Annotated in this window: 43 protein-coding genes (1 of these 43 only partly in view); 20 read left to right on the top strand and 23 right to left on the bottom strand. The window is 66.4% G+C overall.

All coding sequences use genetic code 11. The annotated features are described in order from the left end of the window. From WG208_RS14490 to WG208_RS14525, 8 genes are all read right to left on the bottom strand, one after another. Positions 1–749 carry the 5' portion of a hydrogenase maturation protease gene (locus WG208_RS14490; protein WP_337172093.1) on the bottom strand. It extends 82 nt beyond the left edge of the window, so 749 of the gene's 831 nt are visible here — the first part of the coding sequence; its start codon is at positions 747–749; its stop codon lies off the left edge, out of view. A 7-nt stretch (positions 750–756) separates the two neighbouring features. Beyond that, positions 757–2,382, bottom strand: coding sequence for a nickel-dependent hydrogenase large subunit (locus WG208_RS14495; RefSeq protein ID WP_337172094.1), 1,626 nt, complete (start codon positions 2,380–2,382; stop codon positions 757–759). Between the two features lie 49 nt (positions 2,383–2,431). Next, positions 2,432–3,403, bottom strand: a complete 972-nt coding sequence (locus WG208_RS14500) for a hydrogenase (RefSeq protein WP_337172095.1) — start codon at positions 3,401–3,403, stop codon at positions 2,432–2,434. 163 nt (positions 3,404–3,566) lie between these two features. Beyond that, entirely contained in the window at positions 3,567–4,208 is a 642-nt protein-coding gene (locus WG208_RS14505; RefSeq protein ID WP_337172096.1) for a response regulator transcription factor, read from the bottom strand. Continuing rightward, entirely contained in the window at positions 4,205–5,881 is a 1,677-nt protein-coding gene (locus WG208_RS14510) for a GAF domain-containing sensor histidine kinase (RefSeq protein WP_337172097.1), read from the bottom strand. Before WG208_RS14510 ends, WG208_RS14505 begins: the two co-directional genes overlap by 4 nt. 16 nt (positions 5,882–5,897) lie before the next feature. Further along, on the bottom strand, positions 5,898–6,638 hold the full coding sequence (hypB, locus tag WG208_RS14515) for a hydrogenase nickel incorporation protein HypB (RefSeq protein WP_337172098.1): 741 nt from the start codon (positions 6,636–6,638) through the stop codon (positions 5,898–5,900). Further along, complete coding sequence (hypA, locus tag WG208_RS14520; protein WP_337172099.1) at positions 6,635–7,060, bottom strand: hydrogenase maturation nickel metallochaperone HypA; 426 nt, start codon at positions 7,058–7,060, stop codon at positions 6,635–6,637. The genes hypB and hypA overlap by 4 nt, the downstream gene beginning before the upstream one ends. 12 nt (positions 7,061–7,072) lie before the next feature. Next, on the bottom strand, positions 7,073–7,861 hold the full coding sequence (locus WG208_RS14525; RefSeq protein WP_337172100.1) for a DUF1641 domain-containing protein: 789 nt from the start codon (positions 7,859–7,861) through the stop codon (positions 7,073–7,075). Positions 7,862–8,044: 183 nt separating this feature from the next. Between WG208_RS14525 and hypF the strand changes: the two genes are divergently transcribed. Together hypF and WG208_RS14535 are read left to right on the top strand one after the other, a co-directional pair. Then, the gene (gene hypF, locus WG208_RS14530; RefSeq protein ID WP_337172101.1) at positions 8,045–10,507 is read left to right on the top strand and encodes a carbamoyltransferase HypF; all 2,463 of its coding nucleotides are present in this window, start codon (positions 8,045–8,047) and stop codon (positions 10,505–10,507) included. Next, positions 10,504–11,208, top strand: coding sequence for a hypothetical protein (locus tag WG208_RS14535; RefSeq protein WP_337172102.1), 705 nt, complete (start codon positions 10,504–10,506; stop codon positions 11,206–11,208). Before hypF ends, WG208_RS14535 begins: the two co-directional genes overlap by 4 nt. Here WG208_RS14535 and WG208_RS14540 read toward each other — a convergent pair. Then, positions 11,195–12,112 carry a GNAT family N-acetyltransferase gene (locus tag WG208_RS14540; protein ID WP_337172103.1) on the bottom strand — a complete coding sequence of 306 codons (918 nt, stop codon included), beginning with the start codon at positions 12,110–12,112 and terminating at the stop codon, positions 11,195–11,197. The genes WG208_RS14535 and WG208_RS14540 overlap by 14 nt on opposite strands. 66 nt (positions 12,113–12,178) lie before the next feature. Between WG208_RS14540 and WG208_RS14545 the strand changes: the two genes are divergently transcribed. Beyond that, positions 12,179–12,472 carry a superinfection immunity protein gene (locus tag WG208_RS14545; RefSeq protein WP_337172104.1) on the top strand — a complete coding sequence of 98 codons (294 nt, stop codon included), beginning with the start codon at positions 12,179–12,181 and terminating at the stop codon, positions 12,470–12,472. Here the strand turns inward: WG208_RS14545 and malQ are convergent. Beyond that, positions 12,460–13,920 carry a 4-alpha-glucanotransferase gene (gene malQ, locus WG208_RS14550; RefSeq protein ID WP_337172105.1) on the bottom strand — a complete coding sequence of 487 codons (1,461 nt, stop codon included), beginning with the start codon at positions 13,918–13,920 and terminating at the stop codon, positions 12,460–12,462. The two genes, WG208_RS14545 and malQ, sit on opposite strands and share 13 nt — an antisense overlap. A gap of 82 nt (positions 13,921–14,002) precedes the next feature. On the opposite strand from malQ, the gene WG208_RS14555 reads away from it, so the two are divergent. Together WG208_RS14555 and WG208_RS14560 are read left to right on the top strand one after the other, a co-directional pair. Continuing rightward, positions 14,003–14,986, top strand: a complete 984-nt coding sequence (locus WG208_RS14555; protein WP_337172106.1) for a hypothetical protein — start codon at positions 14,003–14,005, stop codon at positions 14,984–14,986. Positions 14,987–15,006: 20 nt separating this feature from the next. Beyond that, positions 15,007–16,962, top strand: a complete 1,956-nt coding sequence (locus WG208_RS14560) for an ABC transporter ATP-binding protein (protein ID WP_337172107.1) — start codon at positions 15,007–15,009, stop codon at positions 16,960–16,962. 88 nt (positions 16,963–17,050) lie between these two features. Here the strand turns inward: WG208_RS14560 and WG208_RS14565 are convergent, their stop codons facing one another. The 6 genes from WG208_RS14565 to WG208_RS14590 all read right to left on the bottom strand — a co-directional run bounded on the left by WG208_RS14565 (position 17,051) and on the right by WG208_RS14590 (position 24,805). Beyond that, positions 17,051–18,343 carry an MFS transporter gene (locus WG208_RS14565; protein ID WP_337172108.1) on the bottom strand — a complete coding sequence of 431 codons (1,293 nt, stop codon included), beginning with the start codon at positions 18,341–18,343 and terminating at the stop codon, positions 17,051–17,053. A 35-nt stretch (positions 18,344–18,378) separates the two neighbouring features. Then, a complete protein-coding gene (locus WG208_RS14570) occupies positions 18,379–19,257 on the bottom strand; it encodes an ABC transporter permease (protein WP_337172109.1) in 879 nt (292 codons plus the stop codon). Further along, positions 19,254–20,477, bottom strand: coding sequence for an ABC transporter permease (locus tag WG208_RS14575; protein WP_337172110.1), 1,224 nt, complete (start codon positions 20,475–20,477; stop codon positions 19,254–19,256). The genes WG208_RS14570 and WG208_RS14575 overlap by 4 nt, the downstream gene beginning before the upstream one ends. Further along, the gene (locus tag WG208_RS14580; RefSeq protein ID WP_337172111.1) at positions 20,474–22,048 is read right to left on the bottom strand and encodes an ABC transporter ATP-binding protein; all 1,575 of its coding nucleotides are present in this window, start codon (positions 22,046–22,048) and stop codon (positions 20,474–20,476) included. Before WG208_RS14580 ends, WG208_RS14575 begins: the two co-directional genes overlap by 4 nt. A 2-nt stretch (positions 22,049–22,050) precedes the next feature. Further along, positions 22,051–23,097, bottom strand: coding sequence for a BMP family ABC transporter substrate-binding protein (locus WG208_RS14585; RefSeq protein WP_337172112.1), 1,047 nt, complete (start codon positions 23,095–23,097; stop codon positions 22,051–22,053). Between the two features lie 190 nt (positions 23,098–23,287). Then, a complete protein-coding gene (locus WG208_RS14590) occupies positions 23,288–24,805 on the bottom strand; it encodes a tetratricopeptide repeat protein (RefSeq protein ID WP_337172113.1) in 1,518 nt (505 codons plus the stop codon). Between the two features lie 128 nt (positions 24,806–24,933). Between WG208_RS14590 and WG208_RS14595 the strand changes: the two genes are divergently transcribed. The 7 genes from WG208_RS14595 (at position 24,934) to WG208_RS14625 (ending at position 31,899) form a co-directional block, all read left to right on the top strand. Then, a complete protein-coding gene (locus tag WG208_RS14595) occupies positions 24,934–26,457 on the top strand; it encodes an L-aspartate oxidase (protein ID WP_337172114.1) in 1,524 nt (507 codons plus the stop codon). A 31-nt stretch (positions 26,458–26,488) separates the two neighbouring features. Next, positions 26,489–27,499 carry a quinolinate synthase NadA gene (gene nadA, locus WG208_RS14600; protein ID WP_337172115.1) on the top strand — a complete coding sequence of 337 codons (1,011 nt, stop codon included), beginning with the start codon at positions 26,489–26,491 and terminating at the stop codon, positions 27,497–27,499. A gap of 47 nt (positions 27,500–27,546) precedes the next feature. Then, positions 27,547–28,455: a carboxylating nicotinate-nucleotide diphosphorylase gene (gene nadC, locus WG208_RS14605; protein WP_337172116.1), complete on the top strand. Its 909-nt coding sequence runs from the start codon at positions 27,547–27,549 to the stop codon at positions 28,453–28,455. A gap of 2 nt (positions 28,456–28,457) precedes the next feature. After that, on the top strand, positions 28,458–29,411 hold the full coding sequence (locus tag WG208_RS14610) for a hypothetical protein (protein WP_337172117.1): 954 nt from the start codon (positions 28,458–28,460) through the stop codon (positions 29,409–29,411). Positions 29,412–29,499: 88 nt separating this feature from the next. Next, a complete protein-coding gene (gene fahA / locus WG208_RS14615) occupies positions 29,500–30,807 on the top strand; it encodes a fumarylacetoacetase (protein WP_337172118.1) in 1,308 nt (435 codons plus the stop codon). A gap of 140 nt (positions 30,808–30,947) precedes the next feature. Next, positions 30,948–31,643 (top strand): response regulator transcription factor, encoded by a 696-nt coding sequence (locus tag WG208_RS14620; RefSeq protein WP_337172119.1) that lies wholly within the window; start codon positions 30,948–30,950, stop codon positions 31,641–31,643. A 13-nt stretch (positions 31,644–31,656) separates the two neighbouring features. After that, positions 31,657–31,899: a hypothetical protein gene (locus tag WG208_RS14625; RefSeq protein WP_337172120.1), complete on the top strand. Its 243-nt coding sequence runs from the start codon at positions 31,657–31,659 to the stop codon at positions 31,897–31,899. A 6-nt stretch (positions 31,900–31,905) separates the two neighbouring features. On the opposite strand, the gene WG208_RS14630 is transcribed toward WG208_RS14625, so the two are convergent. Then, positions 31,906–33,756: an acyl-CoA dehydrogenase family protein gene (locus WG208_RS14630; RefSeq protein WP_337172121.1), complete on the bottom strand. Its 1,851-nt coding sequence runs from the start codon at positions 33,754–33,756 to the stop codon at positions 31,906–31,908. A gap of 150 nt (positions 33,757–33,906) precedes the next feature. After that, entirely contained in the window at positions 33,907–35,610 is a 1,704-nt protein-coding gene (locus tag WG208_RS14635; RefSeq protein WP_337172122.1) for an Ig-like domain-containing protein, read from the bottom strand. A 284-nt stretch (positions 35,611–35,894) separates the two neighbouring features. Between WG208_RS14635 and WG208_RS14640 the strand changes: the two genes are divergently transcribed. From WG208_RS14640 to WG208_RS14650, 3 genes are all read left to right on the top strand, one after another. After that, on the top strand, positions 35,895–37,547 hold the full coding sequence (locus tag WG208_RS14640; protein WP_337172123.1) for a glycosyltransferase family 39 protein: 1,653 nt from the start codon (positions 35,895–35,897) through the stop codon (positions 37,545–37,547). Between the two features lie 79 nt (positions 37,548–37,626). Then, on the top strand, positions 37,627–38,022 hold the full coding sequence (gene crcB / locus WG208_RS14645) for a fluoride efflux transporter CrcB (RefSeq protein WP_337172124.1): 396 nt from the start codon (positions 37,627–37,629) through the stop codon (positions 38,020–38,022). Between the two features lie 109 nt (positions 38,023–38,131). Next, positions 38,132–39,532, top strand: coding sequence for a dipeptidase (locus tag WG208_RS14650; protein ID WP_337172125.1), 1,401 nt, complete (start codon positions 38,132–38,134; stop codon positions 39,530–39,532). A 120-nt stretch (positions 39,533–39,652) separates the two neighbouring features. Here the strand turns inward: WG208_RS14650 and WG208_RS14655 are convergent, their stop codons facing one another. Both WG208_RS14655 and rho read right to left on the bottom strand, forming a co-directional pair. Continuing rightward, positions 39,653–41,842 (bottom strand): methyl-accepting chemotaxis protein, encoded by a 2,190-nt coding sequence (locus WG208_RS14655; protein WP_337172126.1) that lies wholly within the window; start codon positions 41,840–41,842, stop codon positions 39,653–39,655. A 559-nt stretch (positions 41,843–42,401) separates the two neighbouring features. Beyond that, on the bottom strand, positions 42,402–44,003 hold the full coding sequence (gene rho / locus WG208_RS14660) for a transcription termination factor Rho (protein ID WP_337172127.1): 1,602 nt from the start codon (positions 44,001–44,003) through the stop codon (positions 42,402–42,404). A 1,067-nt stretch (positions 44,004–45,070) separates the two neighbouring features. Between rho and WG208_RS14665 the strand changes: the two genes are divergently transcribed. Then, positions 45,071–45,664 carry a hypothetical protein gene (locus tag WG208_RS14665; RefSeq protein WP_337172128.1) on the top strand — a complete coding sequence of 198 codons (594 nt, stop codon included), beginning with the start codon at positions 45,071–45,073 and terminating at the stop codon, positions 45,662–45,664. 142 nt (positions 45,665–45,806) lie between these two features. Next, positions 45,807–46,115 (top strand): carboxymuconolactone decarboxylase family protein, encoded by a 309-nt coding sequence (locus tag WG208_RS14670; protein WP_345787006.1) that lies wholly within the window; start codon positions 45,807–45,809, stop codon positions 46,113–46,115. Between the two features lie 20 nt (positions 46,116–46,135). Here WG208_RS14670 and WG208_RS14675 read toward each other — a convergent pair whose 3' ends face one another. After that, positions 46,136–47,332, bottom strand: a complete 1,197-nt coding sequence (locus WG208_RS14675; protein WP_337172130.1) for a polysaccharide deacetylase family protein — start codon at positions 47,330–47,332, stop codon at positions 46,136–46,138. Between the two features lie 41 nt (positions 47,333–47,373). On the opposite strand from WG208_RS14675, the gene WG208_RS14680 reads away from it, so the two are divergent. Beyond that, positions 47,374–49,866 (top strand): PBP1A family penicillin-binding protein, encoded by a 2,493-nt coding sequence (locus tag WG208_RS14680; RefSeq protein WP_337172131.1) that lies wholly within the window; start codon positions 47,374–47,376, stop codon positions 49,864–49,866. Between the two features lie 58 nt (positions 49,867–49,924). On the opposite strand, the gene WG208_RS14685 is transcribed toward WG208_RS14680, so the two are convergent. Together WG208_RS14685 and WG208_RS14690 are read right to left on the bottom strand one after the other, a co-directional pair. Further along, a complete protein-coding gene (locus WG208_RS14685) occupies positions 49,925–51,247 on the bottom strand; it encodes a DUF1501 domain-containing protein (RefSeq protein WP_337172132.1) in 1,323 nt (440 codons plus the stop codon). A 76-nt stretch (positions 51,248–51,323) separates the two neighbouring features. Continuing rightward, positions 51,324–53,294: a DUF1800 domain-containing protein gene (locus WG208_RS14690; protein WP_337172133.1), complete on the bottom strand. Its 1,971-nt coding sequence runs from the start codon at positions 53,292–53,294 to the stop codon at positions 51,324–51,326. Between the two features lie 96 nt (positions 53,295–53,390). Between WG208_RS14690 and WG208_RS14695 the strand changes: the two genes are divergently transcribed. Together WG208_RS14695 and WG208_RS14700 are read left to right on the top strand one after the other, a co-directional pair. Continuing rightward, the gene (locus WG208_RS14695; RefSeq protein ID WP_337172134.1) at positions 53,391–53,870 is read left to right on the top strand and encodes a hypothetical protein; all 480 of its coding nucleotides are present in this window, start codon (positions 53,391–53,393) and stop codon (positions 53,868–53,870) included. 253 nt (positions 53,871–54,123) lie between these two features. After that, positions 54,124–54,681: a hypothetical protein gene (locus WG208_RS14700; RefSeq protein ID WP_337172135.1), complete on the top strand. Its 558-nt coding sequence runs from the start codon at positions 54,124–54,126 to the stop codon at positions 54,679–54,681. Positions 54,682–55,000: the final 319 nt, after the last annotated feature.

Here is a 55,000-nt window from a genome sequence, read left to right on the forward strand (position 1 = left end):
GCGACCCGCAGCGCTCCGCGATCGGCATCCCAGAAGGCCGGGAGTTCGCCGCATGGCCACTGATCGTGGAGGACTTCCCTGACGAGGACGCTGCGATCGCCCGCCGGATTGCGCTGTTTGAGCAGCAATCCGCCCCCGCCGGGACCGCGGGTCGGCAACAGCCAGAGTTCGGCGCCCTGCGGCATGGCCAGCAGCGTATCCCCGGGGAAGTAGCGCTGCGCGGTTTGTGCCGAAAGCACCAGATAGCCACCGTCGTTGAGTTGCACCGTGACCCGGTTCAGTTCGGCTTCGACCTCTTTCATGAGGAGATCGGCCACCTTGAACATGGCGGCCTCCACGGAGGGCGAGAGCGGTGCGCCCGGTTCGAACTGTTCCGCTTCGATGAGCCATACGTCGATACGCGGTGGGTACTCGTCCTTGAGCGCCCAGCGTGCGAAGGCCAGCGCATGATCCCAGCGGAACGCATGCAGATTCACGCCGGCGAGTGGCGGGGTTTCGGCGTCCCTGCCGTCCAGGCGGAAGATCGCACCGGGCTCGGAACCGCTGCGGCAGGCGTCGACGATGATCACGTGGGGCACACCGCGCATCTGGAACCCCACGTCCATGCCGCCCGTGCCGCCGTCGGCACAACGCACGGCGTGCGGCACCCCTCTGTCCCAGAGGTGCCGCACGAGAACCGGACCCACCGCATCGTCGCCGCGCAGCAGATTGCCGCACCCGACGATCAGGACCCGTGTCGGGTCGTTCATCGGTCCATCAACCCATCTCACCGATGCGGAAGCGGGAGAGCTCCCTGCCCGTCTTTTCATCGTAGGCATGCACGGTGCACACGAGGCAGGAATCGTAGGAGCGGGCCACGTGTCCCATCTCGATCGGATCGGTGGGGTCGTGGATCTCGGCGCCGATGAAGGACTGCTCCATGGGGCCGTGGCGGCCCAGGCGATCGCGCGGACCGATGTTCCACGCGGTCGGTGTGACCACCTGGTAGTTCTCGATCTTGCCATCGCTCAGCACGATCCAGTCGGACAGCGAGCCACGCGCCGCTTCGGTGGAACCGAATCCACGCCCGCTCTCGAGTTCGACCGGCTTGTTGTAGAAACGATCGTGCAGATCGATCTGATCGAGCCACCGGCGAACGTTCCGGAAATACTTGGGCGCCTCGTGCATGCGTGCCATGACCCGCACCAGCACACTCGGGCCGACCGTGCGGACGGCATCGAGAATGAACGGATCGTATTCCTGATGCGCCGCCGCGCCTTCACGACCCGCGATGACCTGACGGGCCAACGGGCCGACCTCGAGGGGCACGGCGCCTTTGCCCGGCACATCGTAACGCGGCGACTTGGCCCAGGAATACTTGCCCTGCTTGTGTCCTTCCAGCGGATCGATGGGATCGGTCTCGCCCTGCCACGGATGCAGCGACTTGTCTCCACGATAGAACGAGTGTGCCGTATCCTCACGCACGTTCAGATGATCGAAATCGTGGAACCCCGAACCGTCGTAGATGCCGGCCCGGCTCATGAGCGCGGCGTTGCGTCCTTCCACGGTGGGATGTTCGTAGAGCACCGGATCGAAGAAGGTGCCGGTGGCGAGAAACGCACCGACGCCCTGACCGAACTTGTCGAGACCGGCGCGCAAGGCGAATCGGATGAAGAGACCACAATCGGAGTTGCGCTGCGATTCGTTCTCCTCGGCCCAGGCCAGCATGTCGTTCCAGCTCCTGATTTCCAGCCAGCGCTCGATGGAGCAGCCGAGCCACTGCTTCTCGAGCCACTCGCGCTTCCACATGTCGAGGATGGCAATGGAGCGCGTGACATCGGACAGCGACGGCGCGCACATCACACCGCCGGGAATCATGAAGCTCGAGTGCGGCCATTGCCCACCGAAGATCGCGTACACCTCCACCGGCTTGGCCGACAGGGTCACCCCCGGCTCGAAACTGGTCCCCACGAACGGCGCGAAGCGGCGGACCACTTCGTCGTATTCGGGGAGGTGAGCGTACTTTCTGTTGGTGAGATCGACCGCGAAGAGTGCGTAGAACCATCGCGGGATGGACAGCAGCGTCTCGCAGGCCTGCGCGATGTTGCGCACGAGCGTGGCATTGTGCGGCATGTGCGTCTTCCATGCCGTGTCGAGCGCATACGACGCCTTGTACAGGTGCGAACCGCCGCAGATGCCGCAGATGCGCGGCGTGACGATGAGACCGGCCTGCGGATCCTTGCCACGCAGGATGATCTCGAACCCGCGGAACATGCTCGCCTCGGTCCAGGCATCGGTGACGACACCGTCCCGTATCGTCACGCGCAGATCGAGATCGCCCTCGACGCGCCCGAGGGGGCTGATGCGCAGATCGGAGGGCATGGGCTGGGTGGCCGTGGCCATGGCTATTGTGCTCGGGAAAGGGAAAGGTGAGGGGAAACCGCGCCGTGGCTCAGACGACGAACATGTCTTCCTTGGCCCACTTGGGCGCCGCGATCCGGGCCGCCGCGGCGTGTGCCATGTACGAGACGTGGTCGGTGCCGGTCGGGACTTCCTTGGGAATGGTGCCGCTCACCTTCTGCGTCTTGAACACCGTTCCGGGCTTGAGATCGTGGAACGGGAACTCGGGTTCGGTGCACCCGGTGCAGGGCATGCCCGCGCGGGTCTTCGACGATTGCCTGTTCCAGAGAATGCGGTTGCAGGGCGAATGGGTCATCGGTCCGCGGCATCCGAGCTCGTAGAAGAGACAGCCTTGTCGGGTGCCCTGTCCGAATTCCATCGTGCTCTGCTTGTATTCGAAGTACTGCACACGCGTGCAACCCGTCTGCGTGAACGTCTTGAAGAACGTCTGCGGGCGCTGGAGATCGTCGAGTGCGATATCGCCGGCCCGTCCCGACGCGATGGCCACCAGGATCTGCGTCACCCAGTCGGGGTGTGTGGGGCAGCCCGGGATGTTCACCACGGGAAGTCCCCACTTGGAACGGAAGTCGCTGCCCAGGAAGCCGCCCTGCTTCCGCTTGAGATACTGCAGACCGACATTGTCGACCGGGTTGGGTTCCGTGGCGGGAATGCCGCCCCAGCAGGCACAGTCACCGAGGGCCACGACGGCACCCGCATGCGCGGCGATCTCCTGCACCCAGTCTTTCATCGGACGGTCGGCGAACATGTTGAATCGCCCGGTCTTGTTCGGACCGAGGATGACCGTGCCTTCGAAGACGAAGATGTCGAGCTGCCGCCTGCCGGCCGCGAGATCGTCGAGCATCTGCCGCACCGGTGCGCCCATTTCGAAACCGAGCGACGGGTGCCAGAGGATGTCGATGCCGAAGTCGGTGACGAGATCGCATGCACTCGGCTCCTCGGCATTGAGGAAGGACATCGTGTTCCCGGAACACGCGCCACCCTGCAGCCACAGCACCGTTGCCATGTGGGGAGTCTCCTGCGGGGTCGGCCCGATGGACCGACGGGGAGTGGGAAGGAAGGGGGATGCCGTGCAGCATCGACTGCCGAATCACCGACACGATGCGCCCGCCGGCGGGGCGCAACAATAGCAAGAACTTGGTAGATGCGGCGGGGACCGTACCGGCGATTCAGGTCGGCGTCTGCAGTACGATCAGTCCTTGACCGACGGCGATGCGGACCAACTCCACCTGGTTGTGCACGTTCAGCTTCTGCATGAGGTTCGCCCGATGACGTGTGGCCGTGTGCGGCGAGATGTTGAGTGTCTCGGCGACGGCACTCGTGGTCAGGCCGTTGGCGATGAGCTGCAGGACTTCGCGCTCCCGCGCCGTGAGCGCCATGGGACGCAGACGCGACTCCTGGAGGCGGGCCCGGTCGATGGCGGCCGCGAGATACCGTTGACCGCGCATGATCCCGTCGATGGCCAGGAAGAGCTCATCGTCCATCGAGTCCTTGAGCAGATAACCGTCGGCGCCGGCCGTCAGCGCTTCTCCCACGAGATGGGTTTCATCGTGCATGGAAAGCACGAGCACTCTGGTCGGAATTCCGCGCGCGCGAAGACGACGCAGTGTCTCGAGGCCATCCATGCCCGGCATGTTGAGGTCGAGAATCACCAGGTCGGGACGCTCCGATTCGATGAGCGGCAGCGCCGCCTCACCGCTGCCGGCTTCGCCGATGATTTCGTGCCGGCCCTCGAGACGCAGCAGCAGCGCCAGGCCGCGGCGCACGAGCGCATGATCGTCCACGAGGACGATGCGGATGCGCGTACTCATCCCAGGGGAAGGTGCACGGACACTGTCGTTCCATGGCCCGGACGACTCTCCACCTGACAGACGCCGCCGAGCTGATGGGCGCGTTCGGCGATACCGCGCAGACCGAGCCCCGCCTGCCGCAGGGTCGCATCGAAGCCGCATCCATCATCGGCCACGCGCACGAACAGATGCTGCGGAGTCTCGGCGACCTGCACGCTGACGACGGAGGCTTCGGCGTGGGCGCTCACGTTGGTCAACGCCTCCTGCACGATGCGGAACACGGCTGTCTCATGCAGGGGAAAGCGACGCTGATCGAGTCCATCCACCTGGAGTTGCACCGAGAAGCCACCGCGTTGCTCCGTGTCGTGGGCCAGTTGTGCCAGCGCGGCGGCCAGCCCGTGTTGATCGAGCGCCGGCGGGCGCAACCGCCGGGCGAGCTGACGGAATCGTGCCGTGGCCTGATTCACCTGCAGACGGAGTTCGTCGAGCGGAGCGCGTACGGCCGGCACATCGGTGGGCAGGACACGCGAGAGCACCTGCAGGGCGAGCTTCACGCCGACCAGCGCCTGCCCGGCTTCGTCGTGCAGTTCACGGGCGATGTGCTGTCGTTCCTCCTCGATGCGGTCGGCGTGCAGGGCAAAGAGCTGCCGCACCTCGGCGTTCTTCGCGGCCAATGCCGTCACGAGACGCGAATTTTCGATGGCCATGGCGGTGGTGTCGGCCAGCGCTTCGAGAAAGGAGGCATCGTTCCAGGTGAAGGCTGGGCGTTCCGCGCCGCGATGCAGTTCCAGAAACCCGACGACCTGGTGGGATGCATCGCGCAGGGGCACACAGATCGCATGGTGCACGTTGTCCTGTTCCGCGAGTTCGTTGTCCCGTGCCGATTCGTTCGGATAGTCGGCCGTCAGAACGGCAAACTCGTGGTCCAGCACACGACCGGGGATGCCCTCGCTTCTCTTCCATCGACGGGGCATCCGCCGCCAGCTTCCACTTCGCCAGTACGCTTCCGAACTCGTCACGACCTCGCCGTCCGGCGAGAGTCCGGTCAGGCCCCCACGGCCGCCATCGGCCTTCAGGAAGCGGGCGGCATGCTCCACCATTTCCTGGACGAGTTCGGTCGGCTCCCGATGCCGGTGCACCGATCCGGAAAATGCCAGCAGCGCTTCCATGCCGTTCGACCATTCGGCGAGCCGTCCGAGCAGTTCGGCACGATCGACCGCAACGGCCAACTGGTCGGCGACGATCGTGAGTCCCCGCAGGATGTCCCGCGGAAATCCCTGCTCCTCGGTTGCCGACACCAACAGCACGGCCGTCGAGTGGCCGGCGTGATGTGCCACCGGCAGTACGGCGACGCTTCGCCAGCCGAGCATCTGAGGCGTGACACAGGTGCCCGCGATGGCGTCGAACGATTCGTTGCTGAGCAGCAGTTCGCGGCGGGTCGCTGCAACGCGCATGACCCCGCGCAGCGTGCGTGTGCTCTGCTGCTCGGGAAGCGCCCTATTGCCGACGATCGTCGTGACCTCGCCTTCATGGACCGTGCCGATGGCCACGAGGGGTGCATGCAGTCGCTTTGCGATGGTGGAGCACAGTGTCTCCCGCAGGGCCACGCCATCGGGTTCGCGCGCCAGGACCGCGGCCGCCGCACCAACGAGATCGAGGGCCGGACTTCCTGGAGGAAGAGATGCGCGAATCACCGAGACGACTCGTCGCTCAGGGCACAGTGCGCGACGACGTGGCAGGCGATGGGACCACGCCCGGGGCCGGCCACTGCGTGCGCCAGTGTGACCGTCGCCTGTCGAGCAATGCGAGCCATTCGTCCAGCCCTTCGCCCGTACGCGACGAGCAGGCGAGCACCGGCATGCCCGGCCGCACCGACTCGATCGCGGCGCCGGCGGCCGCCCGGTCGAATTCGCAGGCGGTGGCAAGGTCGGCCTTCGTGATCATCGCGATGTCGGCGGAATTGAACATCGTGGGATACTTGAGCGGCTTGTCCTCGCCTTCGGTCACGGAAAGCAGCACGAGCCGTAGCGCTTCTCCGAGATCGTAGGACGCGGGGCAGACCAGGTTTCCGACGTTCTCCACGAACAGTACATCGAGTTCGCCGAGCGCCCACCCGTCGAGATGCGCCTCGATCATCTCCGCCTCGAGATGACAGCGCCCATGGGTATTGATCTGCCGCACCGGTGCACCGCTCCGGGCGAGACGCCGGGCGTCGTTGTCGGTCTCGAGGTCGCCCACCAGTGCGGCAACCCGCACACCACGCTGATGCAATGCGGTGAGTGTCCATTCGAGGAACGCGGTCTTACCCGTTCCCGGACTCGATACCAGGTTCACCACGAACACACCGGCCGCTTCGAATCGCGCGCGCAGTGCACGTGCGAGTTCGTCGTTCTTGCGGAGAATGCCGGCGCGAACCTCGACGATCCGCGTGGCAGGCAATGTGGATGTCATGCCGGACGCTCCGGAACGCCGGTCATGGCGTCCGTGCCGTTCACGGGCGAAAGGGTCTCACAGGTCGCAGCCACGCGTTCGTCCACCTCCAGTCCGGTGAGGTCCAGTTCGCGTCCGCGCCGGATATCCCCGCTCGGCGTGTCACAGACCGGACACCGGAACCGATTGACCCCCGGCAGCTCCCGCAGAGCGCCGCAGGGGGCACAGTAGATGCTGATGGGAACATCCTCGATCACCAGGCGGGAGCCGGCGAGCACCGTCCCTTCGGTGACGAGATCATAGGAAAACTGCAGCGCTCCCGCTTCGATTCCGGAGAGCCGACCCACGGCAAGGTACACCGTCAGAATGCGGGTCGCTTGCAGGCGCGCGGCTTCCGCGCCGGCCACCTCGACGATGCTCTGGGCGATGGACAGTTCATGCATCGGGTGACCGACTCAGCGGGCCAGCGTCTGTCCATAGGCCTTGGAGACGTGGAGCGCGAAACTCACCGCGCGATTCACGTCGGGATCGCGCAGGGCCCGCAGAAGACCCAGCATGCCGATGGGCTTCGATTCCGCGTTCGACGTGCGGGCTTCCTCGTACGAATCGGCCGCCGATCGCCCGATCTTGCCGAGCACTTCGACGGTGCGGGGCTCCAGCATTCCCGACTTCACCAGCGTCTGTCCGGCCGCCACCAGCGGGGGCAGCGCGGCGAGGACTTCCTTGAATTTGGTGAAGTCCGCGTCGGAGGCCCGTTTGAGATCGTCGATGTCGTCGGACAGCGCCGTCGCGATGGTGTCTCCCCGGCGCAGGAATCCATCGATCGCGTCGAGGGTGAACGCGGCGAGTTCAAGCCGATCGAGCACGGCCTTCACCGCGTCGATGGTCTGCTCGTTGCCGAGTCGTTCGATCAATCCCGAATCGATCAGTCGCTGAAACGCCGGTGTGGCGGAAACGTCCGCCAGTTGTACGCCGACGCGGGCAAGCTGTGGAATGCGGCTGATGACATCGCCGGTCGCGGTCTCGTCACCGGTCAGGCGCTTCAGGTCGGACACGCTCTCGGCGACGCTTTCCGCCACCACGTTGGCGCGGGAGAGAAAACCGTCCAGGGCGTCCGCCAGAAAGGCGATGACGTCGAGACGGTCGAGCAGGCGGTTCAGCGCATCGATGGTTTTCTCTTCCGACAGGCGGGCCAGCAACTGCTCGTGGGCAGCACTGGTGGCGGAAGGCAAGGCGGTCCCCATGCAGTCCCTCCTGAAACGGGATCGGGGTGAGGTGCGGCAACGTTATGCGCCCGTGCCCTCCGGCGTTATGGCAAGATCATGCTATTTCCACGCGTGGCGTCCATCGACGACGTTTGCGCAATGCACGCCTCCGTCCGTCCGCCCGACGCAGAACCCCGGACGTCCGCTCCCGGACGGCGGGTCGTGCATCTTCAGGGAACCGTGCAGGGCGTGGGATTCCGTCCCTATGTGCACCGACTCGCGACACGTCTCGGACTGGGGGGCGCGGTCTGGAACGCCGACGACACCGTGGTCATCGAGGTGGAGGGCGACGAGAACCGACTCGAGCGGTTCGTGACCGCTTTGCCGATCGAAGCACCGCCCGCCGCGCGGATCGAAGCGATGGAGGTCCATGCCGAATCGCCGCGCGGCGTATGCGGCTTCCACATCGTGACGAGTGTCGCCTCGACCACCACGCCATCGGAGACCCGGATCGCTCCGATCGCGCCGGATCTCGCGACGTGCGAAGACTGCTGGCGGGAGTTCCATGATCCCGCCGATCGCCGCTACCGCTATCCATTCCTCAACTGCACCCAATGTGGGCCACGGTTCACGATCGTGACGGGCGTGCCGTACGATCGCGAGCGCACCACGATGCGCCGCTTCGTGATGTGCGATGCCTGTCGGCGGGAATACGAAGATCCGGGACATCGTCGTTTTCATGCCGAGCCGAATGCGTGTCCGGAATGCGGACCGCAACTCGCCTGGCATGTGCCGGCGGTGAACGGGCATTCCGCAGCCGGTGCGTCGATGCGCGGGGAACAGGCACTGCGTGAGGCACTGGCCGTGTTGCGCGGCGGGGGCGTGATCGCCGCCAAGGGGATCGGCGGCTATCACCTGTTGTGCGATGCGCGCAACGCCGACGCGGTGGCGACGCTCAGACTGCGCAAGCGTCGTCCGCACAAACCGCTGGCCGTGCTGGTCGATTCCCTGACCACCCTGCGCGCATACGCCGACGTGAGTGCACCAACGGCCGCGTTGCTGCAGACTCCCGCCCATCCGATCGTGCTGGTCCCCCTCGACATGGATGGATCGTGGCAGCGGTTCGCCAGGGAGGTGGCGCCGGGCCTGGATCAGGTGGGCGTCATGTTGCCCGCGTTTCCCCTGCATGCGTTGCTCGCCGCCGATGGACCGCTCGTGTGCACAAGCGGCAATCTGAGCGACGAGCCGATGGCATGGAGCGATGGGGACGCGGTGCGGCGGCTCGCGTCGCTCGTGGACGGCTTCCTGATGCACGACCGCGAGATCGTGGTTCCCTGTGACGATTCGGTGGTCCAGCTCGCTCGGGATGGCAGCGAGCGGCCGGTGCGCCGGTCGCGTGGGTACGCACCGTATCCGATCGATGTCGGCCGGACCACACGGGCCGCGGTCGAGGTGATCGCCGTTGGCGCGGAACTCAAATCGACGGCGGCGCTGTTCAGCGGCGGGCGGATCACGTTGTCCAGTCATGTGGGTGACGTGGGCAGTCCGGAGACGATCGAGGCATTGGCCATGGCCGTCCAGCGACTCGAAGCCATGCATGGCGGAACCGTGCGGGTCATGGCGTGCGATATGCATCCCGGATATCTCTCGGCGCATTGGGCTGTCGGTCAGGCGCGCGCACGATCGCTCCCGCTCGTTCGTGTACAGCACCACCATGCGCACCTGGCCTCCCTGCTGGGAGAACACGGACTGCCTAGTGATGAGCCCATTCTTGCGTTCACCTTCGATGGCACGGGGTACGGCCCCGATGGCACGGTCTGGGGTGGTGAAGCGCTCCTGGGAGACTGCACCGGCTATCAACGGATGGCCGCGCTGGCCTCCTTTCCACTGGCGGGTGGTGATGCCGCCGTGAAGCAGCCGGTTCGCAGCGCGCTGGGATTGTTGCATGGTCTGGGCTTCGACGTGACCGATGATTCGCAACTGCCATGCGGTGTCCGCGAGCACGTGACGCCCGCGTCGCGCGTGATCATGCAGCGGCAGTTCACACGTGGCATTGCGACCGTGGAATCATCGAGCATGGGACGACTGCTCGACGCCTGCGCGGTGTTGTGTGGAGGTCCCACGACGATTTCGTATGAAGGGCAGGCCGCGGTGTGGCTCGAAGTGCTGGGGCGACGTCATCGGCATCGGAAGCCCCGCTATCATTGCGTCGTTCGCCCGGGTGACGACAGTCGTGCGGCCCGCTCGCACGCGCCACGATGGATCATCGATCCGGCGCCGATGATCCGCGCGCTGCTCGACGATGTGCGGCAACTCGAAGCCATGTCGGAAGACGCATCGCGGGAGTCTTCCGATCGCGCGGAGCTCCTGTCGGCGATGGCATGGTCGATTCATGCCGCGATCGCGGGGGCCATCGTCACGGTTGCACGTCTCGTGAACGATCGGATGGACATGCGACGGGTCGGCCTCACCGGCGGTGTGTTCCAGAATCGTCTGCTCTCCGAGTTGACCGGCGACGCACTCGCCCGGAATGGATTCGAGACGCTGGAACACCGTCAGGTGCCCTGCAATGATGGCGGACTGGCGCTTGGTCAGGCGCTCGTGGCGGCTCACACATTCCTGCGGGATTCCGATCCTTCCGGATCGCTCCCCGCCACTTTCAGGCAAGACATGGCTCACTCATGACATCACTGCTGCTCTCCGCCATCGGCGTGGGATTTCTCGTGGGATTCCGTCATGCGTTCGAGCCGGATCATCTCGCCGCGGTCACCACGCTGGCCACGCAGGAGCGGCGGGTGTTCAGAGCGGCCGGCCTGGGAATGGCCTGGGGCATCGGGCACACCCTCAGCGTGGCATTGGTGGCGCTGGCCCTGATTGCGCTGGATATCCATGTGCCGGAACGCTTCTACACCGTCGCCGAACTGGGCGTGGCGCTGATGCTGCTCGCGCTCGGCCTGGGAACGATCGTGGCCGAGGCCCGGCACCATCGGCGTGATCGGGGAGGGCATCATCGGGTGGCGCAAGGGAATCACCGGCATCGTCATGACGTGACGCATGACGTGACGCCCGATGTCGAAAGTCGGGGCGTGCGGACCCGGCTTCGTGCGCTGGGGTTCGGGGTGCTGCACGGACTCGCCGGAAGCGGGGCGGTGATCGTCCTGCTGGTGGCCGCGTCTCCGAACGCTCGCGAGCAGACGTTCTATCTGCTCGCCTTCGGCATCGGCACGATCGTGGGGATGTCGCTGGTCTCCGCCCTCTCCGGCATCACGACCAATGCCGTCGGGCGTCGGCATACGATCGCACTGCACTATCTGCGACTTGGGGCCGCGGGCTTGAGTGTGGTCGTGGGCATCCTGCTGGGGAGTGGCGTGATCAGGGAGTGGTAATCGCCGCTTGCACCCACTTCACCCGCGAATACGCGATCTGGAATCCGGCCCGCTGCGCGTTCTTCTGCGACGTGCTGCCCGGTGCGGCCACCATCATGGCCAGATCGCAACCGGATTCGATCGCGAACGCCAGCCGGGCTTCGAGCAGCGCGCGCTGTGCACCACGTCGGCGGGCCGCGGGGATCGTGCTGGCGCCAGCCAGCAGCGCCACCCCCTCGTGGATATGCAGCGCACCCGCCGCGATGGGCGTTCCGCTGGATTCGACCAGAAAACAGGACGTCGCCTTCGCCCGCGCATTCACCTGACCGAACGCGCGGATGAAATCCTCCAGACCGGTACCTTCGCTGGACCATCCTTGCGCGGCGACATCCGCCCAGTGGTCCGCCTCGTCCGGCGTCGTGGCCCGAACGGCCAGTCCCTCGCGTGATACGACGGGGCCGTGGGAATGTCTCAGTGGCTGGCAGAGAACCTGCGACCACTCCAGCGGGCGGTATCCCCGTGCCGCGAGAATCGGCAGGACGGCGGAATCGGCGACCACGCCGATCTCGTGCATCGCATCACTGCCGCGCGAGAAAAAGAAGTGCTCGAGACGCGCCATCTGTTCATCAGACGGATCGGTGTGCATGCCGAATCCGAAGCTCTGCGTGAGAGGCGATCCGGCACCGTCGAACATGGCCCAGGTGCCGTCGATGTCCCGCCATGCGGGCTCCGCTGCCGGAGCGACTGCCGGCGCGACTGCCGGCGCGACTTCCGGCGCGACTTCCGGCGTGGTCTCCGGCGCACGCCCCGCCGGCATTTCCGATACAATCGCCGCACGGGCCTCCACGAACGAGGCATTGGCGTGAGCTTCGCAGCGTTCGAGACGACGGGCGAGCGCGCGGTCGACGAGAATGGGCGTGTGCATGGTCATCTCTGAAGAATGCATCTTCGAAAAATGCATCAGGTCTGAATTGGCCTCTATATTCACCCCATGATCCCGGTCTCCGTCACCCAGCTTGCCGAAGAAAGCGCTCAGCCTGCCTACACCGGCGGCGGGTTGCCCAAAGGCTGGATCATGATCGTGATCAGTGTGGCGCTGTATGTCCTGCCCACGCTGCTGGCCTGGAAACGCGGCAGCCGCCGGTTTCGCACGATCGCGCTCGTGAACCTCATGCTGGGTTGGACGATCCTCGGCTGGATTGCGGCAATGGCGATGACGTACGCCTATGAACCGCCCGCCGAGGGAGAGATCGACGTGCCGCACACACCGGGTCAGCGCCCGTAGGTTTCCACCAGTTCGCGCAGACGGGATGTCGTGGCGGGCGCGATCTGGTCCCACGAAAACCGGAAGCCCCAGTTGCCACCCTGACGTCCCGGGAGATTCATGCGGGCTTCGCTGCCCAGTCCGAGTACGTCCTGCATGGGGACCAGAGCCGTGTTGGCCACCGAGGCCAGCGCGGCACGCATGAGCGTCCAGTGCATCGCCGTACCATCGCAGTCGAGATAGCGCATGGCAAACGCCCGCTCACGCGCGACCTCGTCGGCCGAACGCGTGGAATCACCGGCGCCGATGGTGTTCCACCAGCCAAGCGTGGTGTCGTTGTCGTGCGTGCCCGTGTAGACCACGCGGTTGCGAACGAGGCGATGGGGCAGGAAATCCGACGACGGATCGGCAAAGGCAAACTGCAGGATGCTCATGCCCGGGAAGTCGAACCGATCCCGCAGGGCTTCCACTTCGGGTGTGATCACACCCAGATCCTCGGCGACAATGGGCAGCGGACCCAGCGCGGCTTCGAGGGCAACGAACAATGCGGATCCGGGACCTGCGCACCAGCGGCCGTGAATGGCCGTGAGCGCATCACCGGGCACTTCCCAGTACGCTTCGAAGCCGCGGAAGTGATCGAGACGCACGAGATCGAACTGCGACAGCGCGGCGCGCAGGCGTTCGATCCACCAGGCAAATCCGCGCTCCTGCATACGCGGCCATTCGTAGAGGGGATTGCCCCACAGTTGGCCGGTTTCGCTGAAGTAGTCGGGCGGCACACCCGCCTGCACCCGCAGCGTGCCATCGGGGTGCAGAGCAAACAGATCACGGTGCGTCCACACATCGGCGGAATCGTGCGCCACATAGATGGGCACATCACCCATCAGTGCGATGCCCTTCTCCCGGCACGCGGTGCGCAGCGCCGAATACTGCCGATGAAAGACGTACTGCTCCTTGTAGGTGCGCGTGATGTCGTCGGTCAGGCGTGCGCGCCACTCTGCCAGCGTGGGCTCGTCCCGCAATGCGAGGGTGGCGTCCCATGATGTCCATGGTGTGTCCCCGTGGGCGCGCTTGATGGCCATGAACAGGGCATAGTCCGGCAGCCACTGTCGCTGGGCGTGTACGAATTCGTCGGTGGCCGTGTCATATGGCTGCGTGTCGAGCCACGACGCCAACGCATGGCGTTTTGCCGCCGCCACCGCCGTGAAATCCACCGTGTGCACCGGAAAGGCGCCGTGCCACTCCGGGATGTGGATCAGCAGGGGATTGCCGGCGAAGGCGGAGAAGCACTGGTACGGCGAGTCTCCATATCCGGTCGGTCCCAGGGGCAGCATCTGCCAGATCCTGAAGCCGGTCTCGCCGAGCCAGTCGACGAAACGATGTGCGTCGGGACCCAGATCGCCGATCCCGCCTGTTCCAGGGAGGGACGACGGGTGCAACAGCACACCAGCGGCGCGGGGGAACGGCATGGCAGGAAACTCGCCGGTGTCACGGTTCATCGCCAGCGGTGGCGTGCCGACACCTGCGCGCACCCGTAACGTAAGGAATCGTATGATCTCACTTTCCATTCTGACGTCTCTGCTGACCTCGACGTTCCTCGGCGTCTGGCCGTCCGCCACGCCGGTGAAGCCGATGCAATCCATGCAGCCGCCCACGAACGGCACGACTGCCACCGCGGCTGCCACGGCAGCCGCACTGATGGCCGCCGATCGGGCGTTTGCATCGGCGGCGCGAGCACACACCATGCGGGAGGCACTCGGTGCCATGTTCGACGATGGCGTGGTGATGCCCGCCCCGCGTGGACAGATGCTCGCGGGCAGGACCGCCGTGCTCGACGCCCTCACCGCCACTGCCGATTCGGCGGCACGTGTCACGTGGACGCCCATTCGTGTGGGGCTTTCGGCCGACGGACGGCACGGATTCACCGTGGGGTTCATGCTCACTTCCCGTCCGAACGGTGGGCATGGACAATACAAGTATCTGGCGTACTGGGTGCGCGACGGTGAAGGAGCGGATACTCCATGGCGGGTGGCCGCGTGGCGACGGCGGGCGATCGACAGCACGGTGAGCATCGATTCGACGGTGCTGCCACCGCTGCTGCCCGCGCAGATGCACAAGCCCACGCGGGACGCCGCGGTCCTTGCCGCGCATCGCCGTGGTCTCATCGACGCGGAGGCGGGGTTTTCCAATGAGGCGCAGCGCATCGGCGTGGGGGCGGCGTTCGCGGCGCTGGGCACGGAGGAGTCGCTCAATGTGGGACTGCTGACCGAGGGGCGATTCACCCGCGGCGCGGCGGCCATCGCGCGGGTGGTGGCCGGCGGTCAGGCACTCGACGCCCCCAGCACCATCGTGTGGCGCGCCGATACGGCGTTCGTGGCTTCGAGCGGCGATCTGGGCATCACGTTCGGTGTGATCCGACCGAAAGCGGCCCCAGGCGAAGCCGCGTCTTCCGGCGCTGCCCCGCCGGGCGCATCGTTCTTCACGATCTGGCGTCGGGCTTCGCCCACCGCACCCTGGCGCTACGTTGCTGAGTAGACCAACGCGGATCGCACCCCATGAGTGAACCTCCCCCGCCGTCACCCGCACGGTCCTCGCGCGCCCGTTACCGGGAGTTCGTGCGGCAGTATGCGGCGGGCACGCTTGGCGAGCAGCTCGGGAACAAGCGCGACGACGAGCGCACGGGAGCGACCGCCGATGTGGCGGAGCCGATCGCCGGTAACCGATCGCCGTGGCGCGCGCGTCTGCTGGAGGGAAAGCGCGGGGATTACCTGCGCGACTACCTGCGATGGCTGGCGCCGCATCGCAAACGGCTGATGGCGGTGTGTGTGCTGGCGTTGCTGTCCGCTGGCGCACAATCGGTGGAGCCGTTGTTCATGCGCTACATCGTCGATCGGGTGCTGCTGGCGAATCTGCCATTGCCGGACAAGTTCTTCCGCCTCAACGCCGCCGGCGCGGCGTTTCTGCTGCTGGTCGTGCTCTCGGCGCTCATCACGGTGGCCAAGGACTACACGCAGCGCATTCTGAATGTGAAGGTGATTCTCGCGCTGCGGCGGGCGATCTTCGATCGCTTCATGCATCTGCCGTTGCCGACACTGTGGAACATGAAGACGGGTGGGCTGCTTTCCCGTCTTTCCGGCGATGTGGAGACCACCAGCGGTCTGCTGCAGATGGCGATCATCTCGCCATCGATTTCGGTGGTGAAGCTGCTCATGGCCATGGGGGTGCTGGTCTCGCTCAACTGGCGGCTCGCACTCACCGCACTGGCCGTGATTCCGGGCGCGATGTTCATGAGCTTCACGTTCGCCAGACGCATCCGGCCCATCTATCGCGTGGTGCGTCAGGACGCCGAGCAGATCGACGGCCGTGTGGGCGAAGCGTTCAGCGGCATTCGCGTGGTGCGCGCCTTCCGGCAGGAAACACGCGAACTGCTGGCCTACATGCAGGGACGGCACACCGTACTGCGCAAGGAACTGTTCGCCAGTCGACGGGAGCTGGTGCTGTGGACGTCATGGGGCCTGCTGATCGCCATCGTGAACGTGGTGATCGTGTGGTACGGCGGTCATCTCGCACTTCGTGGCAATGCGTCGGTGGGCGACATCTTCGCGTTCCAGTGGTACACGTTCCTGCTGATGGGACCGGTGTGGAACATCGTGAACTCCTTCAGCGAGATGCAACGCGCGCTTGCGGCCATGGAGCGGGTGTTCGAAGTGCTGGCCATGAAACCGGACAAGCCCGATGTGCCGGACGCGGTGCCGGCGCCCGATACCATCGACGAGATCCGTTTCGACCACGTGTCCTTCGCCTACCACGAAGGCAAGCCCGTACTGCACGATCTCGATCTCACTATTCCCGGCGGCACGGTGGTCGCGCTGGTCGGGCGCAGCGGCGCGGGCAAGACCACCATCACCGATCTCGTGGCGCGTTTCCACGATCCCACGACGGGCGCCATTCGGGTGAATGGCATCGACCTCCGGCAGATGCGGCTCGCGAGCTATCGCTCCCGTCTGGCGCTCGTGCAGCAGGAAGTCTTTCTCTTCGACGGGACGGTGCGGGACAACATCGCCTACGGTCGACACGATGCCACCGACGCCGAGGTCATCGACGCGGCCCGCCGCGCGAATGCACACGAGTTCATCGAGCGTCTGGTGCAGGGGTACGACACCATCGTCGGCGAGCGCGGCGTCAAACTGTCCGGCGGACAGAAACAGCGGCTCGCCATCGCCCGCGCCATTCTGGCCGACCCGCAGCTGCTCATCCTCGACGAGGCGACGAGCAATCTCGACACCGAGAGCGAACAGCTCATCCAGGCGTCGCTCGCCGATCTGGTGTCGGGACGCACGACGTTCATCATCGCACACCGGCTCTCCACCATCCGTCGCGCCGATCTCATTCTCGTGCTGCAGGACGGGCGCGTCGTGGAACAGGGGGACCATGACTTCCTGCTGGCACTGGACGGCCTGTACGCGTCGATGGTGCGCCGACAGGATGCGGGTGTGCTCGCGGATGCGTAAGGCGGTGTTGCGGTGGCGTTGCCGGCGCGGTGATCACCGCGACGGCACCGGCCTCAGGTCCGCCTTCCTCTTCGCGATCATTCGCGGCTCATGCCTTCACGGTCCGCGGTGCGTACTTCTCGAGGTCCCGTCCCATGGCCAGCGTGGCCAGCACCATGGCCGCGCTGATGAGAAACGGCGTGGGCTCTCCCAGATAGTCGAAGGCGGCGCCCAGGATCACGGGGAAGGCGACGCGTGTGATGCCGCCGTATGTCTGCTGGACGCCCATGTAGAGACCACGTTCACTGCTGCTCACCACGCGCGACAGCATGGCGGTCACACAGGGGAACGTGAAGGCCGTGCCCAATGGCAGCATGCCAACGGCCAGGGCGAGTGTGAAATAGTCGTGCGACAACGACACGCCCACGAGTCCCACGGCGAGAAACACCACGCCCCATCGACTGAGACGCGGTTCTCCCACCCGATCGACCAGGCGGCCGAGGATGAGCGCCCGCACCACCACGCTCAGCACCCCGATGTACATGAAGAAGTAGCCGATCGTATCAGCCGTGACACCGAAGCGCCACGCAAGGAAGAGGGCGAGAATGGCGGTCGTGCCCTGAAAGGCGCCGATCGCGATGGCGTAGATGAGAATGAGTCGTGACGATGGTTCACTGGGGTGCGAGAGCACACGGAACACGGCTTCGCGCGAACTGCGACGCACCGGCTTCGAGCCATCGGTGGACGAACCACCCGGCTTCCGGATTTCCGTGAGATACTTCCTCGCGAACGCCATGTTCACGACACACAACGCCGCCGCGACCAGCCCCGGTGTATGCGAACTCCAGTGTTGCACCCAGCTTCCGATGACCGGACCGAGCGCCACGCCGGCGTTGGTGGCGGCGGACAGCCAACCGAGACTCTTGGCGCGATCCTCGGGTTTCGTGGCATCGGCCACGTAGGCCTGGATCACGCTCACCGTTCCCCCACCGGCGCCCTGCACGATGCGCGAGAGGAACAGCAGCCAGAGACTGTCCGCATACGCGAACACCACATACGCTACGGCACTCGCGCCGAGTCCCACCATGAGCGCGGGCCGCCGGCCGTACCGATCGCTGAATCGCCCCCACATCGGCGCGCTCAGGAGTTGCGCCACGCTGAAGGAACTTACCAGCAGTCCGACGACGAATCCGCCCGCGCCGAGATTCTTGGCATAAAAGGGCAGCAACGGCAGGATCATCAACAGGCCGAGCATGTCGATGAACGCCGTGATCATCAGCACGACGAGTTTGCCGAAGGCAGTCTTGCCGCCGTCGGAAGGCAGGTCGTCGGAACTGGGCAGCCCTGGTGCGCCGGGCGTCGGGGAAGCGGAGGGAGAAGACGAGGTGGGAGAGTCGGCCATGCGTGCTCGCCGATGCGAGCGGACGGAAGGGAGAGCTAGTCGGTTTTGCCGAGGGCGGCCGGCGCAACACTGCGGCCCACCACACCGGCGAGGGCGATGATCGTGAGGAGGTAGGGGATCATCTCCACGAACTGGCTCGGAATGAGTTGTGCACCCTGCAACTGGATCTGCAGGGTTTCGGCCGCGGCGAACAGCACGCAGGCCACGGCCACACGCACCGGCTCCCAGCGACCGAAGATGACCGCCGCGAGCGCGATGAATCCGCGTCCCGCCGTCATGCTGTCGGTGAACTGATGCTGATCGAGCGAGAGATAGGCGCCACCCAGACTGGCCAGCGCACCGGCGATGAGCAGTCCCTTGAATCGCAGGGAGGTCACCGCCACGCCCAGCGATGCGGCCGCTTCGGGCTTCTCGCCCACGGCCCGCACCCGCAGCCCGAACGGCGTGTGATACAACACCCATCCCAGCACCGGCAGGGCGGCGAGCCCCAGCCAGACGACCGGATTCACGAAACTCGCCAGCAACACATTGCTGATGCCTTCACCGCCGAAGCCCGGCACACGCGGTGAATTGCTGGCGCTGTCAAAAACGAGACGGAGAAAAAATCGCGTGGTGGCCACCACGAGCAGATTGATCGCCACGCCCACCACGACCTGATTGGCCTTGAAGCGCAGCGTCGCGATGGCCAGCACCACGGTCACGACGGCTCCGGCCACCAGGGCGCCGAGCAGTCCCATCCACGGCGAGTTGCCGTAGTAGCTGCCAAGTGCCGCACCAAACGCCCCCGACAGCATGAGCCCTTCGAGGCCCAGGGCGATGACTCCCACCCGTTCGGACATCACCCCGCCCGCCGCGGCCAGCAGATACGGGATCGCGATGCGGATGGTCTGCAGGACGAAGATCAGCACGATCATGCCGTGCCTCCCGGGGCGCCGCGCCGCGCGGCATGGAAGGAGGCCGACACGCTGGCCGCGGCCGCCCGCAGTTGTTTCTGCACTTCGGGCACCGCGGTGGCCACCGCGAGAATCACCACCGCGGTGAGAATGTCCGTGAGCTGCTTGGGCACGATGGCGTTCACCGCCAGCCCACCCTGCGACAGGGTGGCGAACAGCAGGGCCGCGCCGAGAATGCCGAACGGATGATTGCGTCCAACGAGAGCCACGGCGATGCCCAGAAAGCCGGCGCCACCGGCAAATCCGTCTTCGTAGTAGCCCTTGTACCCCAGCACGAAGTTCACGCCGCCAAGACCGGCGAGCGCGCCCGACAACGCCATCGTGACCCACAACACGCGCGGGACACGCACGCCGCCATACTCGGCGGCATCGGGTTGCAGCCCCACCGCACGCAACTCGTAACCGCTGCGCGTGTGGAAGAGGTACCACCAGCTCGCGACCGCGGCCAGCAGGGCAAGGACGATCGTGAAGTTGGCCGCACTGCCACGGAACATCGTGAACACATCGGCCAGACGCGGGACCATGCCGGCAGCGATCGCCGGTGTGTGGAGCGTTTCCGGCACGTGCAGTTTTGCCGACACGAACCAGTTGAGCAGCGCCAGCACGATGAAGTTGAGCATGATGGTCACGATCACTTCACTGGCTCCGAACCGTGCGCGCAACGCACCGGGCACCGCGCCCACGATCGCGCCGGCGAACATCGCCACCAGCACGCAGACCGGTATCGCCAGGAGAGCGGGCATGCCAGACGGCAGCAGCAGACCGGCGAGTGCCGCGCCAAATCCACCGGCGGCGAGCTGCCCCTCGGCGCCCACGTTGAACAGCCCGGCACGCGCGGCCAGCGCGAAGGCGAGCCCGGTGCAGGTGAGCGTCGTGGTCTTGTACAACACCTGGCCGATGCCGTACGCGTTCCCCCACGTTCCCTTCACGAGCAGTGAGAAAACGGAGGCAGGTGCTTCGCCGAAACTGAGGATCAGCAGATCACCCACCACCGCCGCGATGCACAGCGCCACGAGTGGGGGAAGAACCGCTTCCCATATGTCCGTCCTGACACGGGGCGTGGCCTGCACCAGCGCGCGCGTTTCCGCGGTGCTGCTCACCTGGCGCGGCAGGTGTTCACGGCCTTCCGCGACGGGTTCGGTGCGCTTCCCGCTATGTCCCGTGTTGCCGGCGGCGCTCATGCGGCGGCCCCCGTCATGTAGGGTCCGAGCAACTCCGCCGAACAATCGCGAGCGGGCAGCACCGTCACGAAACGTCCGCCGTACATCACCGCGATGCGGTCGGACAGGGCCAACACTTCGGGAAGATCCGCGCTCACCAGCAGAATGCCCTTGCCCGCGTCACGGGCGGCCCGCAGTTGCGCGTGAATGAACTCGATCGCGCCCACATCCACGCCCCGCGTGGGTTGCGCCGCGAGCAGCACGCTGAAACGACGGCCCATCTCACGTGCGATGACGATTTTCTGCTGATTGCCGCCGGACAGGGCGCGGGCCGGCAGGGAAGGCATCGCCGGACGGATGTCGAAGCGACCGATCTGCTCCGCGGCATGCGAGGCGATCGCGACCTGATCGAGTCGTCCCCGCGACGCGAAGTGATGCTGCCGGCCGAGGATGAGGTTGTCGGCGATGGAGTAGTCGAGCACGAGGCCGCGTCGATGGCGGTCTTCGGGAATGTGCGACAGGCCCCGATCGGCGCGGTCGCGCACGGACAATCCATCGAGTGCGAGATCGTCCAGCGTGATACGTCCACGCTCGGCATGGCGCAGGCCGGCGATCGCTTCGAGCAGTTCCGTCTGCCCGTTGCCTTCCACGCCGGCGATGCCGAGGATCTCGCCGGGCCGGATCTCGAACGACAGATCGTTCACGGCCAGCGTGCCACGGTCGGAGGTCACGCGCAGATCCGACACCTGCAGCACGGGCGGCGCGGATGGCTTCATCTCCGCCTCCTGGCCGTGCCGGTCGTGACTTCCCGGTGCACCCACCGCATCGAGGTGCAGGGCGACATCGCGGCCCACCATCGCCCGCGCGATGTCGCGCGGCGTCACACCCTGTGTGGGAAACCGCGAGACCGTCATGCCGGCGCGCATCACGGTGATCGTATCGGACACCGCGATCACCTCGTCGAGCTTGTGCGTGATGAGCACCACCGTGCCCCCGTCGGCCCGCAGGGCGCGCAGCACCGTCCAGAGCTCCTGCACTTCCGGCGGCGAGAGCACCGCGGTGGGTTCATCGAGAATCAGGATCTTCGCGCCGCGATAGAGCGCCTTGAGGATCTCCACGCGCTGCGCTTCGCCCACCGAGAGATCGGCGACTTTCGCGCGGGGATCGACATGCAGGCCGCACTTGCGGCAGAGCGACTCCACTTCGATGACGGCACGGTGCAGATCCACCCGCATGCCTTTTCGTGGTTCGAGCCCCAACACCACGTTTTCGGCCACGGTGAGCGTGGGCACCAGCATGAAGTGCTGATGCACCATGCCCACGCCGGCCGCGATGGCGTCGGTGGTTTTCCAGCCGGTCACGTCGCGGCCGTTCACCTCGACCGTGCCGGCGTCGGGGGCATACAGCCCCGCGAGCACGCGCATGAGCGTGCTCTTGCCGGCACCGTTCTCGCCGACGAGTGCATGGATCTCACCCGTCGCGACGTCGAGTGAGGCGTCCCGATTGGCGATCACGCCACCGAAGGTCTTCACCACACCGCGGATGCACACGGCCAGCGGAGCGTTGGAGGAGCCGGACGACTCGGCACTCACGGTCAGCGTCCTCCGCGCGTGCTGGGCACGGTGATGCGTCCGTCGATGATCTTCGCCGTCAGCGAGTCGAGCGTCACCCGCACACTGTCGGGGATGAGCGCCCGGTTGTGTTCATCGTACACATACCCCACGCCCTTTTCGGCCAGACCGAATTGCTGCACGCCGCCGGTGAACGTGCCTTCCTTGACCGCCTTCACGGTCTGGTACACCGACTCGTCGATGCCTTTCACCATCGACGTCAGCACGAATCCGGGTGCTTCGCTGTACTGGTCGGCGTCCACACCGATGGCGAGTTTGCCGGTGGTGCGTGCGGCTTCGAAAACGCCCAGCCCCGTGGAGCCCGATGCGTGGAAGATCACGTTCACGCCCTGGTTGTACATCGCCAGGGACATCTCTTTGCCGCGTCCGGGATTGCGAAACGCCTCCGGGGTGACGCCGGCATAGTTCACGATGACTTCGCAGTCGGGACACACGTACTGCACTCCCGCGCGATAGCCGGCTTCGAACTTGTGGATGAGCGCGATGTCCATGCCGCCCACGAAGCCCACCTTCTTGCTCTTGCCCACCAGCGCGGCGAGGGCGCCCACGAGAAACGACCCCTCCTCTTCGCGGAACTTGAGCGCGCGGAGATTCGGAGGCAGCGGCAGCGCATTGCCCGCGGCATCGGTGGGGATCGCCAGATCGACGTCGGCGAAGCGGACGTTGGGATACTCCTTCGCCAGCGTCAGGATGTCGTCGGTGAAGATGAATCCCACTCCGATCACGATGTCCATGCCTTCAGCCGCGAGCAGCCGGAGACCGGCTTCCCGATCGGAGCCTTCGCCGGGTTCGATGTACGTGACACGGGCGCCGAGCTCCTTGGCCGCGCGTACCCCACCCAGATAGGCGCCATCGTTGAAGGACTTGTCCCCGCGACCGCCCACGTCGAAGACGATGCCGATGTCGAGTCCTTCCGAGGTGTCGGCCACCGTGGCGCCGGAAGGGCGCACGGTCAGCAGGGCGATGTGGGCGAGGAGGAGAGCCCCGATCAGGAGGAGGGTACGGCGCATGGCCCCGAAGGTTCGCCGTCGGGCACGCAGTCCGGAAGGGGGCTGCACCGTCCCGGGAAGCCCGGACGAGCGCCGGGCGATACGGACAAAACAACGGGCGCGGACGTCGTCGGAGTACTCTCCGCGTCGTCCGCGCCCGTTGTCAGGCGGCATTCAACCTGCGTTCATGCCGCCATTCACACGGCCTGCGCTACTTGATCGGCTTGTACCGGTAGCCGTAGATGCCGGCGCCTGTGGCCTTGATCGTGACTTCCTTGCGTTCGCCCTTCTTGAGCGGGCCGGACGACTCGGTGCCCGAGGCGACGACATTGCCGGCCGCATCCAGGAACTCGGCCGTCACGCTGTAGTTGCCGGCGTCGGCGACCTGCTCGAGCTGGAGCGTGAGCGACGAGTTCTGCGAGCCGCGCGTAAAGCCCGTGACTTCGGCCTTCACCGGCAGCGCTTCGGCGATCGTCTGGTACTTGACCAGCGTATCGGTCCACGCCTTGCGGTCGGCCGGTGCCTTCGCACCCTTGGCCAGTCCCTGGGCCGCGTAGGCGAACATCATCCAGGCATCGTAGTTGTTCGGGTCGACGGCCACGAGCTGCTTGGACGGCTCGAACATCTTGTCGAACATCTCCTTGCCGTAGTACGTGGCCGCCAGGTTACGCAGCGCGTCCCGGCCGTTCGGGTTCTTCTTCACCGACGATTCGAACAGCTTGAGCGCGTCGTCGATCTTGTTCGCGCGCGTGGCGATGACCCCACCCATCGTCAGGGTGATGTCGGTGCCATGGTCCGGGTTCGCGAGCAGGTCGGCGTACACCTGACCCAGGCTCGCGGAATCCTTGGCCAGCGTGAGTGCGTCGGCCCAGGCCTGCATCACATTGGCCGCGTCCGGGGAGTCGGGATAGACCGTGAGGAGCTGCTTGAAGGACGCGGCCGCCCGCTTGGCCGATTCCACCTGCTCGCTGCCGCTCTGACCGGCCGCGGTTTCGTACTGCGCGATCGCCATGTAGTACAGCGAACCGTTGCGCAGATCGCGGTAGGTCGTGTCCTCGCCCGCCTTCTGCACCACGTGGCCCCAGTGCAGGATGGCGCTCTTCTTGTCGTTCTTCGCGTTGGCGACGTTGGCCAGCACGTAGTGCGGATAGGGGCTTTCCGCGTTCACCATCATCGAGCGCTTGGCGTAGTATTCGGCCGAATCGAGCTTGCCCCCGTTCGACGCGTCCAGCGCCGCGCGCGTCAGCGCGAGCCACGCCTCGTTCTGGCGCATGCCGTCCACTTCTTCCTTGCACGCCGGCGCCGCGGCTTCGATGGCCTTGTAGGACGCATCGAGTTCGGCGATGACATCATACGGATCGTTCTGGTTGCTCACCAAACCCAGCGCGCCGCGCGTGGGCTTCTCGGGCATGCCGGGCTCCACCGCCCACAGCACGAGCGCCTGTGAGAGCACGTAGTTGTATCCGGCCGGGTTCTTGGCGAAACGCTCCGGCTTCGTGCTCAGCTCCTTCATGATCCCCTGAAGGATCTTCTTGCGGTCCTCCGGGGTCTGGGCACTCTTGGCGCGGTTGAACGAGAGCGTTTGCAGAGCCAGCTCTTTGGGATTGTTGGCGTCGATGGAACAGGCGGAAGAAACCCCGCCCGGCTGCGCCGTGGCCAATGCCGGCACCAGCGACACCCCGGACAGCGACACTACGGCCGCAGCACCGGCCAGGAACGTCAGACGCATGAGACTCCTCGAGAACGAAAACGGAAAAGGCGGGACTGGCCGGAACCACACACGCATGTCGGTCCCGACCACGTGTGTGCCGTCCAGGGGTTCAGTTGGGGACCCGATGACCTTTGATTGAAACTACTATGACCGACAGGATCCGCACCCGGTTCCTCGTGATTGGCAGCGGGGTCGCCGGTTTACACACCGCCTGGCGAGCTTCGGCCCACGGAACTGTGACCGTTCTCACCAAGCGCACGCTGTTCGACTCCGCCACTGCCTACGCGCAGGGGGGGATCGCCGCCGCCCTGGGTGCCGGCGATTCCCCTGAACTGCACCGGGAGGATACGCTGGCTGCCGGCGCGGCGCTGTGCGACCGGGAGGCCGTCCAGGTTCTGGTGGAGGAGGGGCCGACCCGCGTCCGGGAGCTCCAGGCGGCCGGCGCCCGGTTCGATCTCGACCCCGACGGCGACTTCAAACTGGGCAAGGAAGCCGCCCATTCTCGCCACCGGATCGTCCACGCCAACGGCGACCAGACGGGCGCCGAGGTGGCCCGGACCCTCGTGGAGAAGGTGCGGGAGTCGCCAAATATCGATGTCCGCGAAACGGCCCGCGTCCTCGACCTGCTGCTCGTGCAGGACGAGGGCGGGGTGCAGTGCGCCGGTGTCCGGGCGTCGATTGCCGGTCGGCCGGTGGAGATCGTGGCCGATGCCACGGTGCTGGCCACGGGCGGATGCGGGCAGATCTTCCGGTACACCACGAACCCGCAAGTCGCGACGGGAGACGGGTTTGCGATCGCCCATCGGGCCGGCGCCCGGCTCGCCGACATGGAATTCGTCCAGTTCCATCCGACAGCGCTGGACACCCCGGAGAACCCGCTGGCGCTCATCTCCGAGGCGGTGCGGGGGGAGGGGGCGATTCTGTTGAACGCCAAGGGGCAGCGGTTCATGCCCAAGCGTCACCGGCTGGCCGAACTGGCGCCGCGCGACGTGGTGGCCCGGGAGATCTTCCGTGAGCAGCAGGCCCATGGACGGGTGTTTCTCGACGCGACCAAGATGGGCGCGTCGTTCTTCACGCGCTTTCCGGGCATCTCCCAGCTCTGCAAGGCCCGCGGCATCGACCCCGCACACGAGCCCATCCCGGTCACCCCTGCCGCACACTACATGATGGGGGGCGTGGTCACCGATCTGGCCGGCCGGTCGAGCCTGGCCCGGTTGTACGCAGTGGGCGAGGTGGCCCGCACCGGGGTCCATGGGGCCAATCGTCTGGCATCCAACTCGTTGCTGGAGGGGCTGGTGTTTGCCGAACGGGTGGCGCGCGATCTGCAGCAAACCCCCGAGGATCTGCCCGCTCCCGAGCCGGAGGCCTGGAGCGTGCCCGCGCTCGACGACCGTGGGGCCGCGCAGGTGGCCGCCGACGAGATCCGGCAGATCATGTGGGACCATGCCAGCATTGCCCGCACCGCGCCCGGTCTCCGGCGCTGCGTGGCCATGCTCCAGCAACTCGGCGAACGGCTCACCTCGGGCGCCACGGAAGAACGCAATCTGCTCACCACCGCCCAGCTCGTGGCGGAAGCCGCGCTTCTGCGCAAGGAGTCGCGTGGAGGGCACTTCCGGAGCGATTTTCCCAAGACCCGCCGCAAATGGCAGGGTCGTCACATCACCTGGTAGCACCACCGGCCGCATCGGTCCATATCGCTCCATGACGATTCTCGAAGCGCACTACGATCCCGCTCTGGCGCAGGAGATCCGCGATCTCGCGAAGTCCCGCAACGCGGTGATCCTGGCTCACAACTACGAACGTCCGGAAATCCAGGACGTGGCCGACTATGTCGGGGACTCGCTCGGCCTGTCGCGGGAAGCCGCCAAGACCGAAGCCGACGTCATCGTGTTCTGCGGCGTGCATTTCATGGCGGAAACGGCGGCCATTCTCTCGCCGACGAAGACCGTGCTGCTGCCCGATCTCGCCGCCGGCTGTTCCCTCGCCAGCACCATCGACGGGGAACAGCTCGAGGCCTGGAAGGCCGAACATCCGGGCGCGGTGGTGGTGGCCTACGTGAACACCACGGCCGAAGTGAAGGCACAGAGCGATTACTGCTGCACGTCGGGCAACGCGGTCGATGTCATCAACGCCATTCCGCGCGACCGGGAGATCCTGTTCCTTCCCGACATGTTCCTCGGCGCCCATGTGCGTCGCGAAACGGGACGCGACAACATCCACGTATGGATGGGTGAGTGCCACGTGCACGCAGGCATCGATCCGGAACACATCTCGCACACGCGGGCGCAACATCCGGGTGCGGAGTTCCTGATCCATCCGGAGTGCGGATGTGCCACACCGGTGGTGGAGGCCATCAGCGCCGGCGCGGTGAGTCCGGACAATGTGCACATCCTCTCCACCGAAGGGATGATCAAGCGGCCGCAGCAGACCGAACAGGACACGTTCATCGTGGCCACCGAGATCGGCATCCTGCATCGCCTGCGTCGCGAGAATCCGTCCAAGCGCTTCATCGCCGCGAACGACCGCGCGCAGTGCACGTACATGAAGGTGACCACGCTGCCCAAGGTGCGGGACGCGCTGCTGCACATGCAGCATCACATCACCGTGCCCGCCGATGTGGCGGCGCGGGCCCGCATCGCGATCGAGCGCATGGTCTCGATCGGCGGCAACACCGGTGTCAGTCCCTTCGGCCCCCAGGATCCCGGCGAATGACCTCCTTCCACCCGCCCCTGCGTCCGACGCCCCCACACGGGACCCCCGTGTCGCAGCCCCGGACCATCACGCCGCTCGATGTGCGGGCGGTGTCGACCACGACACCCGGTTTCCCGCTCACGGCGGCACAGGTGACGGCGCAGGTCCGGGTGGCGTTGCAGGAAGACGAAGCCTTCAACGACGTGTCCACGCTCGCCACGGTGATGAGCGACCGGCATGTGCGCGCGGCCATCGTCGCCCGTCGCGATGGGGTGATTGCCGGTGTGGCGATGGCCGTGGAAGCGTTTCGGCAGCTCGACAACGCGGTGACCATCCGGGTGGAGGCGGAAGACGGTACGATGGTGAGCGCCGGCGCGCCCGTGCTGGCACTCACCGGACATGCCCGGGGCATGCTCTCGGCCGAACGTACCGCGCTCAACTATCTGCAGCATCTCTCGGGCATCGCCACCCTCGCCTGCCGTTTCGTGCAGGCCATCGAGGGCACGTCGGCGAAGATTCTCGATACGCGCAAGACGCTGCCCGGCTGGCGCGCCCTCGAGAAGTACGCGGTGCGCATGGGTGGCGGCACGAACCACCGCATGGATCTGCGCAGTGGGGTGCTGATCAAGGACAATCATCTCGCGTCCATCGGCGGCGACATCGGCATGGCCGTGTCCCGTGCGCGTCAGCTCGCGATGCCCGGCACGCCCATTCAGGTGGAGTGTGACACGCTGGAGCAGGTCGAGGCGGCCCTCGACGCCGGCGCCGACTGGATCCTGCTCGACAACATGTCGCTGGAGATGCTGCGTGCCGCGGTGGCGTTGTGTCGTGACCGCGCGGTCACCGAGGCCTCCGGTGGGGTGACCCTCGAAACAGTCCGGTCGATTGCCGAGACCGGCGTGGATCGCATTTCCGTTGGCGCGATCACCCATTCGGCGCCCGCGCTCGATCTCGGACTCGATTTCGACGGGCTCTGAGCATGCCGGTTCGTCTGCCTCCGCTCACCGAGCGTCCGATTCGCATTCTGCTCGAGGGATTGGTCGACTACGCCGGTCTCTATCCGCCGGCCGCGCTCACCATGCCGGTCGCGGTGCGCAACTATGCGCACTATCGGGCCGGCGGCAACGGCTGGGTGCTCGGCCGGTTCGTGTGTCCGGCCACGGCGCTCGAAACTTTCTCCGAACTGGCCGATCCGCTGCTGCCGCGTGACGCCGGCGCGATTCCGTGGCGTCTGTCGGTCACCGGCTCGGGCGACATCGCCGCGGACATGGTGGCCATCGCCGCCTTCAACGAGCGGCATCGGGTGTGCTTCGACGAATGCGGCGCGATTGTCGATTGTTACGAGGCGAAGGCCGAGACGGCGGATGATGTGGCCCGCATCCATGCCACCGTGCCACGTGAGCTGCTCACCTACATCGAAGTGCCGCTCGACGATCGTGTGGACGCGCTGATCGAAGCGATCGCGCTCACCGGCCGACGGGCCAAGATGCGCACCGGCGGCACCATCGCCACCGCGTTTCCGCCGGCTTCACGCATCGTCGCATTCCTGCGCGCCTGTCTCGCGCACCATGTCGTCGCCAAGGCCACGGCCGGATTGCATCATCCCCTGCGTGGCGACTATCGCCTCACGTACGACCAGGATGCGCCCCTCGGTCGGATGTTCGGCTTCGTCAACGTGCTGCTCGCGGCCGCGGTGCTCGCCGATGGTGGCACCGAGGCCGACGCCATCGCGTTGCTGGAAGAATCCGACGCCGGACACCTCGTGCTGGATGACGCCACCGTGCAGTGGCAGAGCGAGCCGGGCGCCGGGCCGCGAGGGGTGCAGATCGACCGGCATACGTTGCAGCGCGTGCGCGATCGCGTGCTCGTGGGGATCGGTTCCTGTTCCTTCACCGAACCCGTCGACGAATCGCGCGCGTTGGGCTGGTTGTAGCGCCGTGGGCTGGTTGTCGCGCCGGCAGATGTGGATCCCGTAGACTCCATCGTTTCGTTCGCCTTTTTCTCTCTCTGATGTCGTGCTGATGTCGCCGTCTTTGCCCCGCCAATCCTGGGTCGTTTCCGCCAACGGTCACGCCGATTTCCCGCTGCAGAATCTGCCGTTTGGTGTGTTCCGTCGTGCGGGGACCACCGAAGCGCCGCGCGTGGGCGTGGCCATCGGTGACGAGATTCTCGACATCCCGGCCTGTGCGGCCGCGGAGCTTTTCACCCCGTTCGGTGACGAGGTCCAGCAGGCGGCGCGTGCCTGCGCCTCCGCATCGCTCAACGCCCTGATGGCCCTGGGTGGTGCCGCCCGCCGCGCGCTCCGCGATGCGCTCACCACACTGCTGGCCAGCGAAGTGAACACGAACGTGCGGCAGATCGAGCAGTACGCACTCGTCTCGCAGTCGGCGGCCGAGCTCTTTCTGCCGGTGCAGGTGGGTGACTACACCGACTTCTACGCGTCGGTGCATCACGCCACCAACGTGGGTTCGATGTTCCGCCCCGACAATCCGCTGCTGCCCAACTACAAATGGGTGCCCATCGGCTATCATGGACGCGCGTCGAGTCTGGTGGTGTCGGGCACGCCCATCATGCGTCCATCCGGTCAGCGCAAAGGCCCCAACGATGCCGAGCCCACCGTGGGGCCCTGCCGTCTGTTCGACTACGAACTCGAACTCGGTGCATTCGTGGGAACGGGTAACGCCCTCGGGACGACCATCCCGATCGCCGAAGCGGAATCGCATCTCTGGGGCTATTGCCTGCTCAACGATTGGTCGGCGCGTGATATCCAGAGCTGGGAATATCAGCCACTCGGTCCGTTTCTGGCGAAGAACTTCGCGAGCACCATCGGCGCGTGGGTGGTGACGCCCGAAGCACTCGAACCGTTCCGGGCGCCGCTCGCCCCGCGCGCGGAGGGGGATCCGGCTCCGTTGCCGTATCTCACCGACGCCGGCGACCGGGCCCGCGGCGGACTCGCGCTCACGGTCGAGGCATGGCTGCGTACCCCGCGCATGCGCGAGGCGAACGAACCCGCCGTACGCATTTCGCAGGGCAGCAGCCTCGATCTGTATTGGAGCTTTGCCCAGATGCTGGCCCATCACGCGAGTGGTGGGTGCAACATGCGTCCCGGCGATCTGCTGGGCAGCGGCACGATCTCCGGGCCCGCCCGGGAGAGCCGGGGCTGCCTGCTCGAACTCACGTGGCGGGGGGCCGAGCCGCTCACACTGCCCAACGGCGAGACGCGCGGTTTCCTCGAAGCCGGCGACGAACTCTCCATCTCGGCCTGGGCCGAAGGGAAGGGGTCGGTGCGGATCGGGTTCGGCCGGTGCACGGGGCAGGTGGTCGGCTGACGGCCCGTCGCCGATGGACGCTCCGTTGGCATCTCAGTGGCTGTCTCCGTTGCTGTCTCCGTTGCTGTCTCCGTGACCACGCTGTGACACTGCCGCCCGCTCCGCTTCCATCGATTCCGCTTCTGCCGTAGCTTGCCCCCATGCGTCCCGACCTCATCCGCGTCGTCCTCGTCGACGATCACCAGATCGTACGTGCCGGACTGAAGGCCGTCCTCTCCACCGCCAAGGACATCACCGTCGTGGGCGAGGGAGGGAGTGGCAAGGACGCGCTCGCGCTGGCCGAGCGACTCGATCCGCATGTGATCGTGATGGATCTCTCCATGCCCGACATGGACGGACTGACGGCCACCCGCGAATTGCAGAAGGTGAACGCCAATCGGGTGCAGCCGGTGGACGAGCCGGTCACGCGGCGTGTGCTGGTGCTCACCATGCACACGGAAGACGAACATCTCGTGGCGCTGCTCGAGGCCGGGGCCGGTGGGTACCTGCTCAAGTCGGTGGCCGATCGTGAGCTCGTGGACGCGGTGCGCACCGTCGCCGCGGGCGATGTGTACGTGCAGCCCTCGGCGGCCCGCGCCCTCGCGCGCGGACTGGCCAAACGCGAAGGACACGCCGAGGAACGCGCACGCTTCGAGAAGCTCACCGACCGCGAGCAGGTGGTGCTGAAGATGGTGGCCGAAGGGTACACCGCGCCGGAGATCGGTGAGCATCTCACGATCTCACCCAAGACGGTCGACACGTACAAGCAGCGCATCGGCGAGAAGCTGGGGCTCACACATCGAACCGACTACGTGAAGTTCGCGCTCAAGCTCGGACTGCTGAAGAACGACGTCTGATGCATCGGGGAACGTGTCGCGAGCGCACATCCTGATGTCGGCGCGCTGTCATCTCGAGCGGGTGGCGTTGTACACCCGGGACGCGGCCACCCTGCCACCGGTGTCCGGGCCACCGCTGAATCCCATGATGCATCAAGCGACGCATCAGGCCGCCGAGCTGTGCGAGTATTGCGCGTCGCCGCACCTCGAGTGGCGCAAGTGCAAGCAGGTCTGCGGCGCCTGCGGACAGATCAACCGGAGTTGTGCGGATCTGTAGGACGCGTCAGGGCGTACGCAGCGCCTTTTCCTGCTCCTGCCTCACCAGACTCCACGCCGGCAACGGCGGCACCACGACCTCGAGCAGCGCGTCCACCGACGCATATCCCCCATCGGTGCGCACCTGGGCAGCGACGCTGCGACGCAGGTCGTCGATGGTGGCGCCCACACTGCCGTCCAGCTCGGCATGATGGGCGCGGAACCGCCGGCCCGATTGCAGGCAGAACAGCTCCGTCAGGGCGATCTCGCGAGTGCAGGCGGCCGCACCTCGCTCGTCGATGAGACGCTGGGTGCGCGCCAGCGTGGTGGTGCGCGCATACAGCTCCATAGCCATGTCCGCGAGACGCTCCACCACGAGTTGCCGGTTCAGAATTTCCTTGCGGTGTTTCGTGATGGCATCCTGTGTGGCCTTGGCCAGCTCGGCCGCATGTTTCTCCACGTAGGTCACATGCTTGCGGAATCCCGCATACCAGGCGGCTTCGAACCGGTCGCGTTTGCCCAGTGCGGTCTTGACGCGATCGGCGGCGTAGCTCGAAACGAGCACCCAGTTCTGGATGGGATTGCGCAGCGCGCCGGCAATTTCCTTGAGTTCCTCGGCGGGTCCCTGGATGCCATTGAGGCCCACGAAGAGACGCAGGATCTCGTTGGCGCCCTCGAAGATGCGGTTGATGCGGGCATCGCGCAGATACCGTTCGTATGGCCAGGGCTTCACGAACCCGCGGCCGCCGGCGAGCTGCACGAGCTCATCGGCCGTGCGCCACACGAGATCGCTGGCGAAGACCTTCGCGCACGCCGCTTCGAGCGCCACGTCCACTTCGTCTCCGTCCATCGCGGCGGCGAGCGCACCCACCATCGATTCGGCGGCGTAGGTCTCACTGGCAATCGTGGCCATCTTGCGCTGCGTGATTTCGAAGCTGGCCAGCGGTCCGCCGAATTGTGTGCGCGCCTCGGCGTACCGTGCGAACTCCCCCAGCAGCCGTTTGCTGCCCTGCATGCATCCCGAGGCCAGCGACAGACGGCCGCCGTTGAGCGCGTTCACGGCCACGCGGAACCCCTTGCCCACCTCGCCCAGCACGTGATCGTCGGGCACGAAGAGATTCTCGTACACGAGCTCCGCCTGGGTGGAACCGCGGATGCCGAGCTTGCGCACGGTGCCGTCGACACGGAATCCCGGCATGTCGGGACGGATGATGAATGCCGTGGGACGCTGCACGATCTCGCCATTGCGCTCGATGGGCGTCTGCGCGAAGGTGGCGATCACCCCGGCGCGCTGTCCGTTGCCGATCCAGTGCTTGCGGCCGTTCAGAATCCAGCCTGTGCCATCGGGGCTGCGTTCGGCGCGCGAGACGATGTGCTGCGCATCGGAGCCCGTCTCCGGTTCGGTGAGCGCGTACGCCGCGAGCGTTTCCCCGCGCGCCAGCATGGGCAGATAGCGCTGCTTCTGGGCATCGGTGCCGGCAATGACCAGCGCCTTGCTGCCCAGACCGCAGTGCACGCCGATGAGCACACCCAGTGACGCATCGATGGCGGCCACGGCGCCGAACACCCGGGCATACGCGCTCGCCGACAATCCGAGTCCGCCGTATTCCTTCGGAATGCTGATGGCCAGGAGACCGCATGCGGCGAAGGCCTGGATCACGGGCTCGTCGATGAATTCCTGTTCGTCGAACCGTCGCGAATCGATCAGACCGCTCGTGACCATCTCGTTGAGCGCGTCCACCAGACGTCGCACCGTGCGGGCTTCATCGGGATCGCGCACGTCGAGCGGTGCGGGATAGGGAAGCAGCAGCGCTTCGTTGATGTTCCCCGTGAAGAGATCGCGCAGGAACGACGGCTTGATGGCGGCGGGAGCAGACATGGATCGGCGACGAAGGAGCACGAAGGCCCGGCGACAGCCGGTGACGGATGGAAGGAAGAGCGGGCAGGTCGAAACGAACAGCGGGACACCCGTCGTTGCCGAGGATGCCCCGCTGTTCAAGATAGCGGTCGAGAACCGCTGCTGTGTGCCTTACGGCGAGCCTTGCCGAACCGTGGGAGCGGGCGGTTTCTGCACGGTCACCACCACCACACTTGGCTTGCCCTGGGCGCGGTTGTTGCTGTCCACGGCCTGCAGTGTGAGACGGGCCGTGCCCAGCGAGATGCCCTGCACGTTCACCTGTGTGGAGGTCACCACGGCCTGGCCGATGGCCACACCCGGGAAATCGCTGGACACGAGAACATTGCGCCCGATGAGTGTGCGGCCCTGCGCGTCCTTGAGCTGGATGGCGAAGGCGCTGGAGGTGCCCACGTTCACCGTGAAGGTGTCCGCCACCACGATGGTGTCGACGGGCACCTGCTGGATGATCACGTTGGCCTGCCCCACGCGGTTGTCCTGCGTGGCGATCGCGGAGATGGTCACGGTGCCCGCGGCGATCGCGGTCACGAGGCCCGTCTGCAAGACGGTGGCCCGTGACGGATCGCTGGTGGTCCATTCGATCGGACGATCGCTCACCTCGGCGCCCGTGGAGTCGGTCATCGTCACGCGCAGTTGCGTGGTCTGCCCTTCGGTCACGGTGCTCTGGAGGGGCGTGATGATCACGGTGGATAGCGGGATCTTCGTGACCGTCAGCGTCGCGGTGTCGGAGACCCCTTCGGCGGTGACGATGACGCGGCCCGAGCCGAGCGTGAGGCCGGTGACTTCACCCAACTGGCTCACGCGCAGCACGGTGGGATCGGTCGTGCGCCAGGTGACCGTACGACCGGCGGGGATCGCACCACCCACCGAGTCGATGAGGCCATACTGCATCACGCGGGACAGGCCGAGTCGGACGGAGCCGACCTTGGGCTGGATGATGACCTTGTCGATGCGGGCATCCACTGCTTCGACCGTCATGATGCAGTTGGCCGTCGGGTTGTCCGCCGACGCTGCGGTGATGGTCGTGGTGCCGGCCTTGCGCGTGGTCACGAGGCCGCTTTGTGAAACCGTGGCCACCACTTCATTGCTGCTGGTCCAGACGAGGGACCGGCCGGTGACCGGCAGTGAGGTGTTTGCCGAATCGAGCAGCGTGATCGTGGGCTGCACACTCTGCGACACGGTCACCTTGCTGCTGGTTGGCGCCAGGCGGCATCCGATGACGGGAATGCGCGTGACTTTGACCAACGCCTGTCCCGTGGCCTGATCCGCTTCCGCGGTGATCACGGCATCCCCCGCACTGACCGCCGCGAGGTTGCCGTTCTGGTCGACCGAGACGATGGCCGAATTGCTCGAACCCCAGCGGAACGTGCGGCCGGAGATGACGAGGCCCTGCGCATTGCGCGCCACGGCCGTGAGCTGACGGGTGTTCGTTTCACGCAGCGTGAGCGTGCTCGGCGTGACCGTCACCGAATTTGCCGCTTCGGGTGTCACGGTCACCGCCACCGATGCGGACTTGCCGTTCGCTTCCGCCGACACGGTGGTCACACCGACAGCCACGGCAATCACGTTGCCTTCGCTCGTCACCGTGGCCACGGCCGTATTGGCCGAGGAAAAGGCCGGCTTCTTGTTGCGGATGGTGTTCCCGTCGCAGTCGAACGCGGTGGCGACGACCTGCGCCGAGCCGTTCACCGGCAACGACAGGGAAATGGGTGCGACGGTGACCGAGCAGGCCTGCTTCGGCTTGAGATCGAGGCAGCCGCCGAGCGCGGCCAGCATCAGCAGGGCCGCCGACGCACCGGCGCGTCGGGAGCGTGACATCACGTGGGGGGCTGCGACCCGCATGCAGGTCCGTCCTGTCATCAAAAGAAGTTGAGAAGGGAGATCGACGATCGTGTACGACGGTCGTCGGTGGACTCCCCGGAAATTTCTGGCACCGGGCGCGAAAACACTGTGAGGCACCGCACCAGGTCGTGATCAGAGGACGCCTCGTGACCGGCGGCCGTAACCGCCGCGAATCGTCACAGTCCCGGCACGCCCTCCGGCACAACCTGACTGGCCGGGCGTGGCCGGGCAAGCGGCCCCACCTGCTACTTTTCTCTCCGATGCAGACCCCGGCTTCCGCGGCGCGTTCCCTCCACTCTCCCGGCCCTTCCGGTGAAGCCTCTCGCGCAGGCTTCTACGACGTGTCGTCCGACTGGCGACAGGCGATCGGCTGGGTGATCGGTGCGTTGCTGTTACGGACCCTGTTGTCGGTGCTCGTCCCGCTGCTGCCCGACGAGACGTACTACTGGGAATGGTCGCGTCGGCTCGCGGCTGGATATTTCGACCATCCCCCGGGTATCGCGGGGTTGATTGCGATCGGAACGGCCCTGGCGGGCCCGACCGTGGCTGGCGTGCGCGCGGGGCCGGCGCTGGCGGCCCTGCTCACACATCTGGCGGCGGTGGCTTGCGCCTGGCATCTGGCCGGCCGCGGCCTGGCAGGGGCGCGGGCCGCCCGCCGCGCGGCGCAGCTGGTGGCGCTGCTGCCCATCGCCACGCTGGGGCTGGTGCTGGCCACACCCGACGCGTTGCTCTTCGCGGCGGCCATGATCGCGCTACTGGCCGTGGAACGCGCCCTGGCCGCGCCCCTGCGTTCGCGGGCGTCGCTGGCCTGGTGGACCGCGGCCGGCATCGGCCTGGGCCTCGCGTTCGTGGCCAAGTACACCGCCGTGCTGCTGCCCATGGGGCTCGTCATCGCCTGTGTGGTCCATCCGGTGCTGCGCCGTCGCTTCGCTGAACCGGGGCCGTGGGTGGCCAGCGCGGTGGCCCTGCTGCTGTTTGCACCGGTGGTGTTCTGGAATGCCGCCAATGACTGGGTCTCATTCCGCTTTCAGCTGGGGCACGGGTTCACTCCCAGCGCACGCGGCAATCCGCTGTCGCGCGAACTCGAGATGATTGGCGGACAGGCCGGGCTGGCGTCGCCCATCCTGTTCGTGCTGATGGCCATGGTGGTCTGGCTTGCCCTGCGCGACGGATGGCGTGCCCGTAACGCGGCAGCGGCCACCGATGCGCTCACCGATCCCGTCATCCGCCGCTTTGCGCTGGCGGTGATTGCGCTCGCGCCCCTCGTGTTCTTCGCCATCAGTGCCTGGCGTCGTTCGGTGGAAGCCAACTGGCCGGCGATGATCTATCCCGGTGCGATGATGCTGCTGGCCACCAGCGACCGCCCATGGGCATTGGGGGCCTGGTGGCGGCGTGGGCTCTGGTTCGCGGCCGTGTTGCTGGCCGTGGTCACGCTGCAGGCGTGGCGTCCGGTGCTGCCACTCGTGCCACGCAAGGATCCCATCGCGCGGGCACACGGATGGACCACATTGGCGCGGGCCGTGGACAGCGTGCGCGCTGCGGCGTTTCCGGACACCGGCGTCCGCACCTGGGTCGCGGCCGACCGGTATCAGGATGCGTCGGAACTCGCGTTCCACCTCGTTGGCCAGCCCGTCGCGTTTGCTCTCAACCTCGGCGGCCGCACCAATCAGTACGACGTATGGCCCAATGCGTGGCAGCGCATCCGTCCGGATGACGGGCTCGTGGCTGTGTTCGATGCCGATGCCAAGGGCGATTCTCTCGCGACTCTGGTGGGTGGCTGGTTCGATCATCGGCAGCAGGGACCCACGGTCTCGCTGCAACGCAACGGCGGCGAGATTACCACGCGTCGCATCTGGGTGTATCGTACCGCCCGCGTCGTGCCTCGCGAGCACCCCGCGCCATTGGCACCCTGATGCATCCGGATGCATCCTGGTGCATCCTGGTGCCTCTTCGTGCCTCCCGATGCACGCGACTTCGGATGTACACGATCTCATGACCCCATCTCTCAGTCTGTCCGCGGTGCTCGTCGTGGCACTCGGTGGTGCGCTTGGCTCGATGGCCCGCTATGTCGCCGGTGTACTGCTGATGCCGGCGAGTGGGGGATTTCCCGTGGGGACGCTGGTCGTGAACGTGCTGGGTGCCTTCCTCATCGGTCTCTTCGCGCGACTGGCCATCACGTCCGAATCGGAACAGTTGCTGCGGCTGGCGCTCACGACGGGCTTCTGCGGAGGCTTCACCACGTTCTCCACGCTCAGCGCCGAAACGCTCACCCTGGTGCAGGAGGGGCGTACCGCGCGCGCCGTGCTCTACATCGCCTGTAGTCTCGTGCTGGGACTCGGTGCCACTGCGCTCGGCCTCCTCATCGTGAAGCCGCGCATGCAGCCGTGAACCGCTAAGAACAGTCAAGAACCTCCGTGAACCGTCGGAAAACGTCGCACACGGCTGTGAGCATCCACGCGACCCGTGCTTCCTTTGCCGTTCCCCGATCCGTCGAACGATGACCATGCCTACCATTCCTGCCGATCTCGCCGCGTGGTGCACTGCCAACGACCAGCACGCGCTCGACGAACTGTTCGCGCTGCTGCGCATCCCGTCGGTGTCGGCGCGCTCGGAACACAAAAATGACTGCGCAGCGGCGGCCCGGTTCGTGGCCGACGGACTCACGCGCATCGGCTTCACCGCCACCATCGAGCCCACGCCCGGTCATCCCATCGTCGTGGGGGAATGGCGGGGCGCCGGCTCCAACGCGCCTACGTTGCTCATCTACGGACACTACGATGTGCAGCCGGCCGAACCGCTGGAGCTGTGGACCTCACCGGCGTTCGAACCCACCATCCGCGACGGCCGCATCTACGCACGTGGCTCGGTCGACGACAAGGGACAGTTGCATCTGCACCTGAGAGCGCTCGAAGCCCATCTGGCGGTACGGGGCACGTTGCCGGTGAATGTCATCGTGCTGGCGGAAGGGGAAGAGGAAGTCGGCAGCGCGAACCTCGAAGCGTTTCTCGAACGCGAGAAGACACGCCTGGCCTGCGATGCCGTCGTCATCTCCGATTCCACCATGTTCGCGCCCGGCATCCCGAGCATTCTCTCGTCACTGCGCGGCATGGCCTATCTGGAGATCAACGTGCAGGGAGCCCAAGGCGATCTGCACAGCGGCATGTACGGCGGCGCCGTCGTGAATCCGGCCATGGCGCTCGCGCGCATCCTGACCACCATGCACGATGCCGACGGACGCATCGCGATTCCGGGATTCTACGACGATGTCCGTCCGTTCCCCGATCATGTGCGCGCAGCGATGCGCGAACTGCCGTTCAGCGATGCCCAGCTCATGCACGAGGTGGGTGTCACCGCGCTCGGAGGTGAAGCCGGCTACACCACGCTCGAGCGGTTGTGGACGCGTCCTACCTGCGAAGTGAATGGACTGCTCAGCGGTTACACCGGTGAAGGCGCCAAGACCGTGCTGCCGGCAAAATCGATGGCCAAAGTGAGTTTCCGACTCGTGCCCGATCAGGATCCGGCGGTGATCGCCGCGCTCGTGGACGCGCATGTTCAGCGTGTGGCGCCGCCCGGTGTGTCGGTCACGGTCGAATATCTGCATGGCGGACGTCCGTGGCGGGCCGATCTGCAGGGACCGATCATCGAAGCCGGCAAACTCGCGCTCGAAGCCGCGTTCGGACGGGCGCCCGTCATCACGGGGGAAGGGGGCAGTATTCCCGTGGTCGGGGATTTTGAACGCATCCTCGGGGCACCGGTGCTGCTCATGGGTTTCGGGCTGCCCGGCGAGAACGCGCATGCGCCCGACGAGTGGATTGCCGTCGCGAACTACCAGACCGGCATACGCGCGGCGGCGGCACTTTACGAAGAGTACCGCCGCCAGCACATCCCTGGTTCATGAATCACCCGTAGTCACGGCAATCATCTGTGACGTGCCGGGTTCTGCGCACGGGGGGGGCGTGCAATCGCACGCCCCCCCGTGTCATTCATCGTCATTGCATCGGTTCAGAATTGCATCGGCTCAGAACGAGCCCAGAATGTCGTCCGAGGAGTCCTCGTCGAACGGAATGAGCGCGGCGGCATTCACCGGAAACACATCGTCCGTTGCTCCATGGCTCGCACCATTCGCCGACGCGGTGGCCCGGGTATTCTTCGCCTTGCTCCGGGGCGCCGCAGCGCTGCGGGCCTTGCTGCCGCCGCGTGACGCGCTCGGCGGCACCGGCGGCGCACTCACCGCCGCCCGGCGCGTCGAGGCCGACGTCGGTGCGACCAGCGGAGCCGAGACCGACTCCACACGCGTCTGACCGAGCTCGAACTGCGAGGCCAGATCCTGCATCTCCGCCGACTGCGCCGAGAGTTCCGCCGCGGCGCTGGCCGACTCTTCGGCGTTGGCCGCCGTACGCTGCGTCAGTCCGCTGATCTGCGACATCGCCACCGTCACTTCGGCCAGCTCCTTCTCCTGCTCCACCGCGCCCTCGGCGATGTTGTTCATGATCGTCGCCGCGCGCTGCACACCGGTGCGGATCTCTTCGAGACGACGGGTCACGCTCTCGTTGAGTTGCACGCCGGTTTCGGCCTTCTGCACCGATTCCTCGATGAGCGTGGCCGTGTTGCGTGACGCTTCGGCGCTGCGCAGGGCGAGCGCCCGCACTTCCTCGGCGACCACCGCGAAACCGCGGCCCGCATCGCCGGCGCGTGCCGCTTCGACGGCGGCATTGAGTGCCAGCAGGTTCGTCTGGAACGCGATCTCGTCGATCGTCTTGACGATCTTCGCCGTCGCGTCGGCCGAGCGCTTGATCTCGGTCACGGCATCGGCGAGTGCGGTCATGCGCTCCACACCCTGTTCGGTCGTTTCCGTCACCTTCACCATCGCCGTGCGCGCCTCGTTGGCGTCGGCGGCGTTGGCCTTCGTGCGTTCGTCCACCACGGCGATGCGGTTCGAGACCTGATCGATCGCGCCGGCCTGATCGGCCGCGCCGCTGGCCAGCTCCTGGCTGCCGTCGCCGATTTCGCGGGCCGCCGAATTCACCTGGCTGATCGCCTGGCTCAGCGAGGCGAAGACTTCCGAGATGTTCTCCAGCGCGGCGTTGAGCGACTCCTTGATGGCCGCGTGCTCGCCGACGTAGTTGCCCTTCACACGCGCCGAGAGATCCTTGGCCGCGACGCGGGCGAGTACCTGCTTGGCTTCGGCGATCGGTTCGATGACCGCATCGAGCGTGGAGTTCGTGCCGCCGACCAGCTCCGCGTACGCACCACGGAAACGATCGGGGTTGCCGCGCTTCGACAGGTCGCCGTGTTTCGCGGCGTCGATGACCACATTGATCTCACTCACCACCCCCTGCAGCGTATCCGTCGCGCCGTTGATGCTGCGCGAGAGCACGTCGTGTTCCGAGCGCACCTCCACCTTGGCGCTCAGATCGCCGGTGGCCAGACGATCGGCCGCATGGGCCACACCGCCGATGTACGACAGCATGCCGCGGAACGCTTCACCGAGTTCGCCGATCTCGTCCTTCGAGTTGATGTCGACGGTGAGGTCGATCTTGCCGCGCGCGATGTCCCGGCCGGTGTCCGACAGCGTACGCATCGCGCCGATGATGCTGGTGAGCGTGCCCCACGCCAGCACCGCCAGTGCGCCGAGGGCCACCACCAGGATGGCGCTCGTGCTGTAGAAGGACGTGCTCTGCAGACCGGTCGCGGTATCGAAGGACGTGTTGATCTGTTCGTTGCGCGCCTGCAACTCCGTATTGAGTTGCTTGGTCAGCTCTGCGTACTTGGTCTTCGCGGACGTCGTGCCACCCATCATGTCTTCCATCGAGCCGGTGATCATGCCGAAGCTCGAAGCCTTCATGGCCGCGGCGTATTCCTTGAACTGCTGATGGACCTTCAGGACGGCTGCCGAATCCGCCGTGGCGTTGTGCGACAGGGAGTCATTGACGAGCGCGAACTTCCGGACGATCGAGTCCGCCGCCGTGATGGCCGCGGTGTCACTCGCGGCGACGGCGTCACGTACGGTTCGCTGGTACAACTCGAGCAACGCGAGCTGCTGACGGCTCTGCTCCAGGGCCGGCGAATAGTCGTTACGGATGGTGGTCAGCTCGGACTGTGCGCGGCGACCGAGGACGATCGTCGTGCCAAGGGTGATGAGGAAGCCGAGCGCGGCCACCACGGGGAGGGCCAGAATCTTGGCCCGCAGAGTCAAGGTACGAAACATGGATTCGCTTCAAGGGACGCCAGGGAGGGCACGGACGTCGTCGTCCGACACGGCACAGTGAGGGGTATCGGACCAAGGCCTGACGCACTTGAGAAAAACGGATGGAGTGTCACGTGGCGGGCACGGGTGTCACGCCCGGGTTCTGACTTGCAGAGGTCCGATATCAGAGATCAGTCGGTCAGAACTGAGACGGCGATCGAATGATGAGAGATCAGACAACCACGAGGTCAGAAGTCTGAGCACTGGCGGTCGAGGGTATCGTGCGCGCCACCGGCCCCGCTGGCCGGGCCTGCGGCCCGGGCGCCCGCAGGGTCCCTCGGGGCGCGAAGCGCCCCGCAAAACACCGCCCCTTCGCGTCAGTACCCAGCCCGCCGGCGAAGTGCTCGGACCTCTGATTTCGTTGTTGTCTGATCTCTCATCATTCGATCGCCGTCTCAGTTCTGACCTACTGATCTCTCACCTCTGACCTCTGAGAATCAGATGTCTGACCCGTATTCCCCAAAGCAAAGCGGGCAGCCGTCCCTGACGTCTGCCCGCTGCTCCATCCGACCGCGGTCGCTTACAACCCGTCCAGCAACGAATCGTTGTTCGTCGTGGCCGCGATGCGTTTGATGAGCCACTCCATGCCCGCCTGCGGAGGCAGCTGGTGCAGGCCACGCCGCAGCAGGTGCACCTTCTCGAGCTGATCCGGGCGATAGAGTTTTTCTTCGCGACGCGTCCCGCTGGTGGCGATGTCGAACGCCGGGAAGATGCGCCGGTCGGCCAGCGAGCGATCGAGCTTGATTTCGCAGTTGCCGGTGCCCTTGAACTCCTCGAAGATCACGTCGTCCATGCGCGAGCCCGTTTCCACGAGCGCGGTGGCGATGATGGTGAGCGAACCGCCGCCGTGCTGCTCGGCGATCATGCGCGCCGAGCCGAAGAACGCCTTGGGCTTCTGCATGGCCGTGGCATCGAGGCCACCCGACATCGTGCGGCCTGTGCCCCGGTCGACCGTGTTGTGCGCGCGGGCGAGACGGGTGATCGAGTCGAGCACGATCACCACATCCTTGCCCTGCTCCACGAGGCGACGCGCGCGTTCGAGCGTCATCTCGGCCACTTCCACGTGACGCTTGGGTGGCATGTCGAAGCTCGATGCCACGACCTCGCCATAACCCCACGTGATCATTTCGCTGACCTCCTCCGGTCGTTCGTCGACGAGGAGGATGAGCAGCACGGCCTGTGGATGATTGATGGCCACCCCTTCGACGATGGCCTGCAGCAGCGTGGTCTTGCCGGCGCGGGCCGGCGCGACGATCAGCGCGCGCTGACCGTACCCGATGGGAGCGATCAGATCGATGGCCCGACGCGTGAGTTCGGGGCCGGTCTTGGCCGGACGACCCGTTTCCAGCGTGAGCTTCCGGTCGGGATAGCTCGCGATGAGCGTGTTGAAGTCGGGACGCTTCTCCAGCACGACGGGCGATCCGTCGTTGAGCGTCTGCACTTCGACCACCAGATAGCGGCCGCGATGATCGCGACCATAGGTGACATCGAGGCGGTCGCCACGCCGGAGCTGGTGCAGCCGCACGAGCGCCGGCGGAACGAAGGGGTCGGTGGGATCGGGCAGGTAGCTGTTCACCGCGCGGCGCAGGAAGCCGCCATCACGCGACGGGTCGAACCACCCCGACATCGTGCCTTCCACGCCGATGGGTGCCGACGGTGCGCCCGGGGCCGGCAGGGCCGTGCCTTCGGTGCCCACATTGGCGCCGCCTTCATCACCACGCCGGAACCGGTTCCGGCCGCGTCGACCATTGCGGCGGAAGCCGCCACGGTCCTGTGCCTCGAAGCGGTCGGGCCGGTTGCCGCCCTGCTGTTCACCAGCCGGCCGCTCGCCAAAACGCTCTCGCGGCCGCTCGTTCTGGCGCTCCCCACTGAAACCACGATCCTGATTGCCGCCACGATCATTGCGGCCACCGCGTCCACGGCGGCGGCCGCGATCACGCCGGTCGTTCTGGAAGGGACGCTCCGGGCGAGCCTCCTGACGGCCCTCCGGCCGCTGGTCCTGCCGCTCGGGGCCGTCGGTGCGATCGAAGGCACGGTCGTACCGATTCTGGCTCTCCGTGCGCTCTCCGAAAACCCGCTCCATCGAGGCTTCGTAGCCGATTGGCTGGGGGTCGCGATACACCGGCCGGCCATCCCCGCGGGATTCGGCGGAGGGCTCTGCCCCCGATTCGCTGCGGGACTCACCACGGGACTCACCACGGGACTCGCTGCGCGGCTCATGGCGCGGCTCGCTGCGTGATTCGCTACGCGATTCGGAACGCGCCTGGTGGTCGGCGGAGGGAGAAGCGGGCGGAGCGGCATCGGCGCTCGCCTCGGTGCTTCGGGTGCGTCGTCCCACCCCGCGACGGGTTGGGGGAGGGGCGCTGTCATTGGATTCGGCCGCCGCGGGTTCGGACCCGGTGTCGGCCGCCGCCGGGCGGCGGGGCTGGCGAGGGCGACGGGGCCGGGGGGCGTCCGAGGCGTTCTCCTCCGAAGAGGGAGGGCTGGACGCTCCACTGGTCGGAGGGGCGTCGAGATATGGATTGTCGTCCCCGATCGATTCGGGGCGCGGCCGCGTGCGGGTGCTGGTGCGGCGGGAAGGACGTTTCGGTTCGGTCATTCGACTACTGCGTGTGATACGTGGGCTGCTGATCGGCGGGACTCGCCCGACGGACAGAGCACGGCCCGGACACTGCCTGCCGACGGCAGCCATGTGTCAAAGCCAACAGGACGGACACCCGCGAGGGTGTGGTCGCGCCATGGGAAGCCCGAAGCTGCCATGGGCGCTGGAAATGCAGGGTGTTCTGGACGGGGTGGGTAGGCCGTCGCGTGCGACGGAGAGGCGCGAAGGCCAATCCGATACTGCCAGGGTGGAGGCATCGTGCCTCCCATCTCTCGAATGGGCTGGACGGTCTGGCCGTGCCAGCCTCACCATGACGGCTTTGCCTCGACGGCAATCCGTTCGGGGCCACGCCTCAGCGCATCAATGAACTGGGCGCCGTGGCATCGCGTACTTCGAGGTGCTGCTCGATACCTCTGAAATCTACGTGATACGTTGAGTATTGCGAGCCCGGGGCAATCGCGCAACCCTGCGGAAGGACGGCCGCCGCACCGATCCGGTCACACCCGGCCGAGGGCCGGGGCGACCGCTGGGGAAACACCGCTGAGGTTCCTACCCCCATGGTCCGGATTTGTGTCTAGCTTTGTGTCATGATCGCTCCACTCAAGGACATTCCCGCGGCGCTGGCCGACGCGGTCGACGCTTACGAAGCCTCCGGTAACGTCGGGGCGCTCATGGAACGCCTGCACCATCTCCGGGACGGCGCCATGCCCGATGCGCTCGTGGCCGCCGCCGAGCCCTGGTTGCATATGCCCGAAGTCGCCGGCCCGCTGTATGAAAAGGTGGTGGACGAGCAGCCGGGCAACGCCCGCGCGCTCGTCATTCTGGCCAACGCCTACTGGCTCACCGGCCGGGGACCCGAGCAGGTGGGGGAACTGGCGAACCGTGCGCTGACTATCGACCCCACCAATCGTGGGGCCTGGCATCTCTGGGCGCTCACCGAATCCAACCAGCGCGATCGCACCATCCGCTGGCTCCAGGTCACCCAGCGGTTCCCTGAAGATCAGTTGGCCCGGGCCGCGCTGGCCGACAACGCCGCGTCCCTCGCCGCCAGTGAACATGACCGGGAAGCGCTCGCCATGGCCATCGCCGCATACGAAGAGCTCTGGGCCAACTCTCCCACCGAGCAGCAGCGTGCGGCGCTCGAGACCGCACTCACCACGCTCCGCAACTACACGTTCTGAACATCCCGGCATTCCGGGCGAGACGTCTGGAATCCTGAAGACTCTGGAGAACTTCGTGACCGACCGCACCCCGGGTCCCCCGCACGCGCACGGCGGCGATGAGAGCGCCGCGCTCGCCGAGTTCCGTCAGTTCCGCGAGCGCATGAACACGCGCATCCTCGGCGAGAACAATCTCGTCATCAACCGCTTCTTCAATCTCGACGGACGCGCCTACGAAGGCGGGGCGCTCGACGTGAAGACCAAGGAACTGCTGGGACTGGTCGCCTCCCTCGTGCTGCGTTGCGACGATTGCATCACGTACCACATCGTCCGGTGCGGCGAAGAAGGTGTCACCCGCGACGAAGTGTTCGAAACGATGAGCATCGGCCTCATCGTCGGCGGCAGCATCGTCATCCCGCATCTGCGTCGCGCCGTCGATCGCTGGGACGAGGTGGAACGCATGCGTGGATGAAGAGCCGTGAGGTCAAGACCTCACGGCTTCGCGATCGTCTTCGGATCGCCGTCCGATACGAACCGCGCCATCGGGCCAGGTTTGTCGAGCAGATCCAGCGTCGTCGACAACTTGGTGCCGCCCTGCAGCGGGACGCGCGGCAACGCCTTCGGATTGAACTGCGGATCGTAGGGGCTGCGCGCCGGGCCGCCAGCCACTTCGAAGACAGCTTCGTGATGGTACGTCACCGTACGCTTCGACTTGGGGTCGACCCACGACCCCGACAGCGTGAGCGCCCGATTCTTCGGCCACAGGCCGTAGGGCAGCGCCATGCCGCGCACTTTATAGCCCGGCACCGCCGAGTCGATGGCCATCGCGCCGCGGGCGAACTGCTCCTGCACCACGGCGTCGGAGTACTTGTTCAGCTTGGCGTGCCACAGGGTGTGATTGCACAACTCGAATCCCTGCTGCACGAGGAACTGCAGCTTCCGGAATCGCCACGCCGACAACTGGCCATCGATGCCCTTTTCGCCGAAGAACGCATGACCGGCCGCCGCGGCGGGCAGCATGCAGAACAGTCCCTTCGGTTTCCACTCCGGATGCGTACGGATGAACTCCAGCAGGATGCCCACGGCACTGGTCGGATCGACCACGAGTTGGCCGTTCTTCTCGATGTACCGGAACTGACTCGGCGACGCATCGTCGAAGGTGAACAGCACGGGCGTCTTCCCCGCCGGCACCGAGAACGTCCTGTCGAGAATCTCCGACAGGTTCACCGGGACGTAGTCGCGCCGGTAGAGCTCCTCGAGTTCGGCCCGGAATCGCTCGCGCGACACCTTGTAGGAACCGTCGGCGTCCACCACCTGATGCCATTCGACGATGGGGAATCGCCCCATCTCGTTGGGCACTCTCGTTGCACCGGTGGCCGTCCTGCCGGCTGGCGCCTGGCCAGCCGGTGGCTGAGCGGCGGGTGTCTTGCCGGCCGGCGCCTTGCCGATGGACGTCTTGCCCACCGGCTGCTGGGCCGAAGCGGCGAAACCCGTCCGGCTGGCACTTTCCCCGGGTTCTCCCCGTAGGAATGAGCGACCCGCTGTCGGTGCCGACGCACCAACCATCACGCCCACCAGCACTGTCCCACTCAGGATGCGGGTGATCCGTCCCATGCGGCCGGAGTTATTGCGATACCGCGCCGGAATGCCGGAGCGGAAGGACTCGGAAGACGTGCGCAGAAACGCCATGGAACCGAAGGACTCACTACCAGGGTGCAGCCAGGACGACGATGGACATGCAACCTAACGGATCGCCCGCCGAGACGGTGACACCCGATGCTGCTGTTGACGAGGTGCGTCGTGATGCGTGTCATGATGCGCCTCCCGATGCCGCGCCGGCGTCGCGCGCATCATGGCGCGCCCGACTCGCGCTGGGCCGACGGATTGGACAGGTGAAAAACGGCATCCGGTTCGCACTGAGACATCCCGTGCAGCTGTTGCGCACCAGCCGCGCCGCGCGCCGTGTCCTGGCGTGGAGCATGGCGGTTGCCGGAATCTGGATGGTGGTGATGAGCACGTGGTGGTGGAGCTGCGGATGGCAGGGGTGTCCCACGCCCACACAGCTTCGCGCGTGGCGTCCCACCGAGGGAGGAACCCTGCTGGCCCGCGACAGCAGTGTGGTCAGTGCGCTGTCGGTGGTGCGTCGCGTGAACGTGCCACTCGCCCGCGTGCCCGATCATGTGCGGGCGGCGTTCATTGCCGTGGAAGACCGGCGCTTTCACGCGCATCAGGGTGTCGACTGGCGCGGTGTGGTGCGGGCCAGCGTCAGCAACCTGCGCGCCGGCAGCGTGCGCGAAGGCGCCAGCACCATCACCATGCAGCTCGCCCGCAATGTCTTCCTCGGCAATCGCGCCACCGAACGCAGCTGGGGACGCAAGCTGCTCGAATGGCGCTATGCGCAGTTGCTCGAAGCGGCGTTGTCCAAGGACGAGATTCTCGAGCGTTATCTCAACGCCATCTACCTCGGCAACGGGGTGTACGGCGTGGAAGCGGCCAGTCGTGATCTCTTCGGCAAGGGCGTGGGCGATCTGACGCTCTCCGAAGGCGCGCTGCTGGCCGGTCTGCCCAAGGCGCCCTCGAGTTATTCGCCGCGCAACGATCGCACCAAGGCACTGAACCGCCGGGCGGTCGTGTTCGACGTGCTCGAACGCGAGCAGGTGGCGGATGCCGCCGCGTTGCGTGCGGCCCGTCGTGCTCCGCTCAAGCTGGCGCGTCGGGAGTTCGTGCTCACCCGCACCGTCGACTCCTGGGCCGTCGAAGCCGTGCGCACCACACTCGATTCGCTGCGCGCCGCGGGCATCATTCCCCAGGCACTCAACGATGGGCAGCTCAAGGTCTGGAGCACGATCGACCGGAAAGCGCAGATCGCCGCCGAACGGGTGATCGCGGCCGGTGCCGGACAGATCGACGACGAGCGCAACGGCACCGGGTTTTCCGTGCGCAATGCGGGCGACCGCACGCAGGGGGCGCTGGTGGCACTCGATCCCGCGACGGGCGCGGTGCGTGCCATCGTCGGTGGACGGCGTCTCGAGCGCAAAGGCTTCAACCGGGCGCTGCGTGCGCGGCGTCAACCGGGTTCCACGTTCAAGCCGTTCGTGTACGCCGTGGCGCTGATGCACGGATACACACCGGCCAGCATGGTGGACGATGAACCCGTGGAGATCGGATCCGGACGCGATACCTGGCGTCCCGCCAACTATGGCGACGAGTATGCCGGACGCATCACGCTGCGTGATGCACTGGCCCGTTCGGCCAATGCGGCCACCGTGCGCGTGAGTCACGAAGTGGGCGTGCCGGCCATCGCGTCGCTGGCGCATGCGCAGGGCATCACCAGCGATCTGCCGCTGGTGCCGGCGCTGGCACTTGGCGCGGCGGCGGTCACGCCGCTCGAACTCACCACGGCCTATGCGGCGTTCGCCAACGGCGGCACACGCGTGGTGCCGCATCTCGTCGAACGGGTCGAAGATCAGTTCGGTCGTCTGCTGTGGGAGCGCAAGGCGATGACGGGAACCCGTGTCCTGCAGGCGCCGGATGCGTTCCTGGTGACCTCGCTGCTGCAGAGTGTCGTGGATCGGGGCACGGGACGCGCCATTCGCGATCTCGGTATCCGCGGGCCGGTGGCGGGAAAGACCGGGACCACCAACGACGGCACCGATGTCTGGTTCGTGGGCTACACCCCGACGCTGGTGGCCGGTGTGTGGTTCGGCGCGGATACGCCGCAACCGTTGGGGTGGAACGCGTCCGGTGGACGTCTGGCGGCCCCGGTGTGGGCGCGTTTCCTGCGCGACGGATGGCACAGCCCCGAACAGGACAGTCCCTGGCGTCCGCCACCGGGCATCGAATCGCAGCAGATCGATATCGGCACCGGCAAACTCGCCAGCGATTGGTGTGGACCGTCGCGTCGCGAATACTTCCGCACGGGCACGCAGCCCACCGCCTCGTGCGAGGACGAGACGCGTCTGGCCATGCGTGACGACGAGCCGCCCGACTGGCAGGACGATTGGCGCCAGGACGGTCTCCGTCAGGACGGTCTCCGTCCGGACGGTCTCCGTCAGGAGGGCCGACGCATCGATGCCGATGACATCAGCGCCGCCGTGGAGAATCTGCTCGAAGCGACACGTTCAAACGACAAGATCCGGCACATCACCGGCAAGGTGATGAAAGAGCTGCAGCGGGCCATCGAACGCGAGCGTCGTGCCCGGCGCGATCAGGAGCGGAACTGAGCGTCCGATCGCGCCGGTCGACGTGAACCTCCGGGAGGGATCCTCCGGCCGTGATCCTTCAGGCTTGAAGCAATCCGAGCCAGTCGCTGTGGCTGCCGGTGTATCCCGGAAAGAGCTGCGACAGGGTGTCGGCCCCCAGATGACGCGCGGTGACTTCGGAGAACACCGCGCGGAAGTCGGTGGTGAGCGCCAGATCGCGTCCTTCGTAGAGTTGTTCACGGGCCAGTCCGGGCCACGTGCCGAACACCTTGCGTGACGTGCGCAACGCGCCACCGATGACGAACATCGCCCCGGCGTGCCCGTGATCGGTACCGCCCGTGCCGTTCTGGCGCACGGTGCGGCCGAACTCCGAGCAGGTCAGGATCACCACGTCCTCCATGCGATCGCCGAGATCGGTCACCAGGGCGCCGATGGAGTCGGCAAAATCGGTGAGCCGATTGGCCAGCTGACCCTGCGCGCCGCCCTGATTGACGTGCGTATCCCACCCGCCCACGTCGGCAAACGCCACTTCGAGTCCGACGTTCGCCTTGATGAGCTGCGCGATCTGCAGGAGGCGTTGCCCTAACTGTGAGCGGGGATACCGCGCGTCGGCGGCGGGCCGATACTGCTGCGGGTTCGCGGCCCGCAGCACCTTGAGCGCCTCGAACATATCGCTGCCGCTGCCGTGAATGAGATCGGCGGACCCGGTGCGATACAGCGCCTCGAGTCGACGTTCCGCATCACCGCCGGCACTGCGGATGGAGAACTCGTCGATGGAGTTCATGGCCACCACGGGCGACGATCCCTCCAGGATGCGCGGCGTCTGCGTCGTCATGGCCACGGCGCGGAAAGGTGTCTTGCCGGCATTGACCGTGGCATCGGCATTGGCGCTGCCGCTGCGGCGGGTGTCTTGCACGGCACACGCTTCACAGGTGCCCTGAACCGCGAGATACCGATTGAGCCAGCCGTCCGGCGTGCCTTTGCGATCGGGCGTGCCGGTTTCCATGTAGTCCTGCGCGTCGAAGTGCGAACGGGTGGCGCTGGGACTGCCGACGGCGTGAATGGGCGCCAGCAGCCCCCGGTCCCACAGCGGCTTGAACGAAGCCAGCGATGGATGCAATCCGAAGAATCCATCGAGATCGATGACGCCCTGCGGGCCATTGGTACGGGCTGGTGTCGCGATCGCGAGTTGGGGCCGCGCGGCGTAGTACTCAGGGTCGCCGAACGGCACGAGCACGTTGAGGGCATCCGCCGCGCCGCGCTGGAAGAGCACGATCAGGGTCTTGCCGCGAGCGGCGCGGGGCAGATCCATGGCCAGCGCCGTGCGGCGCAGGAAACTCGGACTCAGGCCGAGGGTGAGGAGCGCCAATGCCCCGCTCTTGAGAAAGATGCGTCGTTCCATGTTCGTTCCGTGTGCGTCTGATGTTCGTCCGGTCAGTGAAGCGTCGCTGGCGATTCCGCAGAGTTGCCGTGGTGTTTCACCGGCGCTGGAATTCGGGCGCGCCCAGCGCGAGTCCCACGATCTGCGCGAATCCCGCGACACTGGTCTTCGTGTCACCGGATGCGCGGCGCTCGAGAAACGGATTGGTGCCCGTGAGCAGCACCTGGCGGGTATCGGTCGACGCGGCGCCGCCGAGCAGTTCACGGATCACGCCGTCCACCTGCTGTTCGCGCGGGAGCGAGGTCAGTGTTTTTGATGCCGGCCAGTTGGCGAGCTTCACGCCCGGCACCCGTCCGCCGGCGGCGGCCAGGCCGAAGTTGATGCGGTTGAGGATCGCGCCGGTGTTCATCCACGCGTCGCCCGTTTCCGGATATCCGTTGGGTGCCTGATGTCCGAAGATCGGTTGGCCGAGGCGACTCACGAGTTGCGCGGCGCGTGGGGTGGAATCGGGGGCCGCGTCCATGGCCCGCAGGGTGCTGACCACGAGTTCGAAGGGGGACTTCACCTTGGCGCGATAGGCATCGGCGCTGAAGAATTCCGGACTCGTGACGATGGTGCGCAGCACGGCGCGGATATCGCCATCGGTGGCGCGGAACGTGGCCGCGGCCCGTTCCACGAGGGCAGCCGGTGGTGTGTCGCTCACGAAGCGACGGGCGAGTTTGGTGGCGATGAACGTGGCGGTTTTTGGATGACGCGCCAGCAGATCCAGCACGGCCTCGCCTTCCTCGATCCCCCGGCCGGCGGGGAACGAGTGCCCCAGAATCACCTTCGCCCCGGCGTCGTGCACCTGCGGCCGGAAGACGAATGACCCACCCTGCGCTCCCCGATCGAGGGTCCATCCCGTGAGGGCGCGTGCCACTTCGATGACGTCCTGCTGTGTGTATCCGCCGTCCACGCCCAGTGTGTGCAATTCCATCAGCTCACGGGCGTAGTTCTCGTTGAGACCGCGGCGACGTGATGTGACCGGCGGCGGCATCGGCGGGGAATCGGACGTCGAATTCGGTGAGGTTGGGCGCCCGGCGATGCGGACGTTCGGACGCGCATTGGGACGCGCGTTCGGACGGGTACCGGGGCGGAGGCCGGGACGCATAGCGGCGCGAGGGGGCTGCAGCACCGGGCGCCCGCTGTCGGCCACGCTCTGCCAGTTGTCGAGGTAGTAGAGCATGGCGCCGCTGTGGGCCACGGCCCCGAGCAGATCGCGGAACTTGCCCAGGGCGTGCGGACGGATGACCTGGGTGTCGAATTCCGGCAGGTAGTACCGCACCCGATCCTTGCCGGAGAAGACGTTGAAGTGATTCTCCCAGAAATCCACCATCACTTCCTCGAGCTGGCGATCGCTCAGCACCGCGCGCGCGACGCGGCTCGAGGTGAGTTCGGCGAGCGGGAGACCGGCGCGGCGACCTTGTTCACGGATGCGGGCGGAGTCCTCCGCCGTCACCGTGCCACCCCGGCGCTGCTGTTCCCGCTGCAACTGCGCGAGGGCCTGCGCGGGCGGCGGATAGTCGGTATACAGTTCCTCGCTCGATCGGCGCAGCGTTTCGTAGTGCGCGAGGAAGGCCGTGGTCGCCGTGTCGGGGATGCGGTCGGGGTGCAACTGCCGGTCGATCCAGCGATCCACTCCCATCGTCCGGACGGCGGCGGCATCGCCCGGGCGCGGACCGAAGGCGAGGCGATTGAGCACCTGCTGCACCTGCTGGTCGGCCGTCTGTTCGCGGGCGGCCAGCAGGGCGGCGCTGGGTGGCTGGAACGATCTGTCGCGTGAGGTGGGTAGCGCGGATTCGGGGCGGGAGCTGCCGGTATTGCCGGAGGCGCAGGCCAGTGCCCAGGGCACGAGCAGGACCGACAGGGCCCGTGGCAGGTGCCGATGGCTCCCCGTATCGCGAGTGGGGCGTGTGTTGCGTGGGCGCTCACGCGGCGTCGCACGTCGTGTTCCGGCTGGTGTCGCGCTTGCTGTCGGCGCGTGCACCGCGGTGTATTGATACGCGGGGTCCGGGCTGCCCTGGTTCACGGCCTGCTCCGTTGAAGTCTCCTGAGGTCTCTCGATTGGACGCAACACGTTCCCGACGCGTTAATCGTCATTGTGCCGCCGCTTACTTTATCTGCCATGTCCGCCCTCCGACGGTTCTCCTCGCCCAGTGCGTTGTTCGACGCGGCGTTCGCCACCGGCACCCTGACGACCATCGCCACGGGCGGTGCGTTGCTCGGGCTCGGCTGGCGTGAAGGAGAAGCGGGCCGGGTGTTCCGGCTGGCCGGTCGTGCGTTGCTGGAGCGATTGGGATTTGCTTCTGCCGCCGCACCGCTGTCGTCGGTGGCGCTGGGGTATCTGCACCATCTCACGATTGCCACGGTGTGGGGTGTGGTGTTGGCATTGTTCGTCCTACCCTGGCGCGGGGTTGCGCGTGTCCTCGTGACCGTCGGAGTCGCTGCGGGGTATGTGCTGTTGGTCACCACTGTGGTGCCGGCACCGTTGCGTATCGGCTACGGTGTGACGGGAAACCTGTCTGCCGCGGTTCCTATCGGAGCTGCGTTGGCCGTGGCGTTGCTTGGCGGCGCATGGCTCTCCCAGGGTGAGCCAGATCGTTGACGCGGGTTCACGCGGTTTTTGCGTGGTATTGGTGACAGTTGTCACCAACAGCCCCCGGTCGTGACACGTTTGCAACAAGAGTGACGGATGTCGTGTCCGGCGTGAGTGCTGGCATCGACTATGCTGTATCCGACACCGTCCTCGCGTTGCTGATCCTCCGGTGAGACGTCTTCTGTACGTGGACGGCGCACGTGACAGAAGCGGCTTCCGGACATGCTGAAGGACAGCTGAACCTGAACCCAGGAGGGAGAATATGGACGTCCTCGTTCGACTCGAGGCTCGTCCGAGCGATTCGCCGGTACTCGCGCACGTGAACTCCATTCCCGTGCTTCCGTTCGGTACTCGCTCGCGGCGTGAAGTGGTGACGCTGTATGGTGAGGCAGACGCCCAGTCGTTGGCACTGGCGTTGGCCGCCACCGTGGAGAGCGAGCGGCTGGAAGCCGTGAGTGCAGGTGTCGTGCGACATCTTGGTGTGTGGCCGGACCGCGGTGCGGTCGGTGACTCGGCGTGGCGGGATGGCGCGACGGGCCGTTTGGTCACGCAGGATCTCGACATTCCGTTTCTGACGCTCGAAGCCCGTGCGGTGGAGCTGCTCGGTGCTTGTGGCCCGACGCTGCGTCGGGTGGCGGCTGGTCTGGCCATGCCGGATTGGCCCGAGGGCACGGAACGGGCGCTGAGCTTTTCGTTGATGTCCGCCACGGCGGCCAGCGGCGGAGCCGGCAATGTGTTCGACGATGACACCAAGGTGGAGAACTGGCTCGACTCGATTCGTGAGGCCGATGCCTTCACCTACGATGTGGAGGGAGACTGATCAGACCCCTGATTTGTCAGATGTAGGACTTGGTGGAGGACGCGGGCAAGCGCAGAGCGCTTGCCCGCGTTTTTTTGGGGGAGAGGAGGAGGACGGGAGCTGGAGGAACGGATTGCCCACGGGGGCTGAAGGAACGGGAGCTGGGACTACGGGAGCTGGGACTACGGGAGCTGGGACTACGGGAGCTGGGACTACGGGAGCTGGGACTACGGGAGCTGGGACTACGGGAGCTGGAACTACGGGAGCTGGAGAAACGGGAGCTGGACCCACGGTGAACCACGGGAGCTGGAACTACGGACCCGTAGGTCCCCGTGGTCCC

The organism is Gemmatimonas aurantiaca, from assembly GCF_037190085.1.
GTDB classification, from domain to species: domain Bacteria; phylum Gemmatimonadota; class Gemmatimonadetes; order Gemmatimonadales; family Gemmatimonadaceae; genus Gemmatimonas; species Gemmatimonas aurantiaca_A.

Excerpts from the sequence above, each read along its gene's own strand:
- WG208_RS14540 (WP_337172103.1), bottom strand. The coding sequence starts at position 12,112 with ATGCACACGCCCATTCTCGTCGACCGCGCGCTCGCCCGTCGTCTCGAA.
- WG208_RS14575 (WP_337172110.1), bottom strand. The coding sequence starts at position 20,477 with ATGAGCGCCGCCGGCAACACGGGACATAGCGGGAAGCGCACCGAACCC.
- WG208_RS14565 (WP_337172108.1), bottom strand. The coding sequence starts at position 18,343 with ATGGCCGACTCTCCCACCTCGTCTTCTCCCTCCGCTTCCCCGACGCCC.
- WG208_RS14695 (WP_337172134.1), top strand. The coding sequence starts at position 53,391 with ATGTCCGCCCTCCGACGGTTCTCCTCGCCCAGTGCGTTGTTCGACGCG.
- WG208_RS14545 (WP_337172104.1), top strand. The coding sequence starts at position 12,179 with ATGATCCCGGTCTCCGTCACCCAGCTTGCCGAAGAAAGCGCTCAGCCT.
- hypA (WP_337172099.1), bottom strand. The coding sequence starts at position 7,060 with ATGCATGAACTGTCCATCGCCCAGAGCATCGTCGAGGTGGCCGGCGCG.
- WG208_RS14700 (WP_337172135.1), top strand. The coding sequence starts at position 54,124 with ATGGACGTCCTCGTTCGACTCGAGGCTCGTCCGAGCGATTCGCCGGTA.
- WG208_RS14570 (WP_337172109.1), bottom strand. The coding sequence starts at position 19,257 with ATGATCGTGCTGATCTTCGTCCTGCAGACCATCCGCATCGCGATCCCG.
- fahA (WP_337172118.1), top strand. The coding sequence starts at position 29,500 with ATGTCGCCGTCTTTGCCCCGCCAATCCTGGGTCGTTTCCGCCAACGGT.
- nadA (WP_337172115.1), top strand. The coding sequence starts at position 26,489 with ATGACGATTCTCGAAGCGCACTACGATCCCGCTCTGGCGCAGGAGATC.
- hypB (WP_337172098.1), bottom strand. The coding sequence starts at position 6,638 with ATGACATCCACATTGCCTGCCACGCGGATCGTCGAGGTTCGCGCCGGC.
- WG208_RS14595 (WP_337172114.1), top strand. The coding sequence starts at position 24,934 with ATGACCGACAGGATCCGCACCCGGTTCCTCGTGATTGGCAGCGGGGTC.
- WG208_RS14635 (WP_337172122.1), bottom strand. The coding sequence starts at position 35,610 with ATGTCACGCTCCCGACGCGCCGGTGCGTCGGCGGCCCTGCTGATGCTG.
- WG208_RS14680 (WP_337172131.1), top strand. The coding sequence starts at position 47,374 with ATGGACATGCAACCTAACGGATCGCCCGCCGAGACGGTGACACCCGAT.
- WG208_RS14655 (WP_337172126.1), bottom strand. The coding sequence starts at position 41,842 with ATGTTTCGTACCTTGACTCTGCGGGCCAAGATTCTGGCCCTCCCCGTG.
- WG208_RS14685 (WP_337172132.1), bottom strand. The coding sequence starts at position 51,247 with ATGGAACGACGCATCTTTCTCAAGAGCGGGGCATTGGCGCTCCTCACC.
- WG208_RS14500 (WP_337172095.1), bottom strand. The coding sequence starts at position 3,403 with ATGGCAACGGTGCTGTGGCTGCAGGGTGGCGCGTGTTCCGGGAACACG.
- WG208_RS14675 (WP_337172130.1), bottom strand. The coding sequence starts at position 47,332 with ATGGCGTTTCTGCGCACGTCTTCCGAGTCCTTCCGCTCCGGCATTCCG.
- WG208_RS14585 (WP_337172112.1), bottom strand. The coding sequence starts at position 23,097 with ATGCGCCGTACCCTCCTCCTGATCGGGGCTCTCCTCCTCGCCCACATC.
- malQ (WP_337172105.1), bottom strand. The coding sequence starts at position 13,920 with ATGCCGTTCCCCCGCGCCGCTGGTGTGCTGTTGCACCCGTCGTCCCTC.
- WG208_RS14535 (WP_337172102.1), top strand. The coding sequence starts at position 10,504 with ATGACATCACTGCTGCTCTCCGCCATCGGCGTGGGATTTCTCGTGGGA.
- WG208_RS14665 (WP_337172128.1), top strand. The coding sequence starts at position 45,071 with ATGATCGCTCCACTCAAGGACATTCCCGCGGCGCTGGCCGACGCGGTC.
- WG208_RS14650 (WP_337172125.1), top strand. The coding sequence starts at position 38,132 with ATGACCATGCCTACCATTCCTGCCGATCTCGCCGCGTGGTGCACTGCC.
- WG208_RS14495 (WP_337172094.1), bottom strand. The coding sequence starts at position 2,382 with ATGGCCACGGCCACCCAGCCCATGCCCTCCGATCTGCGCATCAGCCCC.
- WG208_RS14505 (WP_337172096.1), bottom strand. The coding sequence starts at position 4,208 with ATGAGTACGCGCATCCGCATCGTCCTCGTGGACGATCATGCGCTCGTG.
- WG208_RS14620 (WP_337172119.1), top strand. The coding sequence starts at position 30,948 with ATGCGTCCCGACCTCATCCGCGTCGTCCTCGTCGACGATCACCAGATC.
- WG208_RS14640 (WP_337172123.1), top strand. The coding sequence starts at position 35,895 with ATGCAGACCCCGGCTTCCGCGGCGCGTTCCCTCCACTCTCCCGGCCCT.
- WG208_RS14630 (WP_337172121.1), bottom strand. The coding sequence starts at position 33,756 with ATGTCTGCTCCCGCCGCCATCAAGCCGTCGTTCCTGCGCGATCTCTTC.
- crcB (WP_337172124.1), top strand. The coding sequence starts at position 37,627 with ATGACCCCATCTCTCAGTCTGTCCGCGGTGCTCGTCGTGGCACTCGGT.
- WG208_RS14610 (WP_337172117.1), top strand. The coding sequence starts at position 28,458 with ATGCCGGTTCGTCTGCCTCCGCTCACCGAGCGTCCGATTCGCATTCTG.
- WG208_RS14560 (WP_337172107.1), top strand. The coding sequence starts at position 15,007 with ATGAGTGAACCTCCCCCGCCGTCACCCGCACGGTCCTCGCGCGCCCGT.
- WG208_RS14555 (WP_337172106.1), top strand. The coding sequence starts at position 14,003 with ATGATCTCACTTTCCATTCTGACGTCTCTGCTGACCTCGACGTTCCTC.
- WG208_RS14590 (WP_337172113.1), bottom strand. The coding sequence starts at position 24,805 with ATGCGTCTGACGTTCCTGGCCGGTGCTGCGGCCGTAGTGTCGCTGTCC.
- WG208_RS14670 (WP_345787006.1), top strand. The coding sequence starts at position 45,807 with ATGAACACGCGCATCCTCGGCGAGAACAATCTCGTCATCAACCGCTTC.
- WG208_RS14525 (WP_337172100.1), bottom strand. The coding sequence starts at position 7,861 with ATGGGGACCGCCTTGCCTTCCGCCACCAGTGCTGCCCACGAGCAGTTG.